General features: G+C 43.2%; 62 protein-coding genes and 1 tRNA gene (2 of these 63 only partly in view). 39 read left to right on the top strand and 24 right to left on the bottom strand.

Annotated features, from left to right (window positions below; all coding sequences use genetic code 11):
• The 12 genes from MUCPA_RS33915 to MUCPA_RS33865 all read left to right on the top strand — a co-directional run.
• Positions 1-868 carry the 3' end of a DNA methylase gene (locus tag MUCPA_RS33915; protein WP_008512947.1) on the top strand. 4,655 nt of this gene lie to the left of the window's left edge, so only the last 868 of its 5,523 coding nucleotides appear in the window; its start codon lies beyond the left edge, outside the window; its stop codon occupies positions 866-868.
• Between the two features lie 71 nt (positions 869-939).
• Positions 940-1,353: a hypothetical protein gene (locus MUCPA_RS33910; RefSeq protein ID WP_040626802.1), complete on the top strand. Its 414-nt coding sequence runs from the start codon at positions 940-942 to the stop codon at positions 1,351-1,353.
• Between the two features lie 77 nt (positions 1,354-1,430).
• The gene (locus tag MUCPA_RS33905) at positions 1,431-3,449 is read left to right on the top strand and encodes a type IV secretion system DNA-binding domain-containing protein (protein WP_008512944.1); all 2,019 of its coding nucleotides are present in this window, start codon (positions 1,431-1,433) and stop codon (positions 3,447-3,449) included.
• Entirely contained in the window at positions 3,446-3,889 is a 444-nt protein-coding gene (locus MUCPA_RS38025) for a hypothetical protein (protein WP_008512943.1), read from the top strand. The genes MUCPA_RS33905 and MUCPA_RS38025 overlap by 4 nt, the downstream gene beginning before the upstream one ends.
• Positions 3,879-4,346 carry a M23 family metallopeptidase gene (locus tag MUCPA_RS38020; RefSeq protein ID WP_008512941.1) on the top strand — a complete coding sequence of 156 codons (468 nt, stop codon included), beginning with the start codon at positions 3,879-3,881 and terminating at the stop codon, positions 4,344-4,346. The genes MUCPA_RS38025 and MUCPA_RS38020 overlap by 11 nt, the downstream gene beginning before the upstream one ends.
• 67 nt (positions 4,347-4,413) lie before the next feature.
• Entirely contained in the window at positions 4,414-5,739 is a 1,326-nt protein-coding gene (locus MUCPA_RS33890; protein WP_008512940.1) for an ArdC-like ssDNA-binding domain-containing protein, read from the top strand.
• On the top strand, positions 5,736-6,530 hold the full coding sequence (locus tag MUCPA_RS33885) for a DUF4099 domain-containing protein (protein ID WP_008512939.1): 795 nt from the start codon (positions 5,736-5,738) through the stop codon (positions 6,528-6,530). Before MUCPA_RS33890 ends, MUCPA_RS33885 begins: the two co-directional genes overlap by 4 nt.
• On the top strand, positions 6,530-7,105 hold the full coding sequence (locus MUCPA_RS33880) for a hypothetical protein (protein WP_008512937.1): 576 nt from the start codon (positions 6,530-6,532) through the stop codon (positions 7,103-7,105). The genes MUCPA_RS33885 and MUCPA_RS33880 overlap by 1 nt, the downstream gene beginning before the upstream one ends.
• The gene (locus MUCPA_RS33875) at positions 7,102-7,575 is read left to right on the top strand and encodes a hypothetical protein (RefSeq protein ID WP_008512935.1); all 474 of its coding nucleotides are present in this window, start codon (positions 7,102-7,104) and stop codon (positions 7,573-7,575) included. Before MUCPA_RS33880 ends, MUCPA_RS33875 begins: the two co-directional genes overlap by 4 nt.
• Positions 7,572-7,742, top strand: coding sequence for a hypothetical protein (locus MUCPA_RS38015; RefSeq protein WP_157544036.1), 171 nt, complete (start codon positions 7,572-7,574; stop codon positions 7,740-7,742). The genes MUCPA_RS33875 and MUCPA_RS38015 overlap by 4 nt, the downstream gene beginning before the upstream one ends.
• 209 nt (positions 7,743-7,951) lie before the next feature.
• The gene (locus MUCPA_RS33870) at positions 7,952-8,221 is read left to right on the top strand and encodes a helix-turn-helix domain-containing protein (protein WP_008512933.1); all 270 of its coding nucleotides are present in this window, start codon (positions 7,952-7,954) and stop codon (positions 8,219-8,221) included.
• Positions 8,218-8,505, top strand: a complete 288-nt coding sequence (locus tag MUCPA_RS33865; protein ID WP_050982197.1) for a hypothetical protein — start codon at positions 8,218-8,220, stop codon at positions 8,503-8,505. Before MUCPA_RS33870 ends, MUCPA_RS33865 begins: the two co-directional genes overlap by 4 nt.
• A gap of 15 nt (positions 8,506-8,520) precedes the next feature.
• Here the strand turns inward: MUCPA_RS33865 and MUCPA_RS33860 are convergent, their stop codons facing one another.
• The 9 genes from MUCPA_RS33860 to MUCPA_RS33825 form a co-directional block, all read right to left on the bottom strand.
• Positions 8,521-9,066 (bottom strand): GNAT family N-acetyltransferase, encoded by a 546-nt coding sequence (locus MUCPA_RS33860; RefSeq protein WP_008512929.1) that lies wholly within the window; start codon positions 9,064-9,066, stop codon positions 8,521-8,523.
• An 854-nt stretch (positions 9,067-9,920) separates the two neighbouring features.
• Complete coding sequence (locus MUCPA_RS33855) at positions 9,921-11,156, bottom strand: site-specific integrase (RefSeq protein ID WP_008512925.1); 1,236 nt, start codon at positions 11,154-11,156, stop codon at positions 9,921-9,923.
• A 259-nt stretch (positions 11,157-11,415) separates the two neighbouring features.
• A tRNA-Ser gene (locus tag MUCPA_RS38010) sits at positions 11,416-11,502 on the bottom strand.
• 80 nt (positions 11,503-11,582) lie between these two features.
• Positions 11,583-12,572: a YihY/virulence factor BrkB family protein gene (locus MUCPA_RS33850; RefSeq protein ID WP_008512923.1), complete on the bottom strand. Its 990-nt coding sequence runs from the start codon at positions 12,570-12,572 to the stop codon at positions 11,583-11,585.
• Between the two features lie 169 nt (positions 12,573-12,741).
• On the bottom strand, positions 12,742-13,149 hold the full coding sequence (locus MUCPA_RS33845; protein WP_008512921.1) for an acyl-CoA thioesterase: 408 nt from the start codon (positions 13,147-13,149) through the stop codon (positions 12,742-12,744).
• Positions 13,149-14,204: an endolytic transglycosylase MltG gene (gene mltG / locus MUCPA_RS33840; RefSeq protein WP_008512919.1), complete on the bottom strand. Its 1,056-nt coding sequence runs from the start codon at positions 14,202-14,204 to the stop codon at positions 13,149-13,151. The genes MUCPA_RS33845 and mltG overlap by 1 nt, the downstream gene beginning before the upstream one ends.
• A gap of 6 nt (positions 14,205-14,210) precedes the next feature.
• On the bottom strand, positions 14,211-14,516 hold the full coding sequence (locus MUCPA_RS33835; protein ID WP_008512917.1) for a rhodanese-like domain-containing protein: 306 nt from the start codon (positions 14,514-14,516) through the stop codon (positions 14,211-14,213).
• Positions 14,516-15,286: a PASTA domain-containing protein gene (locus MUCPA_RS33830; RefSeq protein WP_008512915.1), complete on the bottom strand. Its 771-nt coding sequence runs from the start codon at positions 15,284-15,286 to the stop codon at positions 14,516-14,518. The genes MUCPA_RS33835 and MUCPA_RS33830 overlap by 1 nt, the downstream gene beginning before the upstream one ends.
• A 200-nt stretch (positions 15,287-15,486) precedes the next feature.
• Positions 15,487-15,795 carry an RNA polymerase sigma factor gene (locus MUCPA_RS33825; RefSeq protein ID WP_008512913.1) on the bottom strand — a complete coding sequence of 103 codons (309 nt, stop codon included), beginning with the start codon at positions 15,793-15,795 and terminating at the stop codon, positions 15,487-15,489.
• A gap of 243 nt (positions 15,796-16,038) precedes the next feature.
• Here MUCPA_RS33825 and MUCPA_RS33820 point away from each other — a divergent pair, with 243 nt between their 5' ends.
• The 3 genes from MUCPA_RS33820 to MUCPA_RS33810 are packed head-to-tail and all read left to right on the top strand — an operon-like array spanning position 16,039 to position 18,804.
• The gene (locus tag MUCPA_RS33820) at positions 16,039-17,025 is read left to right on the top strand and encodes a D-alanine--D-alanine ligase (RefSeq protein ID WP_008512912.1); all 987 of its coding nucleotides are present in this window, start codon (positions 16,039-16,041) and stop codon (positions 17,023-17,025) included.
• 37 nt (positions 17,026-17,062) lie between these two features.
• Positions 17,063-17,698 (top strand): ABC transporter ATP-binding protein, encoded by a 636-nt coding sequence (locus MUCPA_RS33815; protein WP_008512910.1) that lies wholly within the window; start codon positions 17,063-17,065, stop codon positions 17,696-17,698.
• Complete coding sequence (locus MUCPA_RS33810) at positions 17,698-18,804, top strand: hypothetical protein (RefSeq protein ID WP_008512908.1); 1,107 nt, start codon at positions 17,698-17,700, stop codon at positions 18,802-18,804. The genes MUCPA_RS33815 and MUCPA_RS33810 overlap by 1 nt, the downstream gene beginning before the upstream one ends.
• Positions 18,805-18,853: 49 nt before the next feature.
• Here MUCPA_RS33810 and MUCPA_RS33805 read toward each other — a convergent pair whose 3' ends face one another.
• Positions 18,854-19,267 carry an organic hydroperoxide resistance protein gene (locus tag MUCPA_RS33805; protein WP_008512906.1) on the bottom strand — a complete coding sequence of 138 codons (414 nt, stop codon included), beginning with the start codon at positions 19,265-19,267 and terminating at the stop codon, positions 18,854-18,856.
• Between the two features lie 96 nt (positions 19,268-19,363).
• Between MUCPA_RS33805 and MUCPA_RS33800 the strand changes: the two genes are divergently transcribed.
• The 4 genes from MUCPA_RS33800 (at position 19,364) to MUCPA_RS38005 (ending at position 24,089) form a co-directional block, all read left to right on the top strand.
• Positions 19,364-20,623, top strand: coding sequence for a putative DNA modification/repair radical SAM protein (locus MUCPA_RS33800; protein ID WP_008512903.1), 1,260 nt, complete (start codon positions 19,364-19,366; stop codon positions 20,621-20,623).
• Between the two features lie 8 nt (positions 20,624-20,631).
• Positions 20,632-21,390 carry a TIGR03915 family putative DNA repair protein gene (locus MUCPA_RS33795; RefSeq protein ID WP_008512901.1) on the top strand — a complete coding sequence of 253 codons (759 nt, stop codon included), beginning with the start codon at positions 20,632-20,634 and terminating at the stop codon, positions 21,388-21,390.
• Positions 21,391-22,210: 820 nt separating this feature from the next.
• Positions 22,211-23,560 (top strand): PhoH family protein, encoded by a 1,350-nt coding sequence (locus MUCPA_RS33785; protein WP_008512898.1) that lies wholly within the window; start codon positions 22,211-22,213, stop codon positions 23,558-23,560.
• A gap of 376 nt (positions 23,561-23,936) precedes the next feature.
• Complete coding sequence (locus tag MUCPA_RS38005) at positions 23,937-24,089, top strand: hypothetical protein (protein WP_008512896.1); 153 nt, start codon at positions 23,937-23,939, stop codon at positions 24,087-24,089.
• Positions 24,090-24,366: 277 nt separating this feature from the next.
• Here MUCPA_RS38005 and MUCPA_RS33780 read toward each other — a convergent pair whose 3' ends face one another.
• Together MUCPA_RS33780 and MUCPA_RS33775 are read right to left on the bottom strand one after the other, a co-directional pair.
• Positions 24,367-24,873, bottom strand: a complete 507-nt coding sequence (locus MUCPA_RS33780; protein WP_008512895.1) for a hypothetical protein — start codon at positions 24,871-24,873, stop codon at positions 24,367-24,369.
• A 34-nt stretch (positions 24,874-24,907) separates the two neighbouring features.
• Complete coding sequence (locus tag MUCPA_RS33775) at positions 24,908-25,627, bottom strand: intradiol ring-cleavage dioxygenase (RefSeq protein ID WP_008512894.1); 720 nt, start codon at positions 25,625-25,627, stop codon at positions 24,908-24,910.
• Between the two features lie 189 nt (positions 25,628-25,816).
• On the opposite strand from MUCPA_RS33775, the gene MUCPA_RS33770 reads away from it, so the two are divergent.
• The 3 genes from MUCPA_RS33770 (at position 25,817) to MUCPA_RS33760 (ending at position 29,727) form a co-directional block, all read left to right on the top strand.
• Entirely contained in the window at positions 25,817-28,300 is a 2,484-nt protein-coding gene (locus tag MUCPA_RS33770; protein ID WP_008512893.1) for a glycoside hydrolase family 95 protein, read from the top strand.
• Positions 28,301-28,384: 84 nt separating this feature from the next.
• A complete protein-coding gene (locus MUCPA_RS33765; protein WP_008503751.1) occupies positions 28,385-28,906 on the top strand; it encodes a helix-turn-helix domain-containing protein in 522 nt (173 codons plus the stop codon).
• The gene (locus tag MUCPA_RS33760; RefSeq protein ID WP_157544057.1) at positions 28,828-29,727 is read left to right on the top strand and encodes an IS3 family transposase; all 900 of its coding nucleotides are present in this window, start codon (positions 28,828-28,830) and stop codon (positions 29,725-29,727) included. Before MUCPA_RS33765 ends, MUCPA_RS33760 begins: the two co-directional genes overlap by 79 nt.
• A gap of 64 nt (positions 29,728-29,791) precedes the next feature.
• Here MUCPA_RS33760 and MUCPA_RS33755 read toward each other — a convergent pair whose 3' ends face one another.
• From MUCPA_RS33755 to MUCPA_RS38500, 3 genes are all read right to left on the bottom strand, one after another.
• A complete protein-coding gene (locus tag MUCPA_RS33755) occupies positions 29,792-30,562 on the bottom strand; it encodes an SDR family NAD(P)-dependent oxidoreductase (RefSeq protein WP_008512891.1) in 771 nt (256 codons plus the stop codon).
• 116 nt (positions 30,563-30,678) lie between these two features.
• Entirely contained in the window at positions 30,679-33,285 is a 2,607-nt protein-coding gene (locus MUCPA_RS33750) for an MGH1-like glycoside hydrolase domain-containing protein (protein ID WP_008512889.1), read from the bottom strand.
• A gap of 265 nt (positions 33,286-33,550) precedes the next feature.
• Positions 33,551-33,796 carry a hypothetical protein gene (locus tag MUCPA_RS38500; RefSeq protein ID WP_169316218.1) on the bottom strand — a complete coding sequence of 82 codons (246 nt, stop codon included), beginning with the start codon at positions 33,794-33,796 and terminating at the stop codon, positions 33,551-33,553.
• A 165-nt stretch (positions 33,797-33,961) separates the two neighbouring features.
• On the opposite strand from MUCPA_RS38500, the gene MUCPA_RS33745 reads away from it, so the two are divergent.
• The gene (locus tag MUCPA_RS33745; RefSeq protein WP_008512887.1) at positions 33,962-34,843 is read left to right on the top strand and encodes an alpha/beta hydrolase family esterase; all 882 of its coding nucleotides are present in this window, start codon (positions 33,962-33,964) and stop codon (positions 34,841-34,843) included.
• 172 nt (positions 34,844-35,015) lie between these two features.
• The gene (locus MUCPA_RS33740; RefSeq protein WP_008512885.1) at positions 35,016-36,152 is read left to right on the top strand and encodes a BamA/TamA family outer membrane protein; all 1,137 of its coding nucleotides are present in this window, start codon (positions 35,016-35,018) and stop codon (positions 36,150-36,152) included.
• A 206-nt stretch (positions 36,153-36,358) separates the two neighbouring features.
• Here MUCPA_RS33740 and MUCPA_RS33735 read toward each other — a convergent pair whose 3' ends face one another.
• On the bottom strand, positions 36,359-36,979 hold the full coding sequence (locus MUCPA_RS33735) for an O-methyltransferase (RefSeq protein WP_008512884.1): 621 nt from the start codon (positions 36,977-36,979) through the stop codon (positions 36,359-36,361).
• Positions 36,980-37,042: 63 nt separating this feature from the next.
• On the opposite strand from MUCPA_RS33735, the gene MUCPA_RS33730 reads away from it, so the two are divergent.
• The 10 genes from MUCPA_RS33730 (at position 37,043) to MUCPA_RS33685 (ending at position 47,293) form a co-directional block, all read left to right on the top strand.
• Positions 37,043-37,912 (top strand): transglutaminase-like domain-containing protein, encoded by an 870-nt coding sequence (locus MUCPA_RS33730; RefSeq protein WP_008512882.1) that lies wholly within the window; start codon positions 37,043-37,045, stop codon positions 37,910-37,912.
• A gap of 150 nt (positions 37,913-38,062) precedes the next feature.
• Positions 38,063-39,346: a phenylacetate--CoA ligase family protein gene (locus tag MUCPA_RS33725; RefSeq protein WP_217220372.1), complete on the top strand. Its 1,284-nt coding sequence runs from the start codon at positions 38,063-38,065 to the stop codon at positions 39,344-39,346.
• 142 nt (positions 39,347-39,488) lie between these two features.
• Positions 39,489-41,036 (top strand): HAL/PAL/TAL family ammonia-lyase, encoded by a 1,548-nt coding sequence (locus MUCPA_RS33720; RefSeq protein WP_008512880.1) that lies wholly within the window; start codon positions 39,489-39,491, stop codon positions 41,034-41,036.
• A gap of 10 nt (positions 41,037-41,046) precedes the next feature.
• Positions 41,047-41,775 (top strand): 3-oxoacyl-ACP reductase FabG, encoded by a 729-nt coding sequence (fabG, locus tag MUCPA_RS33715; RefSeq protein ID WP_008512879.1) that lies wholly within the window; start codon positions 41,047-41,049, stop codon positions 41,773-41,775.
• A gap of 711 nt (positions 41,776-42,486) precedes the next feature.
• The gene (locus MUCPA_RS33710; protein ID WP_008512878.1) at positions 42,487-42,900 is read left to right on the top strand and encodes a beta-hydroxyacyl-ACP dehydratase; all 414 of its coding nucleotides are present in this window, start codon (positions 42,487-42,489) and stop codon (positions 42,898-42,900) included.
• Complete coding sequence (locus MUCPA_RS33705) at positions 42,900-44,024, top strand: beta-ketoacyl-[acyl-carrier-protein] synthase family protein (RefSeq protein WP_008512870.1); 1,125 nt, start codon at positions 42,900-42,902, stop codon at positions 44,022-44,024. The genes MUCPA_RS33710 and MUCPA_RS33705 overlap by 1 nt, the downstream gene beginning before the upstream one ends.
• Before the next feature lie 168 nt (positions 44,025-44,192).
• Positions 44,193-44,663, top strand: a complete 471-nt coding sequence (locus MUCPA_RS33700; protein ID WP_157544035.1) for a hypothetical protein — start codon at positions 44,193-44,195, stop codon at positions 44,661-44,663.
• Positions 44,660-45,862, top strand: coding sequence for a beta-ketoacyl-[acyl-carrier-protein] synthase family protein (locus MUCPA_RS33695; protein WP_217220358.1), 1,203 nt, complete (start codon positions 44,660-44,662; stop codon positions 45,860-45,862). The genes MUCPA_RS33700 and MUCPA_RS33695 overlap by 4 nt, the downstream gene beginning before the upstream one ends.
• 1 nt (position 45,863) lies before the next feature.
• Positions 45,864-46,919, top strand: coding sequence for a beta-ketoacyl synthase chain length factor (locus MUCPA_RS33690; protein ID WP_008512864.1), 1,056 nt, complete (start codon positions 45,864-45,866; stop codon positions 46,917-46,919).
• Positions 46,919-47,293, top strand: coding sequence for a hotdog family protein (locus MUCPA_RS33685; RefSeq protein WP_008512862.1), 375 nt, complete (start codon positions 46,919-46,921; stop codon positions 47,291-47,293). Before MUCPA_RS33690 ends, MUCPA_RS33685 begins: the two co-directional genes overlap by 1 nt.
• Before the next feature lie 66 nt (positions 47,294-47,359).
• Here MUCPA_RS33685 and MUCPA_RS33680 read toward each other — a convergent pair whose 3' ends face one another.
• The 8 genes from MUCPA_RS33680 to MUCPA_RS36600 form a co-directional block, all read right to left on the bottom strand.
• Positions 47,360-47,623: a phosphopantetheine-binding protein gene (locus MUCPA_RS33680; RefSeq protein WP_008512860.1), complete on the bottom strand. Its 264-nt coding sequence runs from the start codon at positions 47,621-47,623 to the stop codon at positions 47,360-47,362.
• Between the two features lie 74 nt (positions 47,624-47,697).
• Entirely contained in the window at positions 47,698-48,978 is a 1,281-nt protein-coding gene (locus MUCPA_RS33675; RefSeq protein WP_008512859.1) for an ABC transporter permease, read from the bottom strand.
• 1 nt (position 48,979) lies between these two features.
• Positions 48,980-49,729 (bottom strand): ABC transporter ATP-binding protein, encoded by a 750-nt coding sequence (locus tag MUCPA_RS33670; protein ID WP_157544034.1) that lies wholly within the window; start codon positions 49,727-49,729, stop codon positions 48,980-48,982.
• Positions 49,726-50,742 (bottom strand): BtrH N-terminal domain-containing protein, encoded by a 1,017-nt coding sequence (locus tag MUCPA_RS33665; protein WP_008512857.1) that lies wholly within the window; start codon positions 50,740-50,742, stop codon positions 49,726-49,728. Before MUCPA_RS33665 ends, MUCPA_RS33670 begins: the two co-directional genes overlap by 4 nt.
• A complete protein-coding gene (locus MUCPA_RS33660) occupies positions 50,732-51,139 on the bottom strand; it encodes a hypothetical protein (protein ID WP_008512856.1) in 408 nt (135 codons plus the stop codon). Before MUCPA_RS33660 ends, MUCPA_RS33665 begins: the two co-directional genes overlap by 11 nt.
• 12 nt (positions 51,140-51,151) lie before the next feature.
• On the bottom strand, positions 51,152-52,291 hold the full coding sequence (locus tag MUCPA_RS33655) for a beta-ketoacyl-ACP synthase III (protein ID WP_008512854.1): 1,140 nt from the start codon (positions 52,289-52,291) through the stop codon (positions 51,152-51,154).
• Positions 52,292-52,298: 7 nt separating this feature from the next.
• Positions 52,299-53,198, bottom strand: a complete 900-nt coding sequence (locus MUCPA_RS33650) for a hypothetical protein (protein WP_008512852.1) — start codon at positions 53,196-53,198, stop codon at positions 52,299-52,301.
• Positions 53,199-53,209: 11 nt separating this feature from the next.
• Positions 53,210-53,698, bottom strand: coding sequence for a hypothetical protein (locus MUCPA_RS36600; RefSeq protein ID WP_008512851.1), 489 nt, complete (start codon positions 53,696-53,698; stop codon positions 53,210-53,212).
• A gap of 158 nt (positions 53,699-53,856) precedes the next feature.
• On the opposite strand from MUCPA_RS36600, the gene MUCPA_RS33640 reads away from it, so the two are divergent.
• The 5 genes in view from MUCPA_RS33640 to MUCPA_RS33620 are tightly spaced (at most 19 nt apart) and all read left to right on the top strand, a layout consistent with a single transcriptional unit that may run on beyond the window.
• On the top strand, positions 53,857-54,663 hold the full coding sequence (locus tag MUCPA_RS33640; protein ID WP_008512850.1) for an SDR family oxidoreductase: 807 nt from the start codon (positions 53,857-53,859) through the stop codon (positions 54,661-54,663).
• A gap of 19 nt (positions 54,664-54,682) precedes the next feature.
• Positions 54,683-55,156 (top strand): 3-hydroxyacyl-ACP dehydratase FabZ family protein, encoded by a 474-nt coding sequence (locus MUCPA_RS33635; protein WP_008512849.1) that lies wholly within the window; start codon positions 54,683-54,685, stop codon positions 55,154-55,156.
• On the top strand, positions 55,153-56,424 hold the full coding sequence (locus MUCPA_RS33630) for a beta-ketoacyl-[acyl-carrier-protein] synthase family protein (RefSeq protein WP_008512848.1): 1,272 nt from the start codon (positions 55,153-55,155) through the stop codon (positions 56,422-56,424). The genes MUCPA_RS33635 and MUCPA_RS33630 overlap by 4 nt, the downstream gene beginning before the upstream one ends.
• Entirely contained in the window at positions 56,424-56,681 is a 258-nt protein-coding gene (locus MUCPA_RS33625; RefSeq protein ID WP_008512847.1) for an acyl carrier protein, read from the top strand. The genes MUCPA_RS33630 and MUCPA_RS33625 overlap by 1 nt, the downstream gene beginning before the upstream one ends.
• Positions 56,678-56,768: the beginning of a 4'-phosphopantetheinyl transferase superfamily protein gene (locus MUCPA_RS33620; protein WP_008512846.1), read on the top strand. Its footprint extends 599 nt past the window's final position; only the first 91 of its 690 coding nucleotides appear in the window; its start codon is at positions 56,678-56,680; the stop codon falls past the right edge of the window. Before MUCPA_RS33625 ends, MUCPA_RS33620 begins: the two co-directional genes overlap by 4 nt.

Below are 56,768 nucleotides of genomic sequence, written 5' to 3'. Positions count from 1 at the left end.
GAGCGGGATGGGTTTTGCGGAATACATCGCCATCCTTTCCGGCGATACCTCATTGCTCGACAAAACGCGCGTCGATAAAAAGATAGCCGCCTTGGAGGGCTCCCGTTCATCACATTATAAGGAGGTTTCCCGGGCGCGGGTACGTCTTGAGGTTGTTGAACAGGAACGCAGTAAAACACTGGTGACCCTCGAAAAACTGGCCGTGGATGAAAGCGATTACAAGAAATTGCTCACCCATGATGACGAAGGAACAAAACATAACCCCATTCGCATGACAGGTTTGGAATCAGCAGACCCGGAAATTATTGGCAAGCATATCATTGACCTTTACCGGAACTGGAAACCTGCCAAGGGGGAATCCGAGGATAAACAGGTTGGTACGTTGTATGGTTTTGACCTGTATATCCGTCAGCAGCGCGAAGGTTATGAAACCAATGGCCTGATGGATTACAAGTATTCCAACTCTTTGTATGCCGAAAGCCCGCAGTCAGGTATTAAATACCTGTATAATGGCGGCCTGCCTAACGTGGATAATCCTAAACTCGCCGCGCGGTATTACATCAATGCCATAGACCGGGTGGTATCGCTAAAGGAAAAATATGAAAAAGAGGTGGCCACCCTGGAAAAAGAAGTACCTGTATTGAAAGGAATCATGGGCAGGGAGTTTGAAAAGGAACAGGAACTGGCCGACCTCAAAGCAGAAGCGGCAAGGCTCCAGGAGAAAATCGCGGGAACGATCAGGGATAATCAAATGAAAGTCGTGGAAGGATCTGAAAACGATGAGATCGCCGAAATTCAGGACGAGGATAATATCCTGTCACTGGATTCAGAACAGGAGAACGAGCCCCGTCGGGCAATCGGGAGGTAAATATGATCATGGAGCATTACCGGTGCCCGCTGCACCGATATACTTTTTCAGTTACACCGATCCGCCGATGGGTGGAATCACAATGCGAAGGGCGTGTACTTAACCTGTTCGCAGGACCAACACTACTGCAGGTAGACGAAGTGCGCAATGATTTGGACCCTGCTATGCCGGCAGAATATCATCTTGATGCGCTGGATTTACTCGAAACCTGGCAGGGCGAACCTTTCGGAACCATCCTGCTTGATCCGCCTTATGCGCTGAGAAAAAGCATGGAGCTTTACAAAGGCAATATCTGTAGTCCGTTCCGTAGAATAAAAGATGCCATACCACGCTGCCTGAAACCAGGTGGCCTGGTTATCACTTTCGGCTATCATTCGGTCGTCATGGGATGCAGCAGGTCTTTCAAATTGGAAAAAGTGGCCTTGTTCAGCCACGGCGGCGCGATTCACGACACGATTGCCAGCGTGGAAAGATTTATTAAATAAAGCCATTTCACAGCGGTACCACACCTCAATAACCAGGTTGACGATTAGCCGTTTTGCCAACCTATTAATAATTCTTTATGGAGGAAACGCGGGAACAACAGAAGCTACATGGCTTCCTGCAATGCTTGATTTATGTGATGGTCGCCCTTGAAGCGGCCATTTTCATTTATATCCGGGCACCGTTCTGGGGGATTTTCCACCATGCGCTGTACCGGATCAGCCTTCTGCCGTTTTACGCCAACCTGGTCTATAGCAAATTGGCCACTTTGGGCCTGATCTGCCTGGTCAGTATTGGTACGGTAGCCAAAAAAGAGGTCGATCTCGAACCTAAAAAACACATTGTTTACCCGCTCACTTTAGGTTTGCTGCTGTTTTTCGGCAGCCTCTTTTGTTACGGGCGCGATGGGCCTTCGGTTTTTGCCTATACCCGCTGGAGCGACCTGGCCTATATGGTACTGTCAGTCACCGGGGCATTGCTGACCAGCATCGCGATGGACAATATCTCCAAGCTCATCCGCTCCGGCCTGGGTAAGGATGTGTGGAACGTTGAAGGAGAGAGTTTCCAGCAGCCGGAAAAATTGGTGACAACGGATTATTCAGTGAATATCCCGATGCTGTTTTATTACAAAAGAAAGGTAAGAAACGGCTGGATCAACCTGACAAACCCCTTTCGGGCGACGCTTTTGATCGGCACCCCAGGTTCCGGTAAAAGTTTTTCCATTGTTAACCCGTTTATCCGGCAGCTAACCGCCAAGGGATTCTGCCTGGCGTTATACGATTTTAAGTTTCCCGACCTCGGGCAGATCGCTTATTATCACTACCTGCTTGCTAAACAGCAGGGCAAACTGGCCGGCTACGATTTTCATGTAGTCAACCTGAATGAAGTGGAGAAAAGCAGGCGCATCAACCCCTGGAAGAAGGAATATATCCGGACGCTGGCAGACGCCGGAGAAACTGCCGAAGCATTGGTGGAAGCGATGAAAAAGGGTGACAAATCCGGTGGCTCAGACCAGTTCTTTACACAATCTGCCATCAACTTCCTTTCGGCCTGTATCTATTTCCAGAGCCGTTACGAGGACGGTAAATATTCCTCGTTCCCGCATGTGCTGGCTTTACTGAACCGCAGCTACGAGGAAATATTCCAAACCCTGTTTAAACAGGCAGAGCTTGCCTCTTTGTTATCGCCATTCGTTTCGGCATTTAAGAACAAGGCTTTTGACCAGTTAGAAGGGCAGGTCGGTACGTTAAAGATCTTTTTATCACGCCTGGCGACCAAAGAAACTTACTGGGTCTTTTCAGGTGATGACTTCGATTTGAAGATATCGGATAAAACACACCCCGCCATGTTGGTACTGGCTAATGATCCGGCTACGCAAAATATCAATTCCGCCTGCTACTCAGTCATCATTAACAGGCTGACGAAATTGATTAACAGTAAGGGTAATAAGCCTTCGGCACTGATCATCGACGAGTTGCCTACGCTCTTCGTGCACAAGATCGAAAACCTCATCGCAACGGCACGCTCCAACAAGGTGGCTGTGCTCATGGGTTTACAGGAGCTGCCGCAGTTTCAGCAGCAATACGGCAAAGACACCGCCGCCACCATTACATCGGTGACCGGAAATGTCCTGTCCGGTGCTGTGCGCAGCAAGGAAACTCTGGACTGGCTTGAAAAGTTACTGGGCCGGAATAAACAGATCACAGAGGGTCTTTCGATTGACCGCAATAAAACATCCACTTCTCTTAATGAAAAACTGGAAACCCTGGTGCCGGCCGGCAAGATCGCCACGCTGAACGCGGGCGAACTGGTCGGCGTAATCGCCACTGATGCAAAGGAGGGCTATACCGGTCAATATGAGTCCTCGGCCATCAATTGCAAGGTCAATCTTAACCTCGATGAGCTCAAAAAGGAAGAATCGGGATACAAGCCGTTGCCTTCTTATTATGATTTTGCTGGCAATAAAGAGGCGGTCCTGACCGAAAACTTTAAACGAATCAACAGGGAGATTGCCGCCATCGTGCAGAAACATCAGCCACCGAAAGTGGATACGCCCAAAGCCTCTATGAAAGAACAAGTTAAAAATAACAGAAAATGAACCAATCAGACGACCTGACCGGCACCCTGGTGCTGGTACACCCCGAATTGCCGGAAGACCCGGTTAACAAACAAGGCCAGATGGGTATGATCATGTTCGCCGAACCGGAAAAGGACGATATCTATGTCACCTTCGGCAACAATGAACGTGCGCTCTATGGCAGTGATGCTTTGCTGGTTTTCAAAAAACCCGGCGAAATCTACCAGGAACTCTTGGTCAACACTAAGAACATTCCGATCCCTGACTTTAAAGCCCTCCACAGAATCGGTATGCTTTTGGATAATGGCACATCGAAAGGTGCTAAAGAGGCTATGCAGCTTGCTGTCGAAAACCCCGGTGTGCATAGTCATGCCATGGAAACTTTGCAAAGCAAACTTGGCCTGGATGTCAGCATTGCGGCCGAAAAGGAACAAACGAATACGCAAAGCTATGGCCGTTAAGCTTTGGGGGATTTTTTTAATGTGCAGTCTTCCGCTGCGGCAGATCCGCCTGACCTCGTCATTTGGGTATCGCATGCACCCTGTTTATCACCGGATCAAAATGCATGCAGGCATCGATCTTGCCGCACGGCATGACACCGTATTTTCCATTCTTGATGGGGTGGTTCAAAGCTGCAGGTACAGCAATACGCTTGGTTTATTTGTCCGTATCGATCACGGGGGTTCACTGAACACCCTGTACGGACATTTATCTCAATGGCTCGTTATGCCCGGCGACACCGTTAGTGCAGGGGATCCGATCGGCATTACCGGCGCGACCGGCTTAGTCTCCGGAGAGCATCTTCACTTCGCTGTTACCTATGGTAAGCGCTGGCTGAACCCATTGAGATTTCTTTACCAAACCGTCTACAGAAAAGCAGAATCAATGAACCGATTACCTCAAAGACCAGCTTTTTGACCTGGTCAACTATTGTCTTGCAATTTTTTGTTCGAACAAGTCCACTGTGATAATCAAGAAATAAGTAATGAGTAAACAATCAAATCAACAGATCGCGGACCGCCTGATCGAAAAAATGAACGACAGGCAGAGCCCCTTCGATCTTCCCGGCTTCGCAATGCCGGTAAATCCCACCACCGGAAAGGCTTACCGTGGGATGAACGCCCTATGGCTGGCTATGCAAGGACCACGCGACCCGCGATGGATGACCCTGAAACAGGCATCAAACAAAAATGGCTGGAAAGTTCAAACCGGTTCAAAAGGAACTTTAATCAGCTTCCTGAAAACTACCGACCGTATACAGCTTTTAAATGATGATGGCAAGCCGCAGCTCAACAGCCGCAGAAACCCTAAAACGGAACTGATCAAGCTGGCTAACCCCGTTGAAACGGACGCCTATGTATTCAACGCGACCCAGATTGAAGGTATTCCCCCGCTAAAGGAATTTGAAGAGCGCCGGAACGCATCAAAACCTGAACCCGTTGAAGCTTTGGCCAAACTGGTGGAGCTGACCAATGCAAAGGTGGAAGCTACCATCGGCGAACCCGGTTACGACCCCACAGACCGCATTATTTACATGCCTGAGCCGGACACCTTTGGCACTCCGCAGGAACACCTGGCTGCCCTTTTGTATGAGGTGGTGAAATTCGCGGGACATGAAAAAGGATTATATGACCCGATGGATGTTACTCCGGCTTCCCAGGCCCGACCTGCACTGGCTTCCCTGTTCACCGGCAATGAAATCGGCGTGCAGGCACAGCTGGCGCCTCAAATGAACTACCAGGATGTTTACCTGACGGCGGCGGCAGCACCTGATGAACTGGAGGTTGCGGCTAACAATGCGCAATACACCACCGATTACCTGCATGGCCTCATCAATTCGCCTGAACAACGCCAGGCTGCAAGACAGGAACGTATTTTGATCGTAGGCGATGTGATCGACTACAATGAAAAACAATATGAAGTAATGGGTAAACTACGCGGAAAGGACCTGCAGGTCATGGACAAATCTACCGGTAACCGCTTTAAAGCCGGCCCGGGTGACGGCATTTATGCTTCGCTGTTAAGTGCGAAAACAGAGGCCCTAAAACAACAACGGTCGTTGGAGAAACCGATGGCGCAGGAACAGGACTTCGACCGGGAAGAAGAAAGGGATAACAGCATGGAATATGAACATGCCGATGAGCTGGAACATGAACAGGAGCATCACATGACCATTGAGCAGCAAATAGATACCGGATTGAATGAAGATGAAGGTAACGCGCTGGATTTTAGCGAGGAATATGAAGAAATTCCGGAACTGAACCTGGGTGAAGAAACCGGTGAAAAACAAAAAAGTGGGAGGAAACGGTGAATAATGAAATTTTTAACGAGGAGGATCTCCCTTTACATGACCTAAGATCAGTCGGGCTGGTGTCGGAAGGTAGAATTCTGTTAGAAGAAGCCGATTTAAAAGCCTTGTTATCCGGCCGCCGCACGCAGCTTATCCTGCTGGAGAACCTGGAATTCGCAGGCACGAAGATCGCATCCCTGAAGGCTAAACTTTCACTGGTTACCGGTGCGGATGGGGAACCTGAATTGCTGCTGCACCCGACATATCTCCGCAGTATTCCACCTGGCTACCTAACCGATACGGAAACCGAGGCCTTGGAAAAAGGAGATGAACCCAGTCTGGAAAAGGATATAGTCGACAGTAACGGACAGCGCAAGCGCGTCCTGGTCGAATTTGACAGGGAGACAAACCAGTTCCTGGAAACAGACGAGGATAAATTACAGGCTCCGGACGCGATTAACGGGCATCCGCTTACACCCGGGCAGAAAGCTAAATACAAGCGCGGCAAGGAAGTGGAAGTACCTGACGGTACCAAAGTAAAATACACAGCAACTACCCGCGAAGGAATACGGGCCAACCGTGTCGCTTTGATTGCATCGATCATCTTTGACGGCGGGATTTCTTACCTGCTATTCCACGGCATCAAAGCGCTGACCGGTCAGAAACATGATGCGGCATCCCATGAACAAAGCCAGGGGTATAAGGATACTGTTGAACAAATGAAAAAGCATCAGGAAACAGGACCGGCACCAAAACTGGATCTTTCCGGGGAAGAAGAAAGCCGCGATTTCAAACGGCGCTCTTACCGCTGATGGCCGCATTGCTGGATAAGCTGGGCGTTCCTAAGAACGTCCGGCTTTTTTTTGAACCGTATTTCCAGGTGTTGCCAGACGGTAGCATTTTATTCCCTTTTGGGGAGGATACCGAACATTTCAGCGTTCATTTTCACCAGATACCATCGGCAGTCATACCCTGGACCGCAGGAAATGGACCGCTTGTTTTTATCAGCTATTCAGCCATGGAATGCGTCGCTTTTTTAAGCATTTATAGTCATGCCTACCCGGTTTTCGGCCAGTTGCAATTTATCGCCATCGGCAATTATTTTACAGGCCTCAACGTTTCGGCAAGCAAAATCGCGATGCTTTTTGGCCGGGATATTCTTGGCAGGCTAACAGACATAAAGGTATCAACAGCGCTCAGGAATAAAAACACACCAATATTTTATAGCGGCGATGACCTCTTTGAGGTCCGCGGCCATTCTTTTTCAGAATCTCAATTAACCCTAAATGCTTTTGAAACCGTACTGGGTATCCGGTCAGGTATCCGCACCCTCAAGCCCAGGGGATTTAACACATTTCTTGAACAATTAAAACATCAAAATTTATGACACTGATTTCTTTTCAGCATTCGATCAAGTACGTTTATCTGCAATTGGCGCCCTATGCAGCGCTAACCATTACCGCCGCTTACATGGCCACAGGGCTGAATTTCTTATGGTTCATGGCCTACCTGGGATTGTCGGCCCTATTGGCCTGGCGGCTGATAGAACTCGCCTCCGTTCATTACTTCTTTACACATGATATGTTGATCATCAACAGGGGCGTTATTTTCAAAACGGTGGATTGCCGCCCGCTCTGGCAGCTTAAAGGCATAGAGGTACGCCATAACCATAACTGGTTGCTCCGCATTCTGCATATTTTGCATATCGACTATGGCCTGCAAGGGCCGCCGGCCGACCACATCCGGATAGTCGGCGTTGACGCCCAAACTATCCTCAAAGTAACAGAAGCGCTCAATGAGGGTATAGATACTAACATCGAAATGTGGCGGAATCATTTTCAGCAAGAAAGCGCATGAGTATAATTACTATCCGGCCATCGGCGATCTATGCCTTGCTGATGGTTATACCATTGTTCGTTGTCTCCCTTGCTTTTTTAGGGTTAGCCTGGTGGCTACTGCACACCTTTATACTGATCAGCTTACTATGCAGCAGCATCGCTTTATACCGCTACTGGCAGATCTGACAAACGGTGTATAGCCTTGAGCCGGAGGTGCTGTACATCTCAACCGGCATATTTTTGCGTCGGACGGACAGCCTTGAACTTTACCGTGTAAAGGGTGCGCAAGTAGTGGCAGCATAACAAATATACCCATGGCAGGGTATTTGGAAACCTAATCCCTAACGACGAACCGCATTACCCGTTCGTTCTCATCATCACCTAAATTATTTTTTATGCCTTCAGAAATTATCACCAAAGATGATTTAGAAGCGTTCCGACGATCACTGATTAATGATATTCAGGATCTGTTATCCAACAATAAGCCAGATAGCAAAGAGTGGCTCAGGTGTGCTGATGTTCGGAAATTCCTCAAAGTTTCCACCGGCACAGTCCAAAATTTAAGGATCTCCGGAAAGCTCAAATCCAAGAAAATCGGCGGAATGCATTTTTACAGATTAGCTGACATCGAGAATATGCTCAATGACAAACTGCAAAAAATATGAAACCAGAAATGTCTAAGCCATTAATACTATATTCAAAAATAGCCGATGATCCGCGCGTCAATGTTTGGCATATCAGCTTGTATACTTTTATTCTTTCACTTTGGCATGAAAGCGGCTACCAAAAGCAAATAAGAGTTTCCCGTAAACAACTCATGAAAGGGGCTCATTTTAATAGCATAACTACCTACCATAAATGCATTGGTAAACTCAAAGAATTGAAATACATTATCTACCTGCCGACTTATGATACCTACCAGGGCAGCACGATAGAATTGGTCTTGTAAGCAAGAAACTGCTTCTTAAGCTGACAAAGCATATAAGTCCTGAAATGGGTCAAAGTTATTCTGAAGTATAAAGCCAGACCTTTCCAAAACTTTGCCTGCCGCGTGATTTTTGCGATTAACCACTGCGGCTATCTTCTTTATTCCGTTTGACCTTAGGCTTTTCACAATGGCAGGTAATAAATTGGTCATGATAGACTGACCTTTCGCATCTCCGATCAGGTAAAATTCCAAAAAGTAGGGGTAGTCCTCAAGCCGGTAATGTTCCCTCGCCACTGCAGGTGGAATTAGATCAATGATCCCCACCAATTTACCAGTGCTATTGGAAGTGATGAAATGAACAGCATTCCTGCCATTGTGAAAATTCAGGATTGCGCCGTTAAGCCAGTTCTTAGCATCCTCAATATTCACCAACCTCTTTTCTGGTATAAAATGTAATGTTTGCTCGTCCGACAGGATCTGGTAAATCTCTTTTGCCAAATCCTCATAGCGCAAAAAATCATCCGCCCCAAATGGATGTACACTAAAGTTTGCCCTCTCCAGGCAAATAGTTGGTATGATCATAGGTGCCCCAATTTATAAATCATCGCCGTTTCCATCAACACTTCTCTTAATTTATTTCCTCCAAATACCGATTTCGATCTCATTATCACGTGAATAATTTCGCCCTGAGCATACGCCGTTATTGGCCGTCTTTAAATCGTAATAGTCAGACAATTTTTTATTCTACTAATGCAAAAGAAAGGTATCGCGCGCATCCTTTCAGTCCTTGCTCTGATGTGTTAAATTTCAACATTAGTTTTTGGCAGGCTAATCTGTATAGTCTGAGGATTATCCTGAGTTCCGGAAATAATTCTAAAGTTTACTTCATTATGGGTTATACTGCCATCGCTGGCCAAAAGCGTACACTCGCCCGCAAAAAGATCAGACAGGCTCGAGTATTTACTTTCAAATTTTCTTAGCCAGGGAAGATCTAATGTGTTTCGTATGCGTTGTAAATGGATGGGATTTTCGGCAATCGAAACATTTTTGGATTTCTGATAGAAGTAGGCTGTATAATCTTACTGCGCTAAGGCTGCGGTGAACAATGGTAAACTGAGCTTACCCGTTCTATTCATCAACGACGAATATGAACCCTTTTCCAATATCAATTTGAGCAAAGTCTGCAATCCAATGCGAAAGGTTTGTTCAAATCTTACTGTAATCGACCTGCCTGCAAGGCACTGGGTTCCTTTGGAACGTAAACGCAAACTTACGGAGGGCATACGCTCATGGGTTAAATTGAACGGACTGAAATAACGTTTTAATAACAAGCTGACCCTAAATATAAAGCGTTACTCGATTCATATCAGAGAATTTGTATTGAAATTAAAATGTAGGATCACTATATTAATAATGATCCTACAAATTCTGCCTTTTCAGTAATCCTGATAGTTTTTTCCGATTAGGTTTTCTTCCAGCAAAAGCATGTCTTTACTAACCTTGTAATTTTGCATTTTAGCATAATGCTGTGTTTGCCGGATTGATGAATGTCCAAGCATCTTTGAAACGGATTCCATCGGTACACCATTGTTAAGGGTAACCGTGGTTGCAAAAGTATGTCGCGCAATGTGAAAGGTAAGCTCTTCCTTTATTCCGCAGGTATCAGCAATCTCCTTCAGATAGGCATTCATTTTTTGATTGGTCAAGACAGGAAGTGCAGCATCTGTTTCTATGCATTTGCTATGATCTCTGTATCGGGTTAAAATTTTTCGTGCTTGAGCTAAAAGCGGTAGGTGAGAGGCAGAGTTGGTCTTTTGACGATTAATAAAAATCCATTCCTTGTCATCTATTCCGGTCTTTATATCAGATCGCTTCAAATTTTTCACATCCGCATAGGCAAGGCCGGTATAGCAGCTAAAAACAAAAATATCTCTCACTAACGACAATCTTTCGGCGTCGAATTTTTTTTCAATTACCCGCTTCAACTCGGCCTCTGTCAGCGCAACTTTTTCGACTGCTTTCTTCGTCAGTTTAAAGTTTGCGAAAGGATCACCAGGAAGCCACCGATTTTTTACACAGATTAACACGACCTTTTTGAAATTCGCCAAATATTTCATAGTTGAATTATGATTGCACTTTCGTACCGTTTTCAACCAGAAAGCGTACTGGGATATAAATTCATGATCTAGTTCTTTAATCGGCTTATCATCCGCCTTATACATCCACTTGATAAAATCCCTTGTGTGCTGCATAGAGATCTCATACCGACCGATTGTTCCTTTGGCGAAGTCTATACCCTCTAAAGCTTTCATCTGGTCATTATGGTGTTTAAATACATCCAGAATCATCCTTTGCTTTTCAGTTACACCATGTAAAACATCTTTAATAGCTTGGGCTGTTATCGGCTTGTCAGTATCAAATAGTGATCTTTTAGCCTGATAAACTAATTGCTCTAAACTATCCAGGTAGTAATTGAGTTCCTTGGTGGACTCTTTGTTTCCAATTTCCCTTCCTGCGCCGGAATTCCAGCGCGATTGCGCGCATTTACGTTTTGTAGATAGTTCGGTTGATTTGCCATCTACGGTGATTTTCAAATAGATGAACATCAGGTCATCTATTTGATTTTTAGTTTGTTTTAAGAAAAACAATAATCCAAAGCTCTTTTCCAACATAACACATTAATAAAAAGTTAAACAAAAGTACGTTTGTGCTTGCTGTACTACAAGATGTCCACGGCGCGAACATGCTGTAGTACAGATTGTTATAATCCTTTCGTTGCGTCTTTTTATTTTTTCAGTGGGTTTTTAAAAGACGCAACGAATGACGCAACAGAGTTTTGCGATTGTATGCGAGTTTTGGTAGGTAATGGAAAAGAAAAAGCCCTTTAATTTCTCAATTAAAGGGCTCAAATCACTTTTTTAATGCTTTCAGCGGAGAGCTAGGGATTCGAACCCCAGGAACCTTTAACAGTTCAACAGTTTTCAAGACTGCCGCAATCGACCACTCTGCCAGCTCTCCGGGGTCAAAAGTACAAAACCAGCGTGAATTGGCAAATTTGATATTAACTTTTTTTCAATTAAATATTAACGCCTTATTAATCAGCGCATTTTATTGCCTCCGGAGTCGATTTTCTTCGATTTAAAGGTATTATACTTCGGTTTTACGATTTTTATAGTGCGTTTGGAGAGGTCGATACTGGCATTTAATTCGAATCCGATGAGAATTATTAGCGAATTAAGGTAAAGCCAAAGCATAATAACAATGAGCGTACCTAACGATCCGTATAGTTTATTGTAAGATGAAAAATGATTGATATAAAAGGTAAACCCCAGGGATGTGAGCACGGCAAGGCAGGTAGCCAGTATGGAGCCCGGGCTTAAAAATTTCCAGCGCCGTTTGTGTGCAGGGCCGTAGCGGTATAAGATGGATACGGTTACAAAAAACAAAACGATGACGATAAGCCAGCGTGATATCATAACCAGGTAGATCCAAAATTTACCGCCGGTATTTAACTGAAATTGGATAAAGCTGATGATATACTGGCTGATGGTCATGATCAATATAGCCACAAATAGTGAGAATGAGATCAGCATGGTGAGCACCAGGGCTATCCAGCGACGTTTTAACCAGGTACGGGTTTCAACAATAAGCGACGACTTATTGAATGCCCGCATTAGCTTATGAACGCCATTGGTAGCGAAAAACATGGCGGATAAAAATCCGAAGGATAACAGGCCGCCGTGCTGGTTCTTCACAATGTCCTCTATAGTTGATTCGAAGGCTGCATAGGCGTTGCTGGGTAGTATAAGCTCAATGATATTTAATAACGTATCCTGGAAGCTCTTGATAGGAATATAAGGGATTAGTGTAAACAGGAAGATAGTGCCTGGGAAGATAGCCAGCAAAAAAGTATAGGCCAGGGACGACGCTTTATTGGCCAGCGATTCTTGCTTAAGTTCCTGGAAAAAAAATATGGCTACGGTATACAGAGGCAGCGGACGGAAGCCGGGCAAAATAACCACCTTGGTCCAGTCGAGCAGGTACCTGTAAACCCTCAAACGCAATAAATTCCGGTGCAGCCAATCCATTGATCCAAAAATACGTAAAATTCGTGTCGAATGATTTTAAAATTGCGTATCACGATAGCGACGGTTTACCCACGGAAATTATAGGCCACCTGATAAACAGGTAGATAGAAAGGTTAGATATCCTAATTTTTAAAAATGCTATTTTGTGCTGCAAACCGCTTGTGGGCCTTTACTTAAAAAACGGCTTCATTTTATCCAGAAAGTAGTCGGGAGCCATGCATGGGCGCCGGGTTTCCATATTTACAAAAACCAACAGCGTTTCGCCAACGTTAATCAGCTCTTCTTTCTCATTAAATAGCTCATATTTAAAATGAATGCGCACACCTGGCATTTTCTCCATCGTTACCCGGATGGTGATCTCCTCATCATACATAGCCGGTTTAATGTATTTGCAATGCAGTTCAAGCACGGGCATCATTACGCCAAAATCTTCCATGCCTTTGTAGGTAAGGCCAAGGGAGCGTAACATTTCTACCCGGGCTACCTCGTAAAACTCGGCGTAGTTGCCGTAGTACATGTAACCCATCTGGTCGGTTTCGCCGTAGCGTACGCGCAGCTTATTACTATGTACAAACATCAGCGTTTAATATTTCTTTCGTCTAAAGCCTTTTGAAACTTGTGGGCATTAATTAAATGTTGCGCCACGTTGTCGGCAAAATTATGGTAGCCTGAAAAATCCTCTTTGGCGCACATGTAGATATAATCGTTATGCTGATAATCAAGCACGGCGTTAATGGCATTGATGGATGGCATCATGATAGGGCCGGGGGGCAAGCCGGTATACATATAAGTATTGTAAGGCGAATTAATTACCAGTTGCTTTCTCAATACCCTGTGGATGGTGAAATCATTGGCGGCAAATATCACGGTAGGGTCGGCTTCCAGCTTCATGCCTTTTCTTAAGCGGTTTAGGTACAAACCCGCTATAGCCGGCATCTCATCATCGTGCAGTGCTTCGGCATCAACTATCGAAGCTAATATCGAAACTTTAACCGGGCTAAGGTTCAAAGCGGCGGCCTTGCGTTTCCGTTCAGCAGTCCAAAACTTTTGGTATTCGCCAAGCATACGGCCCAATATTTTTTTGGCCGGTACGTTCCAGTAAAACTGGTACGTGTTGGGCAATATCATGGTATAAATATTATCTTTAGTGAAACCCAGTTTTTCAACATACTCCGTCGAGTCCAGCAAACTGATGATCGATAGCGAGTCGGCTTCCAGCTTTTTTGAAACATAACCCGCAAAGTTTTCTTTAAGGCGAAGGTTTTTGATAGACACCTTAACGGGCTCCTGCTCACCCAGAATCAGCATGCGGATCAGGTCGCGGTTACTCATGCCGCTGCGCAAGCGATACCGGCCTGGTTTAACCCTGTTGATATAGTTTTTGTTGTGCGCGGCCCACATAAATGTGGTAGAATCTTTAACGATACCTTCTTCGCGAATGGTTTTGTATACATCATTGAAATTGGAGCCGGTGTGGATATACAAGTATTCCTGCCTATCAGTTACGTTAGGCCCAAAATACCGGAGGTAATAAAACAAGCCCGTTCCCGCAAGGGCCAATACAATGATGATAACTAATGTGATGATAAATTTCCGAAAAACGCCGCCGGAAGATTGTTGCTGAGTAGCCATTTGTTTTTAATACTTATTATTTAGCTTCTGGAGGGCTAATAAGCCTCCCTCCAGATTTTTAACATTGAGATAACCATTTTGCTGTAAGATATGTTTGCCCGTTTTACTGCGTAAGCCCATCTTACATACAACGATGATCTCTTCACTTTTATTCCATTCCAGTTCGTCAAGTTCTGACGGTAATTTACCCAATGGAATATTTTGCCCGCCAATGTTATAGGTATGGTATTCCATTTCATCCCTAACATCCAACAGGTTTAACGTTTCGCCCTGATTTATCCGGTCGTTCAGGTTAGTCGCGCTGATATCCATTAATTTTTTTGAGTAACGGTCAAATTAATGTGTGTACCAATACTCACTTTGCCTGTCGTGTCGCTTTTCATCGGGCTTTGCGCTATCACAGTTACTTTGGTAGTATCGGTTATGGTGCCCTGGTAGGTGATATTACCGATAATTAAGCCCGAATTTTTGATGGCAAATTTGGCTTCGTCCAGTTCAAGGTTTATCACTTCGGGTATTTCTACTTCGCTTGCGCCTGCGCCATCACCCAGAACCAGGTCGATGGTTGATCCTTTAGGTATTTTGCTTCCCGGTTTTAAAACCTGGCCGGCAAATCTAACCTCAAGCACACGGTCGCGGGCAATATCCGGCTTATAGGTGGTATCGCCCACCTTTAAACCAAAATTGGATATATTGGCAACGGCGGTACGATAGGTGTCTTGTGTTAAATCTGGCAGGGATACATCGGGTGCCTGGTTTTTTACTATGGTTAAATAAATGGTACGGTTTTCTTTAACATTGGTGCCCGCATCCGGGTCTTGTAAAATAACGGTACCCGCGGCTTTATCAAGCACATAAACAGAATCAATCTGCGGGTTATGAAAACCCTGTTGTTCCAACAAAGCAATGGCCTTATTCACTTGCATGCCCTCTAAATTGGGTACCGGCACTCCCGAACCATGGCGGGTATAGTATCCAAGGCTAAAGAAAGCAATCAGTACAACTACAATAACCGTTCCCGTAGCGATAGCCAGGTTAATAACAAACTCCCTGGTTTTTAAGTAATCAACAACTTTACTCATCTAATTATAAACTTTGCTCTATTGTGTTAATTTGATGATCAAACATAGGGTAAAATTTCCAATTTCAGGCTGTTGAATTTTGGGTTTTTAACCAAAAGGCGCAAGCGGGACGTGAATGACGAAGAAATTGGAACTCCGCTATATCTTAGCTCCACGATGGTTTATCCCATCAGTAACTGTCATGCAGCAGGCAGGGCTTATTAACCAGGATTATCATTAACATATAGTAAAGTTTGGGTGTGATGGATAGCTAACGCATGTTTTTGTGCAATATGGTACATCCAGGTAAGGAGGGGGCTTTTAGCAGGATCATACTGATCTATCGAATCCCATATCGCTAAAAATATGTCCTGCAATATCACACCCGAGCAATCCTGATCTTTAAGAACTGTGGAAGCTACACCGGAAAGAGTTTCAGCGTACCTGTTGTGAATTACCTGTAGCGCCTTCGGATTGCGCTCTTTGAGTGCGCAAACCAAGTCTTTTTCTGAAGGAAAAGTATCGTTCATCAAATTTCAGTTTAAACGTTTTTTGAGAAACAATAATTCTGGCTGATACCGGCCCGTTTATTCATTGATGTACGAAAGGCTGCTATTGTTGGATTTTCTTTTTACTAAAACCTGCATGCCATAACAGCAATATTTGAGAGCAGGCAGCAATTGAACTTTTAATCTCGAAAATTGCGACTAAGGTTTATATTTGGAAGCCTGAATATAATTAGCAAACTGAAAACAGGTTAGCATTACATAAAAATGAAAAATATTGCTCTTTTAGCCGGAGGATTTAGCGGCGAATACGAAGTGTCTGTTAAAAGCGCCCAATATATAGCGGCCAATTTACCGGCAGAAAAATATAAGGTTTATACCATCCTGATCACAGCCGATGGTTGGTTTTACGAATCAGAAGGAGGGGAGCACATTGATATCGACAAAAACGATTTTAGCCTGAGCCTTAACGGCGATCGAATAAAATTTGATTTTGCTTTCATTACCGTACACGGTACTCCCGGTGAAGACGGTAAACTACAGGGCTATTTTGATATGCTGTGCATACCGTACAATACCTGCGATGCTACAACATCGGCCATTACCATGAACAAGGCTTATACCAAAGCCATCGTCAATGGGATAGAAGGGCTGCACACCGCCAAATCAATGCAGCTCTTCCAGCACGATGGGCACGATATTGCAAGCATTGCGGCCCGTTTAAAGTTTCCGTTGTTTATTAAGCCCAACAATGGCGGCAGCAGTGTAGGCATGAGCAAGGTGCATAACGTTGCGGCGCTGCCCCAGGCTTTGGAAAAAGCTTTTCACGAAGATCACCAGATCCTGGTAGAAGAGTTTATTAAGGGCCGTGAGTTTAGTATTGGTATTGTAAGGTTGCATGGCGAACTGAAAGTTTTGCCAGCTACCGAGATTATAAGCTCCAAAGAGTTTTTTGATTATGAAGCCAAGTATACCGATGGTGTTACTCAAGAGATAACCCCGGCCCACCTGAGCCAAGAGCAGGTTAAAACTATAGCCCGCATAGTGAGCGAGGTTTACCTGAGGCTGAACTGCCACGGCATGACCCGCCTCGATTTTATTTTACAGGAAGAATCGCAGGATTTTTACTTTATCGAGATCAATACCACACCGGGCCAAACCGTGAATAGCCTGATACCGCAGCAGGTAAGGGCCGCAGGTATGGATATAAAAGATTTTTACAGCGCGTTAATAGAGGGTGCTGTTCGCCGTTAATTATAAAACAGATAGCCATCTATAAAGTAATTTTTTAATGCTTCAATTTGTAAACTTCAAAAAATCTTACGGCAACTATCCGGCGCTGCAGGTTCCGGATCTTGAAATAAAAGATGGTATTTATTGGATCAAGGGCGTAAACGGATCGGGTAAGAGCACTTTGCTTAAATCAATTGCCGGTATATTGGCCTTTAATGGTGATATTTTATTAAATGGCGACATCAGTATCAAAAAACAACCGGTAGCCTTTCGTAAGCTGGTTAACTTTGCAGAAGCGGAGCCGCTTTTTCCGGAGTTTTTAACCGGCGGCGAGATGATCAGGCTATTTGCCGATGCCAAAGACGCGTCGCCGGGGCAGGAGCGGGAATACATCGAAAGTATGGGCATTCAAACTTATATGGACAGGCCGATAGGCACTTACTCCAGCGGTATGTTAAAAAAGCTGTCGCTGGTGTTGGCCTTTTTAGGAAAACCCAAATTGATTTTGTTAGACGAACCGTTGATCACCATTGATACCGCTGCCCTCAAGATATTATATAGCTGGATGGCCGATGGTTACAGAAAAGCAGGTACTACATTTTTGCTAACATCGCATCAGGCGCTCGATCCTTTGGAATTGCCTGAAGCCAAAGAGCTTTTGGTTGAAAATCAAACCCTGAACGTTGTAGCCTGATGTTATCACCTTTATCTAATATTCTGCTCAAAGTATTTGCCAGCGGTTTCTACCGTACACATGCCGGTATATTTTTCTTTCTTTTATTTGTGATGTTCGGCATGGTTGAGCCTTCACAATTGCTGGGCTACCATTTAACGCTCATGCTGGCTTTTATCAGCAGTCCGTTAATGATGGTTATTGTTTTTGCCGTATGGCTTGTTTATACTTTTAAATGCTGGCATTATGTGGCAGGGCAGGCATTTGCATTGCAACAGCAATTTTTATTTTACAGCAGCTCATCGTATACCAAAAGCAAACAGTTTAGCAGTTGGTTTATTCTGCAGGCCTATATTGGTTTGCCGGTGCTGGTTTATGCAGGGATAAGTTTGGGCGTAGCGGTTAAACACCATTTTTTTTTACAAGCAACGGTTATCTTGGCTTACCTCGCCTTCCTTACAGCCCTCAGCGCATGGTTTTATATGCGTTTAATTAACCAGTTAATTGACGGCAGCACCCAATCGGTGATCATCAAGTTTACAAAAAACTGGAAGAAACCTTATTTCAGTTTGTATATCTTCCATGTTTTGGATAAACTGAAATTAAAGTACCTGATCACTAAAGTACTGTCGTACCTCATTATTACTGGTGTATTCCTGATGTTTGCCGATGTAAGCCACGATTTGCGCGTTGCAGGTATAGCCCTGCTGGCAATCGCCGTATCGCACTCGGTAGTGATATTTGAGGAGAGGCAATTTGAAGAAACATTTTTGGTATTCTCGCGAAATTTGCCTTACTCGCGACTGAAACTTTTTTTATCCTTTTTAGGTGTTTACCTGGCGCTCTTGCTGCCCGAAGCCATCTGGTTGTTTGTTCGTTTTTCGCCAGTGATGGCTATGGGGCTATTGGCTTTCGGCCTCAGTTTAACCATCCTTTTTCACAGCCTGCTTTACAAATTAGGCCTGGATATGGAAAAATACCTTACATGGGTGCTCGGGCTATTTATCCTTCTTTTTTGGGTGGTGATGTTCAGGCTGATCTGGCCTTTAATAGTGGTGAATATGGCCATAGGATACTTCGTATTTTATAAAAATTACTATAATTCAGGGCAAATAAAAAGCGAATAATCTCTTATCCGCTTTGATGGTATGATGAGTATTCTTTATGCTGATAGTACTATTCAGCAATAATTTTCACGTCGATGTTGCCCCTGGTAGCTTTGGAGTAAGGGCAACCCTTATGTGCGGCATCTGCCAGTTTTTGAGCTTTTTCCAGGTCTAATCCCGGGATATGCACGTGCAGTTCCGCAGATAAGTTGTAGGATGCTTCGCTCTCCTTGTTAAAAGAGATATGTACATCAACCGTAGCTTCTTTTACATCAACGTTATCGCGTTTGCCCACCGAGCCTAAAGCGCCCAGATAGCAGCTTCCCCAGGCACCGGCAAATAATAATTCAGGATTGGCATATCCATCTTCGCCACCCATCGCTTTCGGAGCTTTTAATTCCAGATCGATAACACCGTCTGATGATTTGATATGGCCGTCGCGGCCGCCTTTTGCTGTAACTACAGCGGTATATAATTTTTCCATGGTAATAGTTATTCTTTAGCCTATAAAGTAAAAATACTGCAAAAAGTTTTACTGCAATCAATTATAAATTACTAAAAAAATTAGTAATTTTGAAGCATGGCAAACTGGGAAAGGATACAGGAGAAGTTGCAAATATTGGCCGATGCTGCTAAGTACGATGTGTCGTGCGCTTCAAGCGGCAGTAAACGCAAAAACGAAAATAAAGGGCTGGGGAACGCCAGCAACGGTATTTGCCATACCTATACCGAGGATGGGCGCTGCGTTTCCTTACTCAAAATTCTGTTAACCAATCACTGTATTTTCGATTGTGCCTACTGTATTTCGCGCAAAAGCAACGATATCAAGCGCGCCGCTTTTACCGTGCAGGAAGTGGTAGACCTCACCATCAATTTCTATCGCCGTAACTATATCGAGGGTTTATTTTTAAGCTCGGGCATTTTTAAAGATGCCGATTATACCATGGAGCGTTTGGTGCGTATTGCTAAAAAGCTTCGTACCGAGCACAACTTTAACGGTTATATCCACCTGAAATCAATACCCGGGGCGAGTGATGAACTGATGCGCGAAGCTGGCCTTTATGCCGACCGGCTAAGCATTAACTTGGAAATGCCAACCGAAGAAGGTTTAAAGCTTTTAGCTCCTGATAAAAACCGCCAGGACATGATTAAGCCGATGGACTTTTTAAAGCACGAATTGATATTACGAAAAGAGGAAAAAAAGCTGTTTAAAAAGGCGCCGCTGTTTGCACCGGCAGGCCAGAGTACCCAAATGGTAATTGGGGCCACACCAGAAAACGACCACCATATTTTATTTACTGCTAACCATTTTTACAAAAGCTTTAATTTAAAACGCGTTTATTATTCGGGCTATGTGCCCATCAGTGATGATAAGCGCCTGCCGGGCCTCAATACCGCAGTACCTATGGTTAGGGAAAACCGGCTGTACCAAGCCGATTGGTTAATGCGTTTTTATGGTTTTAAGGTGGATGAAATTGTGAATGCCCATGTGCCGCATCTTGATTTGGATATTGATCCCAAATTGGGCTGGGCCATCCGCAACATGCAGGTATTTCCTTTAGATATTAACCATGCCGACCTGCAGTTAATTTTGCGTATACCCGGTATCGGCGTTCAGTCTGCACATAAAATTGTAAGCGCCCGAAAGTTTAATAAGTTAAATTGGGATAATTTAAAAAAGATGGGCGTAGCCCTTAACCGTGCCCGGTATTTTATCACCTGCGGTAGTAACGAATTTGAGCGCCGAGATCTTACCGGAACCAAGATCAAACAATTTATATTGGCCGAGTCGCAAAGTAAATATCTTAAAACACAACCTTCGCAATTGAGTATGTTTTAAAATCAATCATGACAACACTTTTTCACGATGGATCGTTCGAAGGGATTTTAACCGCCATATTCGAAATTTATGCACGGAAGCTTGAAATGGTAAAACTGTTAAAGCAAGGAAGCCATAGTGCTGCCATGTTTACCTACGAACTTAATATACCAACCGATGAAAGCCGGGCAAAGCGTGTATTGGCAGGGTTGATAAAAAAAATAGGATCCGCAGGCGTGCAACGCTTGTACGTAGCTTACCTGTCAGAAATTAACGACTCAGATAACCCTATTATAGGTTACATAAGGTATGTGTTTGATAGCGAGCGACCTGTTGAGGATGATTATAGTAACAAATATGTGCTGCGCATTTCGGAAATTGTGCGGATGGTGCGGCGCGAAAAACACCGGATGGAGGCCTTTGTCCGCTTTCAAAAACTGAAGGACGAAACTTTTTATGCCACCATAGATCCCGACTTTAACGTATTGCCTTTGATATTGAGGCATTTTAGAAAACGATATGCCGACCAAAAATGGCTTATCTATGATACCCGCCGCGGCTTTGGTTTGTATTACGATTTACACCAGGTTGAATATATTACTTTAGATTTTTCGGAGCAGGCCGTGGGAAGCAATATTGTATGTCAGTACGAAAGCGATGAAGCGATATACCAGGTATTGTGGAAGGATTATTTTAAAAGTGTAAACATAACCGAACGAAAAAATAACAAGCTGCATTTGCGGCATGTGCCTAAACGCTACTGGAAAAACCTCACCGAAAAATTTTAAATTTTATTCTTTATTTCAACCTTGGAGGTAATACAGCACCATTATAGCTAATTTGGTGTATCTCTCTGGAAATGATGTGGATAAGCTTAATGTGGATAACCACCAGCAACTTGCTGAAATGTGCTTTTTTATTGATATACAAACACTATTTATATGTTCATAACCAGCCTATTAAGGTTAATAACGTGTTTGTAAAATACACGACTTTTTACTTGACAAATGTTAATACATATACTAACTTAGACTCATCAAGAACGACGTACATTGACAGCCTTGACAGAAGATTAGAAATTGAACCGGGGGAGTTTCAGGACGAACTAAAGATCAAGGGAAGCTTCGGCCAAACTGAAAAATAAAAATCACGAAAAAAGGATTTTTAGAAATAGGTAAGGTGTCGACAAAAGGTATTACAAACTGTTGAATAACCCTATGGGGAGAAGCAATTGGTGAAGTAAAAGATTGCGGAGGGACAACGCTTGAAAAAGCGATGGAGAGACGGATCATGGTCGTGATACACAAAACTTGATGCTTCTGGAAAGCTACGGCAAACCAGTAAGTTTGAAACGGAAGAGCAAATCGAAAGAAGATGCCTTCCGTTTTAATTTTATGAGGGGATACTCTCTCAAAAAGTTAATTCAAATCCCTTAATATCTAATACATCGTAAAGACGCTCCGATTGCCTCTATATTATTCTTACTTATCGGTTAGGAAAGCATTTTTTAGTCACGCTGTACAGTTTCATCGATATTAAAAATATTCTTTTGCACAATTGTAAAATTCTATTTCTTTTATCGAATGTAAATTATCTATTTTTAGCCTCATGAGTAAAGAGGGTAAAACCAGGGCTGGCGGCAAGAAAAAAATTTTTGTTCTTGATACGTCCGTTATCTTGTATGATCATAATGCATTTCAAAATTTTCAGGAAAACGACGTAGCGATCCCGATCCAGGTTTTGGAAGAGCTGGATAATATGAAAAATGGGAATGACACCCGCAACTTTGAAGCTCGAAGCTTTATCCGGATGATGGACGATCTTTCGCAGAACAACCTGATCAGCCATTGGTTGCCACTTCATGGTATCAACAAAGGACAATTTAAAATTGTGGTTGATAAGAAGACCGATACCGACGCGGAAGAGATTTTTGGCGATGGCAAGGTGGATCATCGCATCCTGAATGCAGCCCTTGGTTTACAACATGAAAACCCAGATAAGCGGGTAATTTTAGTTTCAAAAGATATTTGCCTGCGGTTGAAAGCAAAATCTCTCGACTTGCACGCTGAAGATTATGAAACCGGCAAAATCAAGAACCTGGAGCAATTGTACACCGGCAAGGCTATCGTAAACAAGGTTCCGGATAAGGTACTCACCACATTTGCAAAAAATGGAATTTTAAACCCGGACGACCTTGAATTGGGGAGCCTGCAGAACAATCACTTTTACATACTACACGGAAAAAAAAGATCGATACCTGCGTTTTATAACGGCCAAAGCAAACAGCTGGAAGAGGTTGTTGAGCAACCGGTTTTCAATATCAGCCCCAAAAATGTGGAGCAATCATTTGCTATTCATGCCTTACTTAATCCCAATATCAAGTTGGTAAGTATACAGGGTAATGCCGGTACGGGCAAAACATTACTGGCGCTGGCCAGCGCGCTGGAGCAACGGAAAGATTTTAGGCAGATATACGTAACGCGCCCCATTGTGCCTTTAAGCAATAAGGACATTGGATTTTTACCCGGTGATATTAAGTCGAAGATTGATCCTTATATGGCACCGATATGGGACAATTTAAAGTTTATCAAAGATCAGTTTAGCGACGACGATAAAGTAAAGCTAAAGATTGATGAAATGGTTACTAACGAGAAAATTGCCATAGCGCCCCTGGCATTTATCCGGGGCCGTACCTTAACTAAGATATTTTTTATTGTTGATGAAGCTCAAAATTTAACTCCGCACGAAATTAAAACCATTATCAGCAGAGCTGGAGAACACAGTAAATTTGTTTTTACCGGGGATATATATCAAATTGATACACCTTATTTAGATGCGGAAAGCAACGGGTTATCATACCTCATTGATAAAGCAAAAAACCATCCGCTTTATGCGCATATCACCTTGCAAAAGGGCGAACGGAGTGAACTGGCAAACTTAGCTACGGAGTTGTTATAAATTAATTATCAGTAGATAAAAGTCTTTTCTTTATAGAGATTAGAAATTGGCCTGATGATTTACAAAATTCAGCAGCTTAATGTTGAATCATTTTGAGCCGCAAAAAGCCAATCGATCAATTTATTTGCTATCAAAATGATAAAAGCCTTTCAAATTGAAAAGCTTTCGTTGGGTGTCCCGGTTCGTAAAAGAAAATTTTGTTACCCTATATAGCTTACACGCAATAATGAGTGAGCTTAGCCATCATTTTGGACCGCTTTTTGAATAGCGTAAATCCGGATTTAGCAATGCTGCCAGGAAGTAAAAATTATATTTTATAAAATATAATTTTTACCCGTAACTTTGCGAGTTATAAATATTCAATTAATTTTTTGTTATGTTAACCGTTATTGAAATTGTGATGGTAGTGGGTTTATTTATTGTACCACTATTAACTCCAAAGAAAAAGCACAATAAAGTAGTTGTCGATACCAATACAAGTAATGCTCAATATGCCATTGATGAAGGTGGCTATATTGTAAAACTTTAGTTTCTTAAGTAAAGAAACCCGGCAACCAAATTTTTAGGCCGACTTGTGTATTCGTAGTACGCATGTCGGCTTCTTATTGTTTAACAATATTACAAATTGTTTTTTAAAATAACAAAAAATAGGTTGTATTTTTTTGAAGTTTTATATTTTGTGGGGTTTTTACTTTCAAAATCAACTTGCGAAATGATTTTTGCGATAAAAACACAGAAAATATCTGCTTAAATTTTCATTGCTGCCAATAAATTTGCCATTATATTGGTTTTACAGCAAATCCTTTTTATAAAACCTCTTGATACTGAAATATAGATAAATTAGGCTGGATGCTGATCAGGAAAGTTTCAACTGGCTCATTTTTTTTGCTCTGATCACCCGGCGCAAGTAGCAGATATTCGTTCATCGCTTTAAATAAGGTAAATATCCCGGTGATATAATTAATTGAAATTCTGTGGGCGCTACTGTCCAAAATATCAGATGATAACAACTTAAATTCAGGTATTTCAAAAGCAACGTCGTTACCAAGATGGTCTTTTAGTCCAGGTATTTTATAATCCAGTTTATCTATCAAATGCGTAACGGCTATACTTAATTTGTAATGAAGGGAGTTTGCCCTGCCGTCATGAGCTTTGATATCATCAAAGGATCTAAAAATTCGATCCATATTATAAGCTTGTGATTTCATCAAAAATTCTTGATACGACGTGGAAAATACGCTCCTCTCAAAATCACTGCTTGCAGATGAGTCAATAACTTGTTTGTAAGCAAGCTTAATCAATGCTTTAGCCATTTTTATAATTATAGTAGTGTTAATGTTGACTTTTTTACAGTGCCAACCCTATAGTGTAAATACCCGTATAACCCGCAGAAATACTTCCGGATAAGCTTAAAGTTTCTTTAGCCAGGTCGCTGGCCGAATCGCCAAAAACACTATCGCTCGCATTCCGTGTTGTGTTGATACCATGAGCCGAGTAAAGGCTACTTACGTAAACAACATCCGATACGGTTTCGGGAAATGCCATTTGCGCTGTTTTTTTCAATACCCCGTTGATGAATATTTCCAGGTGGATATGCGTGGCGCGGCCTGCGTACCATCCTGGATAAATAGTAGTAAATTTAACTTGTCCATTGGTGTCTGATAGTTGATAACCTCTCAACCAGGTTTTGCCAACATAACTTTGCGTACCTAAAATACCGGGCTGATTTGCATAGCCGGAGTAATAGCCATCTTTATTACACTGCCACATATCTACCCGTACATTAGGCACAACAGCTTTACTACTATTTACATTAATAACCGTAAGGATAAGATTAAGTGCTACGCCGGTTTGACCGTCGGTAACGTCGGCTCTTTGCAGCGGGTTGTTAACCTCGCCTCCCACGTATGGATAGGGGCCTTCAGTTTCCGTAGGGGTTTCATCGCTGTTAACTGTGCTTGTTGTAGTTGTATCATCGCTTCCAGAGTTTTTTTTGCAGGCCTCCAATACCATAGGCCCGGTAGCGGCTGCTATGGCAAAAGTTTTTAAAAAGCTTTTACGTTCCATATTTAATTTTTGTATGTGTTAATGTGCTGGCTAATATCTTGGCGCAGGATGAAAACAAAATGAAAAGTAACATTTTTATTACACCTGTATCCTTTTGATGTTGGGTGGCTGATTTTTAAGTTTAAACAATAGCGATGGTGAGTATTTCGAAATATATTTGTTATTTAACGGTTTACTAAACTCTAAATAATGATGCCCATAAAGTATAAGCTAATAATGGCCTTTGCCGTTTTATCCTTTTCTTCTTTTGCTCAAAACAGCAGTAAATTATGGTATAGCCATCCGGCTAAAGTATGGACAGAAGCTTTGCCACTGGGAAACGGGCGTTTAGGTGCCATGATATTCGGCCGCGTTGACCAAGAGCTGATCCAACTCAATGAAGGTACATTATGGTCTGGCGGCCCGGTGAAACATAATGTTAACCCAGATGCATACAGCTATTTGCTACAAACGCGTGAGGCATTGCTGAAAGAGGAAAACTACGTAAAGGCTGCTGCGCTTGCCCGTAAAATGCAGGGTGTTTATTCAGAATCTTTTGAGCCCCTGGGGGATGTGATGATCAGCCAGAAGTTTAAGGAGGCTTCGCCTTCAGCATATTACCGAGATCTGGATATTAGCGATGCTGTTTCAACAACAAGGTTTACTATAGATGGTACGCAATTTACCCGCCAGATGTTTATTTCGGCACCCGACCAGGTGATTGTAATACGCCTTAAGGCCAGTAAGCCCGGTCAGTTAAATTTTAAAGTATCCACTAAAAGTCAGCTTAAATTTGGAAACTCGGTGATCAACGGAAGCCAAATAGCCATGCTGGGCCATGCGCCTCTGCATGCCGATCCAAGCTATGTCAATTATAATAAAACACCTGTTATTTACCAGGATTCAACAGGAAAACAAGGTATGCGCTATGCCCTTTTGTTGAAGGCAGTGGGTAATGGCACCATAACTACCGACACAAGCGGCTTATCGGTAAAAAACGGATCGGATATTATTTTGTTCCTTTCTGCTGCTACAAGCTTTAACGGCTTTGATAAATCGCCAGACAAGGATGGGCAAGATGAGGTTAGAATAGCGACACAATACTTGAATACTGCTTTGAAAAAAGACTGGCAATCACTTTTCGATGCACATTTAGCAGATTATCATCGCTATTATAACCGGGTAACCTTTAACCTTGCCGCTCCTAAAGATAATACCAATGCCTTACTGCCCACCGATGAGCGTTTAATAGGCTATACCCGGGGAACGAAAGATCCGGCGCTCGAGACATTATATTATAATTATGGCAGATATTTGCTCATATCGTGCTCAAGGCCTGGTGGCGCAGCTGCCAATTTACAAGGCATCTGGAACAATATTGTACGCCCACCATGGAGCTCCAATTTTACCACCAACATCAATACCCAAATGAATTATTGGCCATCAGAAATGACCAATTTATCCGAACTTAATGAGCCTTTATTTGAGCAAATTAAACATTTGGCCGTAACGGGTAAGGCCACGGCAAAAGAGTTTTATCATGCTGAAGGATGGGCCGTGCACCATAACAGTGATATATGGGCGCTGTCAAACCCGGTGGGTGATAAGCGCGGGGACCCCAAATGGGCCAATTGGTCGATGGGCTCGCCCTGGCTGAGCCAGCATTTGTGGACACACTACCAGTTTACCGGCGACAAGCTGTTTTTAAAAGATACCGCATACCCGTTAATGAAAGGGGCCGCGCAGTTTTGTTTAAGCTGGCTGGTTGAAAATAAAGATGGCCTGTTAGTTACCGCGCCATCCGTATCGCCCGAGAATGATTTTATCGACGATAGGGGACATGAAGGTAGTGTATCGATAGCTACCACGATGGATATGTCGATCATTTGGGATTTGTTTACCAACGTGATAGAAGCCTGCAATGTGCTGAATACGGATCGGGATTTTCGGGACCTGATTATCGCCAAAAGAGCTAAGTTATTTCCGCTGCATATCGGAAAAAAAGGAAACCTGCAGGAGTGGTATAAGGATTGGGAAGACGTTGACCCGCATCACCGGCATGTTTCTCATTTATTTGGCTTACACCCCGGCCGTGAAATATCACCCTTAACCACCCCCGATTTTGCCGAGGCGGCAAAAAAAACTTTGGAACTGCGTGGAGACGAAGGAACAGGGTGGAGCCTGGCATGGAAAATCAATTTCTGGGCCCGGCTGCTGGATGGCAATCATGCGTACGGCCTTATTCGCGATCTTTTGCGTGCGGCAGGTGCTAAAATCGATCCGTCTGCTTCCGGAAAACCCGGGAATGGATCCGGCGCCTATCCCAATTTATTTGACGCGCATCCACCTTTCCAGATCGACGGCAACTTTGGCGGTGTTGCCGGTATGACCGAACTATTGCTCCAAAGCCAAATGAGCGAGATCGACTTGTTGCCTGCTCTTCCGGATGAGTGGGCGTCGGGCTCCATCCTGGGCTTGAAAGCACGCGGTAATTTTGAGGTGGCTATCATTTGGAAGGATCATCGTTTAGTGTCATCCACTATCAAATCCGTTGTTGGTGGTGAATGTAAGATACGGACTTTGGTACCCGTCAAGGTTTCAGGCCTAACTATTAAATCTCAAAAAAGCACTATAGGTTACTTAACCAGCTTTCCATCAGTAAAGGGAAAAACTTACCAGATTTTGCCGATATAGGTTGGCAGTAAGAAAATAAGAGGCCGCGTCATCAATTGAAGTGAACCCCAAAAGTTAGACAAAAACTTTTGGGGTTTATTATTTATGTCAAAGCACACATTTGAAGAGAAACTTGATGTAGTTTCTCAAGTAAGAAAGGGAAAGCCGATTCTACGGATATCCCGCGAACGCCATATCCGTGAAGGCATGATATTGGAATGGGTTCGGAAATATGATCTTTATGGCGAAAGTGGGCTGCTCAAACAACCTAACGTCAAGCCCACGCCTGATTTCAAAGAAGAAGTTGTAAGGCTTGTCATAGAAAAAAAAGTACCTTTAAATCAGGTTGTTCTGGAATATAGATTAAGCAAGACTGCTTTAGAGCGCTGGGTAAGATCAGTACGGGTTGAGGGATATGCAGTACTATACCAGCAAAAGAATCCTGGACGACCACCTAAATGCATGGGAAGATCAAAGAAGCTTGAACCTGAAACAGAAGTAGAGAAGCTCCAGGCGGAAAATAGCCGTTTGCGGGCGGAGAACGCACTATTAAAAAAAGTCACGGCCTTAGTCAAGGAAAAAGAAGCCCGCGAACGCATGAGTGGGCAAAAGCCATCGAAGAACTAAGGCCCGAACATGATGTTTCAATTCTATTGGATTGCAAACAGATGGCTCGTTCTGTATTTTATTATCATCGCAAGCGCCTAAATGATGATAAATACAAGCATGAAAAAGAAGAGATCGCAAGTATATACCACTTGCATAAAGGCAGATATGGTTATCGGCGGGTCACCGCCGAAATGAAGAACCGGGGTTATAGCATAAATCACAAGACTGTCCAAAAATTGATGGGAACATTAGGCCTAAAATGCAATATCAGGAAAGTAAGTTATCGCTCATACAAAGGTGAGGTTGGTAAAATTGCCCCTAATGTACTTGAAAGGGATTTTGAGGCAAATCTGCCTAATCAGAAATGGGCTACGGATGTCACTCAGATGAACATTAAAGGGGAGAAGATCTATTTATCTCCTATAATTGACATGTTCAACGGGGAAGTCATTTCTTATAGTATTTCAAAATCTCCAAATATGCAGATGATAGATGAAATGTTATATGAGGCTTTTGATAAAGTGAAAGATATAAGGGGACTTATTTTTCACTCTGACCAAGGGTGGCAATATCAACATTATGGATATAGAAAGGCTTTGGAAAAACATGGAATTATTCAAAGCATGTCCAGAAAGGGAAACTGCTTGGATAATGCCTTGGCCGAAAGCTTCTTTGGGATCTTAAAGACAGAATTACTGTACAAACAGAGCTTTGAAACTGCGGAAGAATTTATAACTTCGTTAAAAGAATACATTCATTACTATAACAATGAAAGAATAAAAAACAGGTTAAATGGAAAGAGCCCGGTGGAATACCGAGCTCTCGTACAAAAAACTTAATTTTGTAAACTGTCCAACTTTTTGGGGTCACACCAAATCATGAGCGGCCTCTTTTTGTTATAAGCTATTGTTCTTCGTAGTGGTAAGTTAAGCCACCATCCACAAAATAGGTTGATCCGGTAACGTACTCAGCATCGGCCGAGGCCAGGAAAGCCACTACCGCGGCTACATCTTCTGGCTTGCCTAATTTTTTCATTGGGATGTTTTTCAAAACTTTTTCAAGCAACTCCGCATTTTCAATTAAAGCGTGGTTAATGGGAGTGGAGATAGCGCCTGGTGCCACGTTGTTGATACGCACATTAAATGGTGCCAGCTCGGTAGCCAGGTTGCGGGTAAGCATTTTTAATCCACCTTTGCTGGCGCAGTAAGCCGCAAAATGCGGAAATATAATTTCTTCGTGTACCGAACTCATATTAACTACAACACCTGGCTTGTTATAGCTTACGCAATATTTTACAAACGCCTGGATACCAAAAAATATGCCTTTCAGGTTTGTGTCCATCACAAAGTCGTATTCGTCTTCGGTTACGTCCAAAAAATTATGATTTTTTTCAACCCCGGCATTATTAACCAGGATGTCAATGCTACCATATACTTTAATGGCATCGTTAACCAGATTAACCACATTTTGGGTCGCGCTAACATCTGCGGCAACAAAAGTGGCGCGCCTGCCCATGGCTGTAATCTGGCTAATGAGGCCCTCGGCCCTTTCGTCAAACTTTCGTCCGTTTAAAATAATGTCTGCACCTTCGCTCGCTAATCTAACCGCACAAGCGGCGCCTATACCTTGTGTGCTCCCGGTAACTAATGCAATTTTGTTTTCAAAACGATTCATAAGGTGATTTAGATGTGATGATTAATATTTGATCCTATAATTTTTATGTTTTTACTCTCATGGGTTATAATGCCAATCAGCAGATAAAGTTTATCATTAAAGCATTTTTAACATTATTACAATAATGAAACTAAGCCTGTCCAGCCGGTTTGGTGACTGGCACCTAATCCCTTACCTGTATTGCCATTAAAGTATTCGTGGTAAAGTATATAGTCTTTAAAATGCGGATCGTGGTTTAATTTGGGGTGGCCACCAAATACCGGGCGCTCGCCATTTTCATTTTTTAAAAATATGCTTTTTAACCGCTTGCTCAGCAAGGCAGCTATTTCGGCTAAAGAGTGGTATTGGTTGGATCCTGTTGGATATTCAACTCTGAACTCATTGCCGTAATAATTATGAAAGCGGTATAAAGATTGAATAATCAGGTAATTTACAGGCATCCAGATGGGGCCGCGCCAATTACTGTTGCCGCCAAACATGCCGGTTTCGCTCTCGGCGGCATTATACCTCACAGAAAAATCTGTCCCGTTAAGGTAATATTCAAAAGGTTGCTCTTCGTACACCTTTGATATGGAGCGTACGCCGTAATCGGATAAAAACTCGTTAGGGTCAAGCATGCGGCGCAGAAGCAATTTCATACGGTGGCCGCGTAATAACGATAATAAATGCTGTTCGCTACCGCTGGTGCCTTTCCAATAGCTTACCAGTTTTACCAGGTCGGGCCGTTGTTGCATAAACCAATCCAGGTGAGCTTTAAGTTTCGGTAACTTTTTCCAGCGTTCATCGTCAAAAACGTTAACTGCAAAAAGCGGGATCAGGCCCACAAGCGTACGCACACGCAAACGGTCATAGCTGCCATCTGGCTTGCGCAACAAATCATAATAAAAACCGTCCTGTTCGTCCCAAAGCCCCCACGAGTCTTCGCCCATGTTGGCAATAGAGCCGGCTATAAACAAAAAGTGCTCTACAAATTTAATGGCCATGTTTTCGTAAACCTCATTATACATGGTCAATTCGCTGCTGATGTGCAGCATATTGAGGGCATACATAGCCATCCAACTGGTACCATCGGCCTGCTCTAAGAAGCCGCCTCCGGGCACAGGAGCACTACGGTTAAATACGCCAATATTGTCCAGCCCTAAAAAGCCGCCTTCAAAAATATTGTTTCCTTCGCTATCCTTTTGGTTAACCCACCAAGTAAAATTGAGCAGTAGTTTATGAAAAACATCTTCCAGAAAAAGCAGATCGCCTTTGCCCTTGGCCTTTTTATCCAGCTCATATACATCCCAGGCGGCCAGCGCATGTACCGGTGGATTAACATCATTAAAATCCCACTCATAGGCCGGCAACTGCCCACTCGGATGGATGTAGTTGGCACTTACCAACAGGCTGAGTTGCTGTTTGGCAAAGTCGGGATCAATAGGCGCCATTGCCAAACAATGAAAGGCCAGATCCCAGGCCGCAAACCAGGGGTATTCCCATTTATCAGGCATTGATATGATATTGCCGGCTACAAAATGTTTCCAACGGTGGTTTCGCCCACGCCGGTGACCGTCGGGCGGCGCTGGCAATCCGGGATCGCCCTCCAGCCATCGGTTTACATCATATAAAAAGAACTGCTTACTCCAGAGCATACCCGCCCAGGCCTGGCGCTGAACAAGGTGCTCATCTTCATCAGATAAAGAGCCATGCTTCTCAGCATAAAATTCATCTGCCTCAGCTTTTCGCTGGTTAAATACCTCGTCAAAATTCACAAAAGGAGTGGCTTGGCGGTTTTTACTCAGCCTTAACTTTACTGTTGTACTGGTTTGCGCAGGCACATTCAACTTATACCAAACAGCTGTTTTGGTACCCTCGTGTTGCGGATTTACTGCGGAGCAATCGCCATTGACAACCCGGTTATGAATACCGTCTTTAACAAAGGGGCTACTGTTTTGTGCCTGGTACAGACGCTGGTTGTTGGTTTCGTTCTCTGTAAATAAAAATTCGGCTTCACCATCGGCATAACAGTAATAGTCTCCCAAAGCTGCCGAACGCATCAACACCGTGTTGTGGCCCTGGTATAACATCTGCGGTTTTGCGGTACCATCGCCTAAGCCCCAGGTTTTTCTGTACCATAACTGTGGCAACAGGTGTAAAACTGCGTCGTTAACACCACGGTTGCAAACGGTGTATTGTATCAATAAATCGTCAGCCGTGTTTTTGGCGTATTCAATAAAAACATCAAAGTAGCTATTGTCATCAAATAAGCCGGTATCTATTAACTCAAATTCGGGGTCCAATTTTCCACGGCGCTGGTTTTCCTCAACAAGATCCTGATAGGGATAAGCTTTTTGGGTGTACTTGTAAAGCATTTTCAGGTAGGTATGCATAGGCGTGTTATCGATGTAGTAATACAACTCCTTTACATCCTCGCCATGGTTGCCCTGCGAGTTGGTTAGCCCAAAAAGCCTTTCCTTTAATATCGGATCCTTTCCATTCCAAAGGGCAAGGCCCAGGCATAAATTCTGCTGGTCGTCGCTGATGCCGCCAATACCTTCTTCTCCCCAGCGATAGGCCTTGCTTCGAGCCATGTCATGGGTAATATAGTTCCATGCATCGCCATTTGCACTATAATCTTCTCGTACAGTGCCCCATTGGCGCTCAGAAAGGTATGGCCCCCATTTTAACCAGTCGGCTTTTTGAGCGTAATGCTCCTCAATTCGGTTTTGTTCGGCAGTCATGTTCTAAATAGAATGGTGTAGATGGATATATGAGTAACTAAACTAAGATTTATATATCAATAATAAGCCGTAAACTGGTTTTCAAAACAAGATTAATGTTATTTTAATGGTACCATCTGGTACTAACTTTTTCAAAACAGTTGCGGCTTCCTGTTAAATACGTCATAAAAAGCAATATCGTACATTCGTGGCCATGTATGTTTTTTTATAAACACAAACGCCGGCTATTAACCGGCGTTGTGTTTACAAAATCTGAAAAATTTATTTAACGATGGTGTACCACCGTGTGATGATAAGTTCTGTGGTGGCGAACCGCCCTATGTCGTCTTACCGTACGGTGCCTGAATGGTGACTTGGGTGGAGGTGGCCTTCTCAGATGAAGATTTAAATGAGGACGTGGAGGTGCTCCGGGAGGTCCGGGTGGATGCGGCGGTAAATGGATCTGAGCGTTAGCGCTGCTAAATGCAAATGCCATAAGCGCAGCCAGCATAAATAATCTAATAGCTTTCATTGTATCGGGTTTAATTAGTTGCCTATTCAATTAAATTGAACAGGCACACTGTACTATAACTCCAAATAGTTCATAAGGTTTAAAAATATCTTATTAATGTTATTTTGCTAACTATCTAAAACCAGAAATGTATTTACACAGTATATAGTGATGTTAATCAATTTTATGAAATTTATTTATTGCCTGTTATTGCTTAGTTTCAGCACGTTTGCTATGGCGCAAAATCCGTTAAAAAAAGAGAAGATCAGCATCAATAATATTGAGCGCGATTTTACTACTTACTTACCAACTGCATTTAATGACCAGCATCACTTACCTGTTGTTATCGCACTGCATGGCGCATTGGCCAGCCCAAAGGGAATGTTTCGTCTGGCTGATTTTAGGCCCATTGCAGATAAAGAAAAATTTATTGTAGTATGCCCGGCTTCAAAACACGGCTGGCAAGACAGTAGAGATGTTAATGAAATTGATGATGTGAAGTTTATTGACCAGCTGATTACTTACCTGGTTGATACCTACCATGCCGATGCCAACCGTATTTATCTGACCGGTATATCAAAAGGGGGCTTTCTGGTATCGCGTTTATCCTGCCAACTAAGTAATAAAATAGCAGCAGTGGCCATTGTTTCGGCGACGCTCGACTCCAATGAGGGGTATCAACCTGTAAATCCTTTACCCATTATGTTTATCCATGGCAGCAAAGATCATATCGTATCTTACAATGGCGGAAAAATGTTTGGCCGCAAAATATATTCGCACCAGCAAATTATAAAAAAATGGGTCGATCTGGATCAGTGTAACCCAAAGCCGCAGGTTACTCAAATACCTGATACTGCCAACGACGGAACCAGTATCGTTAAGGAAGAGTACACTAATCACAAAAACGGTTTAAAAGTAATTGGTTATACAGTTAATAATGGCGGGCATACCTGGCCGGGTGGATGGCAATATTTACCCGCTTTTATTGTAGGCAAAACCACGATGAATTTAAATGCCTGCCAAACCATCTGGGACTTTTTTAAACCTTATCAATTAAACAGTCTTTAATCTTCGCTATTGCCTACACTTTTGCTATATGTTGGTGATGGCTTTCCACCGCTTTGGTTATCTTTGGGCGCAGATAATCTAAACGCCGTACAACGATGAGATGTTACAAAAGCCTTTTTTGCTGACCGTGACAAGCAACGAGAGCATTGTAGGTTATTGCAGCTAAATAGCTATGAAAAAAATCCTCTGCCTTGTACTATTACTATCCGGCGCCAATGCTGTAAATGCCCAGTCGAGGCTTTTTCCTAAATTTATCCGCAGATTAATTTTTGAGAAAGACAGCAGTCGACGAAGCAGTTTTATACCCTTGCCTGTTTTAAGTTCGGCCCCCGAAACGGGTATAGAAGCCGGCTTATCCGGATTATATTCTTTTTATACCGATACTGCCGACCGTAATACGCGCGTATCAAATGTTTTTGTTTATGGCACCCTCACTACCAAAGGGCAAAGCAGGGTAAACATCAGCACCAGCTACTGGCTGCCTAAAAATGCTTTTCATTTTACCGCTGGTGTAGGGTATATTAACTTCCCTACCAATTTTTATGGTATCGGTAGCTCAACCCGTAAAGCAGACGCCGAACGTATTGAACAAAAGCGACTGAGAATTACGCTCACTGGCGAAAAGCAATTCGGTAAAAATATTTATCTGGGTTTTGTTTCCGGCGCTTATAATTACCAATTTAAGGGCGCTGACAAGTCTGGGATATTTGAAACGGACCCCGCTGTAGAAAACCCCGGCGGTGGGGCCTACGTGTATTTGGGCCCCAGTTTTATTTTCGATAATCGCAATAACAATACTTATACTACAAGCGGTATCTTGCTAACCAGCAACTACAGTTTTAACAAGGGTATGATGAGTAATAATAACTATAGTGGCGGTGTGTTTTCTATCGAGTATAGCCAGTACTTCAGCCTAAGCAAGCACCTGGTTTTAGGTCTGGATGTTTATGACAATAGCCTTGTGGGATCACAATCTCCTTTTTACCTGATGCCTGCCTTAGGATCGGACGAATTGATGCGGGGTTATTACAACGGACGTTATCGCGATCGTAACTATACCGCCGGACAGTTTGAATTGCGCTACCGTATTAACGACCGATTTGGCGTAGTAGGTTTTGCAGGTACAGGTACGGTATATCATTCAACTTTAGATCTGAACCAACTCAAGCCCAATTACGGTGGGGGCTTTCGCTACTTTTTCGACGTAGAGAAAGGACTTAGTGTAAGGCTGGATTACGGAATAGGCGAAAAAAGGCCGGGAGAGGAGCGGCAAAGCGGGTTTTATATAGGGTTAGGAGAGGCTTTTTAAATGTGCGGATGTGCAAATGAGTAAATGTGCAGATAGTGATGCCGGATGTGGAATGAGTGAATTTGCCAATGGATGAAGGTGTTAGTGTACGGATGATTAGATGTGCAAAATGTTTGAGGGCGCATTAATTTTGTATGCTGGTGTTTAAAATGCGTGGTGGGAATAAACCAGTGTATAAATTATGGCCTAAAATATTGATGATTGACCTAAAACTTCAACTTGAAATGTTCTTTGGCCATGCCTTCTCTAAAAAAAACCAGTTGCAGCCAAAATAAATCAACCGTAGCTGTAACGCTATAATGTTGCTTAACGTGCTGCCAGTTTTGTTTAGCCAAAGGCGAACCATAAATATTGCAGATCACCAATAAACTGTCCGGTCCCATTTTGGGTAGTAACAGTTCAAAACAATTGAACAAGTCGGCCGGAGAATAGTAATTGATGAAGGCGAAATCAACCGTTCCGAGTTTTGCGGTGGCGTGGCGTAGCGAGCCATCATGCTCCAGGCTTATCAATTGAGCAGATGGCGCTGCTTTGCTCAGGTAACGCTTGCTAATGCCCATACCTGTGCCTATTTCAACCACATTGTGTGGTTGAAAATGCCTGGCCAGGCGGTAAAGCAACTGATCTACCTTACGGGTATTGCCCCGCCTGCGACTATTTGGCAGCAATCTACTCTTTTTGTCCTCAATTTCATCATAAACGGGAGTGGCACGAAAATCGTAAATAACTTCGTCAAGCAGCCGGTAAACAAAAGGCGAATGCAGTCCATGCCGGTTTTTGGCGGTGATGCGGTGCTTCAGGTAATCCTTAATAAAGCTGATAGTCATGTCTGCAAATTTAGGTATCGCTTGTAATAATAAACAAAGGTTAGTATTTTAGTGGTAATTAATATGATTAACAACACCGAAATTATTTCGTTGATAAAATTATTGGATGATCCCGATAAGGAGATTTTTGACCATGTGCATGATAAGCTGCTGAGTTATGGTAGTGATGTAGTGGAACAACTGGAGTTTGCCTTCAGTGAAGCTTTCGACGCCATTCAGCAGGAGCGGATAGCCAACCTGGTGCACGAAATTCAGTTCCGCGATTTAAAAAACGAACTCAACCTGTGGTATCATGGTGGTGCTTTCGATCTTTTGCAGGGGGCACTCATTGTTAACAAATACCAGTACCCCGACCTGGATGAGCAAAAGGTGATCAATTATATCGAATCCATCAAACGCGAAATATGGTTGCAAATGATGAACGATGCCAGCCCTGCAGAGCAGGTAAAATTGATTAACCACGTTTTTTATAATATTTACGGTTTCAGCGGTAATACTGCCAATCACCAGGATCCGCAAAATTCGTACCTGAGCCAGGTTGTTGAAACGCATCGTGGCAACCAGATTTCGCTGGCCATCATTTACTCCATCATCGCCCAAAAGCTGGATATCCCTATCTACGGTATCAATTTGCCACAACATTTTATACTGGCTTATATTGATGAGTCACAACAAAGCGATACTGAAAATGGCGTGCTGTTTTACATCAATACGTTTAGTAAGGGTTTTATTTTTGGCCGCAGGGATGTTGACCACTTTTTAAAGCAACTCAACCTGAAGCCTGAACGGCACTTTTACGAACCATGCAGTAACGTCGATATAATTAAACGTGTGTTGCGCAATTTGATTAGCGCCTACGAAAAAACCAATGCCGAAGATAAAGTGACCGAATTATACGAACTGCTTCATATTTTAGATGAAGAAGTAGCCTAAATGATGTGATAAATTGGCCTTAAATAAACAACGGCTTAGCATAGTTTGCTGTAACATCCCATCTCACTGTTGCTATTAACCTGTAGCGCCATGATTTTATTTACCTCACCTTAAAACAATTGCACCCACGATTATATTTAGAGAATGATTATGAATCAAGGAACAGCTTTTCCGACTACTGATAACTTCGTGCAAATTAAAAAGCTAAAGGAATTGCTGGCCTATCTCAACGAAAAATCGCCCTTTTACAGGCAACTTTTTGATGATAACCAGGTTGATATCACAAAAATTCAATCGCTCGAAGATTTAGCGGCATTACCCATTACTACGAAGGAGGATCTGCAACAGCGTAATGACGGTTTTTTATGCGTTAGCCGCGATGAGGTGATTGAATATGCCTCAACATCAGGAACCTTGGGTAGCCCGGTTACCATAGCGCTAACAAACAACGACCTGAATAGGCTGGCTGTTAACGAATACAATTCTTTTTTGTGTGCCGATGGTTCGTCAAGCGATATTTATCAGCTGATGCTCACGCTCGACAGGCAATTTATGGCAGGAATAGCCTATTATTCGGGTTTGCGCAAAATGGGTGCGGGAATCATCCGTTTGGGGCCCGGCGTTCCATCACTGCAATGGGAAACCATTCAACGACTTAAGCCCACAGCCATTGTAGCTGTACCATCATTCCTGTTAAAATTAATTCAATATGCGCACGATCATCATATCGATCTTAATCAATCATCGGTAAAAAAAGCGATCTGCATTGGCGAGAATATCCGCAATACCGATTTTTCATACAACATACTTGGCAAAAAAATAACGGATGCCTGGGATATTAAGCTCTATTCAACATACGCCTCTACAGAGATGCAAACCGCCTTTACCGAATGCAGCGAGGGGAACGGAGGGCATTTACAGCCGGATTTGCTGATAGTTGAACTATTGGACGATAACAACCAGCCTGTTGAGCCGTACGTTCCGGGTGAAGTGACTATTACCACGTTAGGAGTGGAGGGCATGCCCTTGTTACGTTATAAAACAGGCGACATTTGTATGTTTTATAATGAGCCCTGCCCATGCGGGCGTACCAGTTTACGGCTGTCGCCAATTATTGGCCGTAAAAAACAAATGATTAAATTTAAGGGCACCACGCTTTACCCGCCGGCGCTTTTTGATTTACTGAACGAGATTGAAGAGGTGCTTGATTATGTAGTGGAAGTTTACTCGAACGAAGTGGGTTTGGATGAAGTATTGCTGCATTTGTTAGCTGCCGACCAAACCGAAGCATCCGACCGTAAAATACGTGCCAATTTGCAGGCTCGCTTACGTGTTAGCCCTGGTATTCATTACATTAGTGTTTCGCAAATACAAAAAATGCAGTTTCCCGAAGCCAGCCGCAAACCTGTAAAGTTTATTGATAACAGAGTTTAATTAATTATTTTAGTGTATTTGTTTGGTACGGTTTATATTTGTTGCTGGTGCTTTGTGTTTAATATTGAATGTTGTGTTTGTTTTAAAAGGCGGCAACAAATTAAATACACCACAGCCATTTTATAAAACTTAGTTTTTGCTTATGATATCTCTTGGACAGCATGTCCTTTCTTTAACCGATTTTTCTGACATTGTTTTCAAAAGAAAATCTGTTGATCTGCCCGAATCAGCTTTAGATAAAGTTGCAATCAATTTTAAATTTCTGCAACAATTTTCGTCCAATAAACTAATCTACGGTATTAATACCGGTTTTGGCCCCATGGCACAATACAAGGTTAGCGAAGATAACTTATTGCAACTGCAATATAACCTGATCCGCAGTCACAGTTCTGGTAACGGTGCGTTGCTGAATCCGCTTTTGGTAAAAGCCTTGATGGTGGCCCGTTTAAACAGCATGATGCAGGCTTACTCTGGCGTACATAACGATGTTGTTGAACTTTTGGCCAAACTGATTAACCAAAATGTAACGCCCTGCATTTACGAACACGGCGGCGTAGGCGCCAGCGGCGATTTGGTGCAACTGGCACATCTGGGTTTGGTGTTGATTGGCGAGGGGGAAGTGATTTATGAAGATGCTATCCACCCAACCAGTGACGTTTTTAACAAGTTAGGTATAAAACCGCTTGCCATACACGTTCGCGAAGGTCTGGCTATTATTAACGGAACTTCGGCCATGACAGGGATAGGCATGGTTAACGTGATCCAGGCGCAAAAACTGCTCGGTTGGGCGGCCATGCTCTCTGCTTTAACCAACGAAGTGGTGGAAGCTTATGACGATCACTTTTCGCACGAACTCAATATTGTAAAACACCATAAAGGGCAAAACAAAGTAGCCGCCATGTTACGCGATATTTTGAAAGATAGTCAAATGATCCGCAACCGGTCGGAACATTTGTACCAAGCCGATAACATTGGCCACGATGTTTTTGAAGATAAAGTGCAGGAGTATTACTCATTGCGTTGCGTAACCCAGGTATTGGGCCCCATATACGATACCATCGTTCAGGCAGAAAATGTTTTGGTAAACGAGTTGAACTCCGTGAACGATAACCCGGTGATTGATCACATCAACCAGAATGTTTTTCACGGCGGCAATTTCCACGGGGATTATGTATCGCTCGAGATGGATAAATTGAAGATCGCTATCACCAAGCTTTCCATGTTATCCGAAAGGCAGCTCAATTATTTGATGAACGATAAGCTGAATAAAAAGTTCCCTCCGTTTTTAAATCTTGGTATTTTGGGTTTAAATTTTGGTATGCAGGGTATGCAGTTTACCGCTACATCAACCGTGGCCGAAAATCAAACCTTATCGTTCCCGATGTATGTACACAGTATCCCTAACAATAACGATAATCAGGATATTGTAAGCATGGGATGCAATGCCGCTTTATTAACCCGGAAGGTAATTGACAATGCCTTTGCCGTTTTGAGTATCCAGCTCATGACGCTCTTGCAGGCTGTTGATTACTTAAACTGCCAATCCAAATTATCCACGCAAACCTTGAGTTTGTATACTGAGATGAGGGCGATATTTCCTAAATTTATTGAAGATCAGCCCAAATATAAAGATCTGGAGAATGTGAAGAATTTCCTTGAAGTAACAGACCCATCGGTTTCATTTAATTGATTGATTTGATATGAAGTGTGCTTTAGTTACAGGTGGATCAAGGGGAATAGGAAGAGCGGTTTGCATCAGGTTAGCCGATATGGGATACCATGTAGTGGTGAATTACAAAAGTAACGAAACAGAGGCCCAGGCCACGCTTTCGCAAATCAACGCAAATGGCGGATCGGGAGAGTTATTGCAATTCGATGTCTCTGATAAAGATCAGATTAAAAATACATTGGGTGGTTGGATATCCGGTAATGCGGATAAACACATTGAAATACTCGTTAACAACGCGGGCATTAAAGATGATAGCCTGATGCTCTGGATGAAGGATGAGCAATGGGACAGCGTAGTAAAAACCAGCCTTGATAGCTTTTTTTATGTTACACGCCTTGTGCTCGAGGATATGCTGCTGCAACGTTATGGACGCGTAATCAACGTGGTTTCGCTTTCAGGTTTAAAAGGTTTACCGGGCCAAACCAACTATTCGGCGGCGAAGGCCGGCGTAATTGGTGCCAGTAAGGCCTTAGCTCAGGAAGTGGGCCGACAAGGCGTAACCGTAAATTGCATAGCGCCGGGATTTATTAAAACCGACATGACCGAAGGCCTGGATGAACGTGAATTGAGAAAACTGATTCCTGTAAACCGTTTCGGCACGAGCGAAGAGGTGGCACACGCCGTGGGCTTTTTAGCATCTGCGGATGCTGCATATATTACCGGGCAGGTGTTGTCTGTTAATGGTGGCTTGTATTCGTAAATGAAGGATGAAGTGACAACAGTATGCCGCTTGTAGAGGCCACCACACGGTGCTTCGACAGGCTCAGCATGACACCCCTTTTTTTGTGCGCAAAAGCTGTCCTGAGTATCCCACCGGGTGCCCGGAAAAAACAGAGATGATGTTTGAAACTCGTGTTTTTTTTGGTGCAGAGGCAAAAGTGCGCAGAGGCCAGACTGCACGCCGGGCCAGGTGTTGGCCTGTGGGCGGAAGGATCGGGCAGTCTTGACTTTTTGGTTACTTTTGTGTCAAGACAAAAGTAACAGCCCTTCACGCGGCGACTGAGCGTGCCGATGTTGTAAATTAGGAATACTGATTATTGGAGTAAAATAGATGCGCTGATATTCAGGTGCTTAAGGAGGTGTCGTTGTGGGTTTCAAGTACTGCTAAGCACGATTGCATAAGAAGTGAGAACAGTATGCCGCTTGTAGAGGCCACCGCACCGTGCTTCGACAGGCTCAGCATGACACCCCTTTTTTGTGCTTGAAGGCTGTCATCCAGATACTTCGTCAGGCTCACTAGTCGAAGGACGTGCGGCATGGCCCTGTACAAGGTGTTTTTGACGATGTGCTGCACGATCTTTGCCTCGTAATGACAAAGTTTAGGCTGCTCTCCACACGAGTTTTTCCGGTGACCCCGGATCAATCCTCGCAATTAGTTTTGGAGAGCGAATTATTAAAATTAAATACAAACATGCTTCAAAAAGATATTCATACCCTCATCCCGCAAAAAATGCCATTTGTTATGGTGGATAGTTTGCTGAGTGTAAGCCAGGATGGAGCACAAACCAATTTCAGGGTGACCGAAGAGAACGTGTTAGTAGAGAACGGTCATTTTACCGAAGCCGGGCTCATGGAAAACATTGCTCAAACTGCCGCGGCCAGGGCAGGGTATACAGCTTTAGCAGAAAACAGGCCTGTTGAGGTTGGCTACATTGGCGCGGTTAAAAATTTAGAAATATTTAATCTGCCGATGATAGGTGACGAATTAATTACCGAAATAAAAATAGAAAACCAAATTTTCGATGTAACCGTAATTTCGGGTAAGGTAATGTGTAAGGATAAAGTGATGGCAATGTGCGAAATGAAAATCTTTATCAATAAATAATGGCAGACGTTTTTGTCGTTTCCGATCATATCTTATCGCCGGTAGGCGATACCACGGCGGATAACTTTGCCCGTTTGAAACAACGTGTTTCGGGTATTAAACAACATTGGGATAAAGCATTGGCTAATGAGCCGTTTTACGGTTCCCTGTTTGCTCAGGATAGATTTAGCCAGTCAACTTATACTCAATTTGAGCAAATGCTGATATCATCAATTGGCGGCGCATTACAAAATACAGGCATCAATCCGGGTGATAGTAACATCGGGCTCATTATCTCATCCACCAAAGGCAACATCAGCTTGCTGGAAACTGAAGTGCATACGCCAGCTTTAAATGACCGTATTGCCTTACATACTTCAGGTAAATTAGTGGGGGGGTACTTCGGCTTCGTCAATCAGCCTATCGTCGTGTCCAATGCCTGCATTTCAGGAATCCTGGGTATGATAACCGCCATGCGGATGATCCGGTCGGGGCAGTATGAAACGGTAATTGTAAGCGGGGCGGATGTGATCTCGAAGTTCGTTTTATCCGGTTTTCAATCCTTCAACGCCATCAGCTCCAAACCCTGCAAACCTTTTGATGCCGAACGGGATGGTATTACGCTTGGCGAGGCAGCGGCAACTATCATCCTGTCATCCAATCCTAAATATGCAAACGGTATCAGGTTGATGGGAGGAGCCACCAGTAACGATGCCAACCATATCTCGGCGCCATCGCGTACGGGTGCCGAATTGAACCAGGCCATTACCTCATCCTTAAATGAAGCTGGCCTCACATCTGCCGACATCAGTTTTATATCTGCACACGGCACGGCAACCGTTTATAACGACGAGATGGAAGCCAAAGCGTTAACCTTAGCCAATTTACAATCAACACCCCTAAATAGCTTAAAGGGCTATTACGGCCATACCTTAGGTGCGGCAGGATTAATAGAATCCATCATTTCCATTGAGTGCTTAAAAGAGAATTTGATTTTACCTACCATCGGTTTTGAACACATAGGCGTACCTACACCCGTAAACGTTTGTAAGGAATTAACATTTGCGCCTTTAAAGCATCTCATTAAAACAGCTTCGGGTTTTGGTGGTTGTAATGGTGCAATTATTTTTAGTAAACCTGATTAATTGATACAATTGCTTACAAAAAATCATATTACCGCCAGTTGCATTATCAGCAATCATCAGGTTTGTAAAAATGGGGAGACTTTGTTTGCAGGCGCTGAAGCTGATTTGCATACTTTTCTCCCGACAATTTATCAGCACTTCGCATTCAGTTATCCTCGATTTTACAAAATGGATCACCTGAGTAAATTGGGCTGGCTGGCAGCTGAAATTTTACTGCAAGACAGCTTCAGCAAGGAGAATTATCAGCCTGAAGAAGTAGGGATGATGATCACCAATGCTAATGCCAGCCTTGATTCCGACCTGAAATATTTGGCTTCGGTTAGCGATATTCCAAGTCCGGCTTTGTTTGTATATACTTTGCCCAATATCATGATCGGCGAAATCAGTATCCGCAACAATTTTAAAGGCGAGGCGGCTTTTTTTATCTCTGCCGCTTTTGATGCTGGTTTTATTGAGGTATGTGTAAATAATTTATTTAAATACAGTGGTTTAAAGGCTTGTATCTGTGGTTGGGTTGACGTGATTGGAGAAGAATATAAAGCCGTTTTATTTTTAGTAGAAAAAGGCTGTAACGAAGGTGAAATTCCTTTTGATAAACAAGAGATGAATAAGATATTTGAACAATCATTAATTGAATGATGAACAGAGAGGTTTACATTGCAGGTTTAGGAACCATTACGGCTATCGGTAACAATGTTGCCCAATGCCTTGCCGCGCTTCAAAATGAACAGGCAGGTATGGGGGCTATCACACAAATGCAAACTATTCACCAGCATACATTGCCTGTTGCTGAAGTAAAGCTTACCAATGATGAACTGGCAGCTATTGCAGGCTTATCTCCCGAAATCAGCCGTACCACCTTATTAAGTTTAATTGCGGCAAGGGAGGCCCTGGATGATGCTGCCATACCTGATCTAAAATCATGGCGGGCCGGTTTTGTATCAGCCAATACCGTAGGTGGGATGGATAAAAGTGAAGATTTTTTTATCCAGTTCATCGCTGATAACCGGAAGGGGAAACTGAGGAACGTTTTTGACCACGAATGTGGAAGCGTAACCGAAGTAGTGGCCGACCAATTAGGGTTAAGGGATTACATGACCACCATCAGCACGGCTTGTTCATCATCTGCCAACGCCATATTTTATGGTGCCAGGATGATCAGAAATGGTTTACTGGATATTGTTGTAGCAGGCGGCGCAGATGCTTTAACCAAGTTTACCCTCAACGGATTTAATACGCTGATGATATTGGATAAGGAATTTTGCAAACCCTTTGACGAGAACAGGCAAGGGCTCAACTTAGGCGAAGGCGCCGGATACCTTACCCTGGTGTCGGAAAAAGTTGCTCAAACCTTAGATAAGAAAATGTACTGCAAACTAAGCGGTTATAATAACAGCAACGACGCCTATCATCAAACGGCATCGTCGCCGGATGGTACCGGATCATACCTGGCCATGAAAGGCGCTTTAAAAAAGAGCGGTTTGCGGGCTACTGATATTGATTACATTAATCTGCACGGCACCGGTACACCCAATAACGATAGCGCTGAAGGCACCGCTATTACACGCCTGTTTGATGGACACTATCCTCCTGTAAGTTCAACCAAAGCTTACACCGGGCATACGCTGGGTGCCAGCGGTGGTGTTGAGGCGGTGTTTTCGGTATTATCTATAAAGCACGGGTTAATTTATCCTAACCTGCGTTTTGAAACGCAGATGCACGAATTATCCTTTGCGCCTGAAACCCAGTTATTAAATGATCAGCCTATCAATCATGTGATGTCAAACTCGTTTGGTTTTGGCGGCAATTGTACATCCCTGATATTTTCAAAAGTATAAAATGAAGATCTATATCCGGTCATCAGCTTGCATTTCGGCGCAGAAAACATTCAGAAATACTGACTTTTTAAGCGATGTAACTGAATATCAAACCACGCGTTTGCGGGCGATAGAACCCAACTACGCCAGCTACATCGATCCGAAGGCGATACGGAGGATGAGCCATATCATTAAAATGGGAGTGGCATCGGCCAGCCAATGTTTACTTGATGCCGGTGTTCAAATGCCCGGTGCCATCATTACCGGAACGGCCTTTGGCTGTATGGAGGATACCGTCACCTTTTTAACCCGTATTATTGAGCTGGATGAGGAAATGCTGCCACCTACGGCATTTATCCAATCAACCCATAATACGGTGGCCGCGCAGATTGCACTGATGCTTAAATGCCATAATTATAACAATACGTTTGTGCATAAAGGCATATCGTTTGAAAGTGCTTTATTTGATGCTATGATGTTGTTAAACGAAGGCGAAGCGGATGATATCCTGGTGGGCGGAACGGAGGAAATGTCGGATACGGGCTTTACCGTTTTAACCCGCCTGGGTTTATACAAGCGCTGGCCGCTATCAAACCTGGAGCTCTTCAATACCCGATCCAAAGGAACCATCGGTGGCGAGGGCGCAGTTTTTTTCCTGCTGACAGATAAGGCAACAACCGATAACATGGCCATATTAACCGGGTTAAAAACGCTATACAAGCCAAATGATCTTGAAGAACAGCTTATCGCCTTTCTGAACGAACATGGCATGCAAGTATCAGATATCGAACTGGTTATAACCGGCAGGAACGGTGATGTGAGGAATGATGAGATCTATAACCACCTCAATCAGGGCTTGTTTAACAATAAAGCGTTGGCCAACTACAAGCACCTTTGCGGCGAATACCCTACGTCATCGGCTTTCGCCTTATGGCTGGCTGCCAATATTATCCGGCAGCAAACAGTGCCGGAGGTTGTTGTGCAGGGCAACGTCAGAAGCCATTCGCCCAAAACGATACTGATCTATAATCATTATCAATATAAATACCATTCTTTAATGCTTGTTTCCGCCTGCTGATGCTCAAAAACTCACTATACAAAATCGGATCATTTGATCATCAAGACGGTATCATCCAGGCAAGCCTGGAGATTAATGAGCATCACGAAATTCTGAAAGGACATTTTCCAGGTCAGCCGGTATTGCCCGGTGCCTGCATGCTGCAAATCGTCAAAGAAATTTTAGAAAATGAATTAAACCAAAACTTGAGGTTAAAAATAGCTACCAATCTGAAATTTCTGCAATTGATTGATCCTCAAAAAGATAATATACTTCAGCTAACTTTAAATTACAAGTTAACTGAAGATAATGAAATATCAATTACCGCCGGTTTAAGCTCAGCTCAAACAGTTTGTTTTAAGTTTCAGGGCGTATTTGCTGTGGTAAAAGTGTAACTATTAAAAGCTATTTGTGCCTTAGCTATTGGCTACACAGGCCCAAAAGATTATAGGGTTGGCCTATTACTTGGTTCTATGCTGCTCAATATATTCAGCCATTGTATTCACATCAACCAGTACCTTACGGCCATCTTTAGGGTCGCGGATATCTATGCCGTATTCTCTTTTTAACAATACAATTAACTCTAACGAATCAATAGAATCCAAACCCAATCCATCACCAAATAAAGGTTCATCGTCCTTAATTTCCTCGGGTGTCATGGGGGTTAAATTCAAAAAAGTTATTATTTGCTGTTTTAATTGTTGTTTTAATTCTGCTGATTCCATTAAACGCTATTGTTATTGTATTTTAATTTATGCTGTATTTTTTTGTTCTCTCTCTACTGCCTTACCCGGTATTTTTATATCAACTTTTTCGCTTTTAGGCCAAGGATGGCAATGGCCTGAAAGAATATCGTAATCATCACCAAAGGTATTATATTTGCCACAACATCGCCCAGGTTTCCGCCCTCCAAAAACAGGCCATAATAAGCCTCGAGGCACCAATGTAAAGGCGATAGCTTCATAACCAGGCGAAACGACTCCGGCATGGCGAAGCTGGGTACCATTAAGCCGCCAATGGCAGCTAACATCACAATGGATATGGCCCCAAATCCATTGGCTTGCTCTTGTGTTTGGGCAAAAACACCTATACAAATGGCATAGCTCACGGCGCACCAGCCGCAAATAAGCGATACGAGTATTAGTCCGAACATATCTGCCGGAAGGTTGAGCACCGGTAAACCAATTACGGGGAAAACCCAGATGCCTATAGCAAAGATGACTGCCGCCTGTAACATGGTAACTGCCAGGTAAGTGAGTTGTTTTGATAAAAGCGCCACCACATAATTGGTAGGCAAGGTTTTTAAGCGGATAAAACTACCGCTCAATTTTTCCCTTACGATACTTCCAGCAAGGGAAATCACCACAAAAAACATGGCGAATATCGTCCACGCCGGAACATTGTGCTGTGATGCGTTTGGAACGGTACGGCTGCCATCTTTAGAAACGGGGGTTTCGTTAATGGCTATCTTATTATTTAAAAGCTCATTTTCAAGTTGAGCTGGTAGTTTTTTCTCGTTGATAGACAGGTACATATTACGTAATATCTGTTTGCTTTCTATCAGTTGTAATGCACTATACAGAGCCCCTTGTACCGACCGGCGAAATTGCTCTTGCAGGGCGGGTTTGTAAAACAAATTGAGCGGCAGTACTTTACTTGCCGATGAGTCAATTTTTCCGCCATCAAGGCCAAATGTGTTTAACGCCTTGGCCGAAACTGTTTTGGCCTGCAAATCAATTTTAACCGAAAAATCTGCCGGGATAACAATGGCCAAAGGGGCATCGCTGTTATTCATTCGCTTGGTAATCGCTTTATTAGTTTCCCCTTTCGGGATGTTCAACATTTTAAACATGCCGATCTGATCAATGGCCTGCAAAAACTCTCCGCTTATTTTTCCGGTATCGCGGTTGCATACCAAAAGGGATACCTTGTTTTTATTAACCAGCTCAAAGGTATTGTTTTGGATACTGGTGATGATCAATACTAAAGCGATGGGCATACCAAACATCAGTGCTATGCCTACCTTATCGCGGCTCAATATCCGCAGATCCTTAACAATGGTATACCAGAGTTTAAACATGTTAGTTCCTGTAGTCCTTCCCGGTTAAACTTAAAAATAAACCTTCCAAGCCATCCTGTTCGTGTTCTAACAATAACGCGCTTAAATCATCATGAGCTACAATTTTAGCCTCATCAATTAGTGCTACCTTTTGGCACAGATCTTCGGCCTCACTTAACTGGTGCGAGGTATAGATCAGCGTGGTGCCGTTCTTATTCAGTTCCAACAAATAGTTAATAATGGCATGCCGGGTTTGTACATCAACCCCAACGGTTGGTTCATCCAAAAACAGAATAGGAGGGTTATGGATTACGCCGATGGCCAGGTTAACGCGGCGTTTCATACCGCCCGAAAAATGCTGAACCGGCTTGTCGCGAACATCAGCCAGCCCCAGGATCTCTAACAATTCGGTTGTTCTTGATTTGATCTGTTGCTTATTCAGCCCCGACCAGGCTCCGAAAAATTGCAGATTTTCCGCCGGACTTAATTCCTGGTAAAAAGAAAAGTCCTGCGGAATAAATCCGAATAATTTACTGATCTGCTTATGGTTACCTTTAATTTGCTGTCCTAATACTTCAATGCTGCCTTCGTTAAAGGGCAGTAAGCCCGTCATTAAATTCATCAAGGTTGTTTTACCGGCACCGTTGGGGCCAAACAAACCAAAGCGCTCGCCTTTAGCTATCGTTAAATTAAAATGAGTGTAGCTTATGCTGGTATCCCCATCATATTTAAAAGACATATCCTGTATCTTAATAGCTAAAGGATCCATCATGGCTGCCATTTAATTTTAGATAGCGCTGTAAATGCCTGTCTCTCAATTTCGGCTATTTCGAGTAAGTAATCGCCCATCTGGTTAAAGTCCTCCTGGCTGCCAATTCGCCCTTTGTAAATTCCCGACGCTTGGACAGCTGCGGTCCGCCACAGATCGCCAGCCTGGGTAAACAGATCAGAGATAGGCATCAGTTCATCATGAGGCAAATAGGCATGCGCTTGTTGTAAAAAAGCACCATAAATATACCGGAAGCCGCCACCGCCTGTACCTATTTCTTCCTGCATGCGCACCAGTTGGGCCAAATACAAGCCTGCCGTTTTTAAACCGAGCTTATCGCGCCATTTTTTTATTTTGTTAGCAATGAAACGGATCCCATCTACTCCGGCAATGGGGCCGGGGATGTGAAGCATATTGTTTACGTTTTTAGCTATTCCGTTTTTAATGGCCCTCCTGATCTGGTCATCAGTAACAGCTCTGCCTTCTTTAGGATAATACAATTGCCCTTTGGGGGCCAGGGCCCCCTTGGCAAAACGTACCCGTTCCAGTTCGTAACTGGTCATGGTGGTAACAGTTTCCATAACGGGGTCGCTTATCAAATAATGATCATCCTCTTTGCCATAAACAATTAGGTTATGCGCATTGAAGTGAAACCTATATTCTTTAGGGAAATAGGGCAGGTAATAAACGCCAACCTGGCAACCAACAGGCTGCCCCGCAGCAAGGCACTCATCCAGGTAGTTTTGTGCTTTTTGCGTGGAACTAAATTTTTTACGAACAACGGGTATCCCCAGAGCCTTGCAAGTGCGACTAAAAACCAGCCCCGGAAGCGTTCTGAACGCAATTGCAGGGCCATTATTGATTTTAATGAGGGGTATGTAAACAAAAAATAATCCAGCTCCAATACCAAAGGCAAGGGGCTCGGTAATTTGATTAACGCCTGCATTTTGCAGTAAACTTGTGGTTACACCATTTTCGCAATGTGCAGCCTGCAGGTGTGCAAAATCAAGTTTCATCAGTATTCATATTTTTAAAATCGGCTACACTTACATTAAAAACTTCGGCGTAGCGCTGCAACTTTTTGTCGGATAGGGTTTTAAACACTTCCGGTTTTAAGTGCCGTTTAATCTGCCATTTCCAAAATCCGGTATAATCTGCCAGTATACCCAAGTCCATAATCGCTTTTTCCATAAAAAAAAGGAGCGGGCTGGCCTCATCGTTTAAAACTTTTTGCCGGGCTGCTTCTACACGAAGAGCAATATCATCCCAGGCAACATCAAGCGCGGTTATTTTTACGTCCCAACCCTGGCTTAATTGGGTAACGTATTGGCCGGATTGATCGGTGGCGTAACAAACTTCTTTGGTTATTTTACCAAGCGAACTCAGGTCCTGCGGAACATCTTCCTTTTTCATGACGAAATTATCCTAAACAACAGTCAACATCGCATACATATACGAAAACCTGGAGCTCTCCGGAACAAGAAGCAGTATTTTTTCTCCAACCTTTAATCGGCCACTATTAAAAAGCTCGTCTATCATTAAATAAACCGAAGCGGCACCCACGTTACCTACGGTATACAGGTTGATAAACCATTTTTCGTAAGGTATACCACCGCCGTATATTTCAACCAGATCGTAAATTTTACTTTTGAAAAAATCACTGGAGATATGGGGTAAAAAGTGATCGATATCTGCTGCTGTTAAACCGCGCCTCTCAAAAATCTCCTTTATTTTTTTGCCGCCCAAAGGCACAATGTTATCACTTAATAAAGTAATATCCTGTTTTACGCTGAAGATGGATTTATTCATGATCTCTTCTGGCGTGTAATCCATAAAGCCTTTTAAGGTACCATCGGCCTGTTTTTCGCCGCCCATGTACATACAGGTTTCCATTTCGTTAGCGTAGGATACGCCTTCTATCCAATCCAAACGCAAACTGATGCCTTCTTTATTAGGCTCGTCGGACATTAGAAATGCCGAAGCGCCGTCGGAGAGCATCCACCTCAAAAAATCCTTTTGGAAAGCGATGTAGGGATTAGCGTTCAGCTCAACAAGTTTCTGCGCTTCTTCCTCAAATACATCAGATACCAGCAGGCCTGAGAAACGTTCGGAGCCGGTAGCTACAGCCAGCTTTACATCGCCGGTACGGATAGCCATGTAGGCATATTTTAGGGCATGCATACCCGCGCAGCATACACCCGCAGGAGATACTACTTCAATCGGACCGGCCTCTGGCAGCCAGCCGTGTGTCATTACACCATGGCTCGGCATCATCTGGTCGGGAGAGGATGTACCGCACGAGAGCAGTTCAATAGTTTTAATATCTTCAGGCTCGTCTTTAAATAATTCTTTAACTGCAAGGGCAGTCATTTGCGCATTGGTATGGGTTGATTTTCCGCCTTTATCAAGGGCGTAATAACGGTTTACAATAGCGTTGTTACGGAGTACTATGCTTTTTGATTTGGACGGTTTACCATTGATGTATCCCAGGTAAAGTTCCATATCATCATTAGGGACAGGGCTGTTAGGAAAAAAAGCGGAAGTTCTATTAATATAAACAGGCATATACAGGTTATGTTAAACTTAAAAAATGTTGTTTTTTAGCCCTGATGCGTTTCGGCGTAAAAAACCTAAAAAATAGGGCATCTAATGTTAAAACTATCGGAGCACCTACAAAAAAAGCAATCAAAAGATAGTACTTGAATACCTTTAACCAGGCGCTTTTGTTTTGTCGTTTTGAAATAAATATTGCCCAAACTTTGAATATCTTCCCTGCTACCGATTCGATGATCATCAGGTTATAGTTAAGTACCACCGCTTTTTGCAGGTCAAGTTCATCCTGCAAACCTGTCCATGTATTGTTTAAAAGATGGGGTAAAACACTGTCGCCGAAGTATTTGGTACGTTTAATATCCGTGTCTGATACGCCCGGCGGCGGAAAGATATTTAAATAGCGGTCTTTTTTGCCATGCAACATCCAATGAAAAATAGTGACGAAGCTAATGGGATTGGGATGTGTATCTACCAAAGCGATATTGCCTACCAATTGGGCGTCGGCGGCTTTAATCAGTTTCTTTACACGTACAAAGGCGTTGAGCCACATGTTGCGGGCACCCGTTACTGTTATTACCGGCGTATTACCGATAATGGTTTTAAGTGCCGGATGATTCATCAGGGAGTTAAAAGGAATACTTGGCGATAAAAACCAGGCCTGGTATCCTAAAATGACCAGGTCGTAACGGGTTTCCTTAAACGTAAACGGTTCCAATTCTGCCGGAATATCCAACTGGCAATCGGGCATTACACTAAAAAATCCGTCGGCCGTCCAGGGGAAGGGATAATTGTTTTTTAAATTAACGTTAACTTTTTCTACAGATGCGCCCGCATCGATAAGCGGTGCAGTAAAATTGTCAATAATTTCGCCTAACTGGCCCGATTGCGTGTAATAAATAGCTAAAACCTTTTTGCTCATGCTATTATCAATTACAGATCAGCAGGCTGCAATACCTTCGAAAATTTACAATAATCCCTAATGGCTTGTTGTACAGCAGGAGATAGGGTTTTAAAAGTTTTGATAATGTACAACTTATCCGAAACCAATTGCTTACGATATTTAACTATTTTAGGTGCCTTTTCCTGGATCACCAATCGAAGGAAACGGTATTCGGCAATTGTGCTGTCTTTGGCTAATTCGGTTTCCAGTTTAATGCGCCCCGATTTAAAAAACTTTAATTTTTCCGCAGGTATTTTTACAAGTCCGGCTTTTTTCATTAATAATGCACCTTCAAACGCTTCTTTTTCAGGGCTATGTGCCAACTTTAACACCTCTAATTCGTGGTCTATTTCTTCAACATTTTCTGATTTTAACGCAGCGTAAAATACCGACCTATCCAACCTTTGAACGATATTTTCACCAAGAATAGCTGTGTAGCTAAAAATAAAAACGAGGGGAATTATTAATTTGAATTTCATTGGCTACCTATCTCTTTCAGCATACAAATATAAATATTTATGTCGATCATCTGATAAAGTAGGCATTTTGTATCACTCGCTTACCCTAATTTAAGAGATTTCGTTTACTTTTGCGGGTTCAAGAATATATCATATATTAAATATATAATTTTTTTTAAGTGCATAATCCCCTAAAGCAATTTTCTGACAAGTGGGCCATTATATTAGGCGGTTCAAGTGGATTTGGTTTAGCCACCGCCGAAAAGTTAGCGGCTCACGGCATGAATGTTGCCGTATTATACCGCGAAACGGCTTTGACAGAAAGGGCGCTTAAGCAAAAATTTTCTCAGTTAGCCGAAACGGAATACGTAAATATTATACCCTTAAATATCAATGCCTTAACAGCGGATGGCCGATCCTCTTTTATAAATACAATCCGCAACGTAATGGCCAAAGGTAGCGTAAAACTGTTACTGCACTCTATAGCCAGGGGAAATTTGAAACCCTTAGTGAATGGGGAAGCGGATGAGAGCCTGCTATCTGTAGAAGATATCCAACTCACCAGCTATGCCATGTCAAACAGCCTGCTTGATTGGGCCCGGTTACTTTTAAAAGAGGAGCTGTTTAATGCCGATGCCCGGATTATCGGCTTAACCAGCGAGGGCGCACATAAATATTGGGAGAGTTACGCCGCTGTATCCATAGCTAAAGCATCCCTTGAAAGCCTGAATACTTACATGGCCGTGGAGTTTGGCAAATACGGTTTAAAAACTAACCTGATACAAGCCGGGATAACAGCCACGCCGTCGCTCAAAAGGATCCCCGGCAGCCAAAAATTAATTGAGACAGGTGTCGAAAGGAACCCAATGGGAAGAATGACCACGCCGCAGGACGTAGCCAATGTAATTTACCTGCTTTGTACTCCCGAGGCAGCCTGGATAAACGGATCGGTAATACATGTTGATGGGGGCGAGCATTGCCGGTAATAGTAAGCTTTGAGTAAACATGAGTAACGAGATATTAGCCCACCTGCCTTATAAATCCTCATTTCTTTTTGTGGATAATATTATTGCTATTGATGCAGATGGCGTAACCGGTGATTATACACTGAAGCCCGATGCTTTTTTTTATGAAGATCACTTTGTGGGTAACCCGGTAACACCCGGTGTTATTGTTACCGAAATTATGGCTCAGATTGGCCTGGTGGTATTGGGGATTTATTTAATGACGACCGGGAACCACGAAGATCAGATTGCGATGGATGGAGGTGCATTTCCCTTATTGACATCAACCGAGGTTTCGTTTTTTAAAATGGTTTTACCCGGCGAAAAGGTTATTGTCACCTCTAAAAAACAATATTTTAGGTTCGGCAAATTAAAGTGTAGTATTGAAATGCATAATACATCGTCGGAAGTTATTGCAAAGGGAATATTTTCGGGCATCATTAAAAATGTCGCTATAAAAAATAAAGCAGAATGAGTCGTCGTGTAGTTGTTACGGGTTTAGGTGTGGTTGCTCCCAACGGAATAGGTATTCCCGAATTTTTAAACGCTATCCAGAATGGTATTTCTGGAATTAGATATGTGCCCGAGTACGAAGATCTTAAATTTAACTGCCAGGTTAGCGGCACACCGGCTTTTGAGTGGGAGCAGCTACGCAACTATATCCCAGAGACTACTCTATATGGATTAAAAGGCAAGGGAATAGCCTTTGGAATTAAGGCCGCATTAGATGCCTGGATGGATGCTGGAAATGCTATATACAGCGAAGATACGCGTTGGGATACCGGTTGTGTATTTGGCAGCAGCGTGGCCGATACCGATGTGATAAAAAATGCCATTAACCGGGTTGACGCTAAAGAGTCGAAAAAATTAGGCTCACGTGTGGTAGAACAAATTATGAATAGCGGTGTTACAGCCTATATTTCAGGGCGACTGGGTTTGGGAAACAAGATCATCAATAACTCCGCCGCCTGTGCAACAGGAACGCAAGCTATTTTAATAGGTTACGAGTATATTAAGTTCGGTATGGCTAAACGCATGGTGGTAGGCAGCTGTGAGTATGTAGACAGGTACGTTTTTGGAGGTTTTGACTCGATGAGGGTATTGTCCCGCAAATTCAACGAGCATCCTGAACAAGCGTCGCGACCGATGAGTTTAACTGCGGGTGGCTTTATACCCGGCTCTGGAGCGGGTGCCTTTGTTTTGGAAGATCTTGAATACGCTCTTGAACGGGGAGCTACCATTTATGCCGAAATATTAGGTGGATCAAGCAATTCGGGAGGGCAGCGTAACGGTGGCAGCATGACTGCGCCTGGTCCTGCCGGGGTAATCAGATGCATCAGGGAGGCTATTCAGTTATCCAACATTGAAGCCGGGGATATTGACCTGATCAGCGGGCATTTAACGGCTACCATTGCCGATAAAATGGAGATTGATAACTGGAGCAAAGCATTAAACAGGCGGGGGGATAACTTCCCGATGGTTAATTCCTTAAAGTCGATGGTGGGGCATTGCCTGAGCGCGGCGGGTTCTATTGAATCTGTTGCGGCTGTTTTACAGGTAGCTCATAATTTTGTGCATCCCAATATCAACCTTGAAGATCCGAACCCCGAAATAATAGCGATAGCTGGCTCAAACAATTTGCCAACAAAAAAGGTAAACAGGGAGATTAATGTTGTAGCGAAGGCTAATTTTGGCTTTGGCGATGTTAATGCCTGTTTGATAATTTCAAAATATAATACGTAATGGATAGAATAGAGATTTTAAATGAACTAAAAAAGGTACTGGCTCCCTATACTGAAAATAAAGAAATGCTGGACGGAATTAACGAAGAAACCGACCTGATTAAGGACCTGAAAATTAATTCGGCCAATTTGGTGGATATTATCATTGATGCCGAAGCGCAATATAACATTGAAATTGATTTCGATTCCGCAGAAAAAATGTTCACTGTAGGCAACTGTATCGATGTAATCTCCGGTAAAATCAATCACTCTGCTTGAAAAGCATTGGTAACGATATCGTATCATTAACAAACATCAATAAACAGCGTACTAACAGCGCCAGGTTTTATACCAAATTTGTTACCG

Origin of the sequence: Mucilaginibacter paludis DSM 18603 (genome assembly GCF_000166195.2) — a bacterium.
Lineage (GTDB): Bacteria > Bacteroidota > Bacteroidia > Sphingobacteriales > Sphingobacteriaceae > Mucilaginibacter > Mucilaginibacter paludis.
The sequence above is the reverse complement of the archived record's forward strand: the minus strand, read 5'-3'. Positions and strand labels throughout refer to the sequence as shown.

Bases quoted from the DNA above. Each gene is read 5' to 3' on its own strand.
- MUCPA_RS33905 (WP_008512944.1), top strand. From the start codon at position 1,431: ATGGAGGAAACGCGGGAACAACAGAAGCTACATGGCTTCCTGCAATGC.
- MUCPA_RS38025 (WP_008512943.1), top strand. From the start codon at position 3,446: ATGAACCAATCAGACGACCTGACCGGCACCCTGGTGCTGGTACACCCC.
- MUCPA_RS38020 (WP_008512941.1), top strand. From the start codon at position 3,879: ATGGCCGTTAAGCTTTGGGGGATTTTTTTAATGTGCAGTCTTCCGCTG.
- MUCPA_RS33890 (WP_008512940.1), top strand. From the start codon at position 4,414: ATGAGTAAACAATCAAATCAACAGATCGCGGACCGCCTGATCGAAAAA.
- MUCPA_RS33880 (WP_008512937.1), top strand. From the start codon at position 6,530: ATGGCCGCATTGCTGGATAAGCTGGGCGTTCCTAAGAACGTCCGGCTT.
- MUCPA_RS33875 (WP_008512935.1), top strand. From the start codon at position 7,102: ATGACACTGATTTCTTTTCAGCATTCGATCAAGTACGTTTATCTGCAA.
- MUCPA_RS38015 (WP_157544036.1), top strand. From the start codon at position 7,572: ATGAGTATAATTACTATCCGGCCATCGGCGATCTATGCCTTGCTGATG.
- MUCPA_RS33870 (WP_008512933.1), top strand. From the start codon at position 7,952: ATGCCTTCAGAAATTATCACCAAAGATGATTTAGAAGCGTTCCGACGA.
- MUCPA_RS33865 (WP_050982197.1), top strand. From the start codon at position 8,218: ATGAAACCAGAAATGTCTAAGCCATTAATACTATATTCAAAAATAGCC.
- MUCPA_RS33860 (WP_008512929.1), bottom strand. From the start codon at position 9,066: ATGATCATACCAACTATTTGCCTGGAGAGGGCAAACTTTAGTGTACAT.
- MUCPA_RS33855 (WP_008512925.1), bottom strand. From the start codon at position 11,156: ATGTTGGAAAAGAGCTTTGGATTATTGTTTTTCTTAAAACAAACTAAA.
- MUCPA_RS33850 (WP_008512923.1), bottom strand. From the start codon at position 12,572: ATGGATTGGCTGCACCGGAATTTATTGCGTTTGAGGGTTTACAGGTAC.
- MUCPA_RS33845 (WP_008512921.1), bottom strand. From the start codon at position 13,149: ATGTTTGTACATAGTAATAAGCTGCGCGTACGCTACGGCGAAACCGAC.
- mltG (WP_008512919.1), bottom strand. From the start codon at position 14,204: ATGGCTACTCAGCAACAATCTTCCGGCGGCGTTTTTCGGAAATTTATC.
- MUCPA_RS33835 (WP_008512917.1), bottom strand. From the start codon at position 14,516: ATGGATATCAGCGCGACTAACCTGAACGACCGGATAAATCAGGGCGAA.
- MUCPA_RS33830 (WP_008512915.1), bottom strand. From the start codon at position 15,286: ATGAGTAAAGTTGTTGATTACTTAAAAACCAGGGAGTTTGTTATTAAC.
- MUCPA_RS33825 (WP_008512913.1), bottom strand. From the start codon at position 15,795: ATGAACGATACTTTTCCTTCAGAAAAAGACTTGGTTTGCGCACTCAAA.
- MUCPA_RS33820 (WP_008512912.1), top strand. From the start codon at position 16,039: ATGAAAAATATTGCTCTTTTAGCCGGAGGATTTAGCGGCGAATACGAA.
- MUCPA_RS33815 (WP_008512910.1), top strand. From the start codon at position 17,063: ATGCTTCAATTTGTAAACTTCAAAAAATCTTACGGCAACTATCCGGCG.
- MUCPA_RS33810 (WP_008512908.1), top strand. From the start codon at position 17,698: ATGTTATCACCTTTATCTAATATTCTGCTCAAAGTATTTGCCAGCGGT.
- MUCPA_RS33805 (WP_008512906.1), bottom strand. From the start codon at position 19,267: ATGGAAAAATTATATACCGCTGTAGTTACAGCAAAAGGCGGCCGCGAC.
- MUCPA_RS33800 (WP_008512903.1), top strand. From the start codon at position 19,364: ATGGCAAACTGGGAAAGGATACAGGAGAAGTTGCAAATATTGGCCGAT.
- MUCPA_RS33795 (WP_008512901.1), top strand. From the start codon at position 20,632: ATGACAACACTTTTTCACGATGGATCGTTCGAAGGGATTTTAACCGCC.
- MUCPA_RS33785 (WP_008512898.1), top strand. From the start codon at position 22,211: ATGAGTAAAGAGGGTAAAACCAGGGCTGGCGGCAAGAAAAAAATTTTT.
- MUCPA_RS38005 (WP_008512896.1), top strand. From the start codon at position 23,937: ATGTTAACCGTTATTGAAATTGTGATGGTAGTGGGTTTATTTATTGTA.
- MUCPA_RS33780 (WP_008512895.1), bottom strand. From the start codon at position 24,873: ATGGCTAAAGCATTGATTAAGCTTGCTTACAAACAAGTTATTGACTCA.
- MUCPA_RS33775 (WP_008512894.1), bottom strand. From the start codon at position 25,627: ATGGAACGTAAAAGCTTTTTAAAAACTTTTGCCATAGCAGCCGCTACC.
- MUCPA_RS33770 (WP_008512893.1), top strand. From the start codon at position 25,817: ATGATGCCCATAAAGTATAAGCTAATAATGGCCTTTGCCGTTTTATCC.
- MUCPA_RS33765 (WP_008503751.1), top strand. From the start codon at position 28,385: ATGTCAAAGCACACATTTGAAGAGAAACTTGATGTAGTTTCTCAAGTA.
- MUCPA_RS33755 (WP_008512891.1), bottom strand. From the start codon at position 30,562: ATGAATCGTTTTGAAAACAAAATTGCATTAGTTACCGGGAGCACACAA.
- MUCPA_RS33750 (WP_008512889.1), bottom strand. From the start codon at position 33,285: ATGACTGCCGAACAAAACCGAATTGAGGAGCATTACGCTCAAAAAGCC.
- MUCPA_RS38500 (WP_169316218.1), bottom strand. From the start codon at position 33,796: ATGAAAGCTATTAGATTATTTATGCTGGCTGCGCTTATGGCATTTGCA.
- MUCPA_RS33745 (WP_008512887.1), top strand. From the start codon at position 33,962: ATGAAATTTATTTATTGCCTGTTATTGCTTAGTTTCAGCACGTTTGCT.
- MUCPA_RS33740 (WP_008512885.1), top strand. From the start codon at position 35,016: ATGAAAAAAATCCTCTGCCTTGTACTATTACTATCCGGCGCCAATGCT.
- MUCPA_RS33735 (WP_008512884.1), bottom strand. From the start codon at position 36,979: ATGACTATCAGCTTTATTAAGGATTACCTGAAGCACCGCATCACCGCC.
- MUCPA_RS33730 (WP_008512882.1), top strand. From the start codon at position 37,043: ATGATTAACAACACCGAAATTATTTCGTTGATAAAATTATTGGATGAT.
- MUCPA_RS33725 (WP_217220372.1), top strand. From the start codon at position 38,063: ATGAATCAAGGAACAGCTTTTCCGACTACTGATAACTTCGTGCAAATT.
- MUCPA_RS33720 (WP_008512880.1), top strand. From the start codon at position 39,489: ATGATATCTCTTGGACAGCATGTCCTTTCTTTAACCGATTTTTCTGAC.
- fabG (WP_008512879.1), top strand. From the start codon at position 41,047: ATGAAGTGTGCTTTAGTTACAGGTGGATCAAGGGGAATAGGAAGAGCG.
- MUCPA_RS33710 (WP_008512878.1), top strand. From the start codon at position 42,487: ATGCTTCAAAAAGATATTCATACCCTCATCCCGCAAAAAATGCCATTT.
- MUCPA_RS33705 (WP_008512870.1), top strand. From the start codon at position 42,900: ATGGCAGACGTTTTTGTCGTTTCCGATCATATCTTATCGCCGGTAGGC.
- MUCPA_RS33700 (WP_157544035.1), top strand. From the start codon at position 44,193: ATGGATCACCTGAGTAAATTGGGCTGGCTGGCAGCTGAAATTTTACTG.
- MUCPA_RS33695 (WP_217220358.1), top strand. From the start codon at position 44,660: ATGATGAACAGAGAGGTTTACATTGCAGGTTTAGGAACCATTACGGCT.
- MUCPA_RS33690 (WP_008512864.1), top strand. From the start codon at position 45,864: ATGAAGATCTATATCCGGTCATCAGCTTGCATTTCGGCGCAGAAAACA.
- MUCPA_RS33685 (WP_008512862.1), top strand. From the start codon at position 46,919: ATGCTCAAAAACTCACTATACAAAATCGGATCATTTGATCATCAAGAC.
- MUCPA_RS33680 (WP_008512860.1), bottom strand. From the start codon at position 47,623: ATGGAATCAGCAGAATTAAAACAACAATTAAAACAGCAAATAATAACT.
- MUCPA_RS33675 (WP_008512859.1), bottom strand. From the start codon at position 48,978: ATGTTTAAACTCTGGTATACCATTGTTAAGGATCTGCGGATATTGAGC.
- MUCPA_RS33670 (WP_157544034.1), bottom strand. From the start codon at position 49,729: ATGATGGATCCTTTAGCTATTAAGATACAGGATATGTCTTTTAAATAT.
- MUCPA_RS33665 (WP_008512857.1), bottom strand. From the start codon at position 50,742: ATGAAACTTGATTTTGCACACCTGCAGGCTGCACATTGCGAAAATGGT.
- MUCPA_RS33660 (WP_008512856.1), bottom strand. From the start codon at position 51,139: ATGAAAAAGGAAGATGTTCCGCAGGACCTGAGTTCGCTTGGTAAAATA.
- MUCPA_RS33655 (WP_008512854.1), bottom strand. From the start codon at position 52,291: ATGCCTGTTTATATTAATAGAACTTCCGCTTTTTTTCCTAACAGCCCT.
- MUCPA_RS33650 (WP_008512852.1), bottom strand. From the start codon at position 53,198: ATGAGCAAAAAGGTTTTAGCTATTTATTACACGCAATCGGGCCAGTTA.
- MUCPA_RS36600 (WP_008512851.1), bottom strand. From the start codon at position 53,698: ATGAAATTCAAATTAATAATTCCCCTCGTTTTTATTTTTAGCTACACA.
- MUCPA_RS33635 (WP_008512849.1), top strand. From the start codon at position 54,683: ATGAGTAACGAGATATTAGCCCACCTGCCTTATAAATCCTCATTTCTT.
- MUCPA_RS33630 (WP_008512848.1), top strand. From the start codon at position 55,153: ATGAGTCGTCGTGTAGTTGTTACGGGTTTAGGTGTGGTTGCTCCCAAC.
- MUCPA_RS33625 (WP_008512847.1), top strand. From the start codon at position 56,424: ATGGATAGAATAGAGATTTTAAATGAACTAAAAAAGGTACTGGCTCCC.